Origin of the sequence: Nitrosospira sp. Nsp18 (genome assembly GCF_900103145.1) — a bacterium.
GTDB lineage: Bacteria > Pseudomonadota > Gammaproteobacteria > Burkholderiales > Nitrosomonadaceae > Nitrosospira.
In genome coordinates, this window is sequence record NZ_FMWY01000005.1 from 57376 (window position 1) to 115046 (window position 57671).

The 57671-nt window shown below is 52.0% G+C and carries 52 protein-coding genes and 2 tRNA genes (2 of these 54 only partly in view); 38 read left to right on the top strand and 16 right to left on the bottom strand.

Annotation, left to right across the window (positions count from 1 at the left end; genetic code table 11):
* The 4 genes from BLS94_RS03535 to miaA form a co-directional block, all read right to left on the bottom strand.
* Positions 1-642 carry the start of an AMP-dependent synthetase/ligase gene (locus BLS94_RS03535; protein ID WP_090957861.1) on the bottom strand. 1200 nt of this gene lie to the left of the window's left edge, so only the first 642 of its 1842 coding nucleotides appear in the window; its start codon is at positions 640-642; its stop codon lies beyond the left edge, outside the window.
* A gap of 41 nt (positions 643-683) precedes the next feature.
* The gene (locus BLS94_RS03540; protein ID WP_090957793.1) at positions 684-3044 is read right to left on the bottom strand and encodes an acyl-CoA dehydrogenase; all 2361 of its coding nucleotides are present in this window, start codon (positions 3042-3044) and stop codon (positions 684-686) included.
* A 63-nt stretch (positions 3045-3107) separates the two neighbouring features.
* Positions 3108-3476 carry a BON domain-containing protein gene (locus BLS94_RS03545; protein WP_090957794.1) on the bottom strand — a complete coding sequence of 123 codons (369 nt, stop codon included), beginning with the start codon at positions 3474-3476 and terminating at the stop codon, positions 3108-3110.
* Between the two features lie 61 nt (positions 3477-3537).
* Positions 3538-4461 (bottom strand): tRNA (adenosine(37)-N6)-dimethylallyltransferase MiaA, encoded by a 924-nt coding sequence (miaA, locus tag BLS94_RS03550; protein WP_218124732.1) that lies wholly within the window; start codon positions 4459-4461, stop codon positions 3538-3540.
* A 306-nt stretch (positions 4462-4767) separates the two neighbouring features.
* Between miaA and BLS94_RS03555 the strand changes: the two genes are divergently transcribed.
* The 11 genes from BLS94_RS03555 to rapZ all read left to right on the top strand — a co-directional run bounded on the left by BLS94_RS03555 (position 4768) and on the right by rapZ (position 15136).
* Positions 4768-5889 carry a 3-deoxy-7-phosphoheptulonate synthase gene (locus BLS94_RS03555; protein ID WP_072768743.1) on the top strand — a complete coding sequence of 374 codons (1122 nt, stop codon included), beginning with the start codon at positions 4768-4770 and terminating at the stop codon, positions 5887-5889.
* Between the two features lie 85 nt (positions 5890-5974).
* Positions 5975-7036, top strand: a complete 1062-nt coding sequence (locus tag BLS94_RS03560) for a cobalamin-binding protein (RefSeq protein ID WP_256325274.1) — start codon at positions 5975-5977, stop codon at positions 7034-7036.
* Between the two features lie 344 nt (positions 7037-7380).
* The gene (gene ispH, locus BLS94_RS03570) at positions 7381-8325 is read left to right on the top strand and encodes a 4-hydroxy-3-methylbut-2-enyl diphosphate reductase (RefSeq protein ID WP_072768740.1); all 945 of its coding nucleotides are present in this window, start codon (positions 7381-7383) and stop codon (positions 8323-8325) included.
* Positions 8326-8894: 569 nt separating this feature from the next.
* Positions 8895-9419, top strand: a complete 525-nt coding sequence (locus BLS94_RS03575; protein ID WP_072768739.1) for a KdsC family phosphatase — start codon at positions 8895-8897, stop codon at positions 9417-9419.
* Complete coding sequence (lptC, locus tag BLS94_RS03580) at positions 9416-9988, top strand: LPS export ABC transporter periplasmic protein LptC (protein ID WP_072768738.1); 573 nt, start codon at positions 9416-9418, stop codon at positions 9986-9988. The genes BLS94_RS03575 and lptC overlap by 4 nt, the downstream gene beginning before the upstream one ends.
* Positions 9972-10586 carry a lipopolysaccharide transport periplasmic protein LptA gene (gene lptA / locus BLS94_RS03585; RefSeq protein WP_256325275.1) on the top strand — a complete coding sequence of 205 codons (615 nt, stop codon included), beginning with the start codon at positions 9972-9974 and terminating at the stop codon, positions 10584-10586. Before lptC ends, lptA begins: the two co-directional genes overlap by 17 nt.
* Before the next feature lie 28 nt (positions 10587-10614).
* Positions 10615-11337 (top strand): LPS export ABC transporter ATP-binding protein, encoded by a 723-nt coding sequence (lptB, locus tag BLS94_RS03590; RefSeq protein ID WP_090957863.1) that lies wholly within the window; start codon positions 10615-10617, stop codon positions 11335-11337.
* A 49-nt stretch (positions 11338-11386) separates the two neighbouring features.
* Complete coding sequence (locus BLS94_RS03595; RefSeq protein WP_090957797.1) at positions 11387-12856, top strand: RNA polymerase factor sigma-54; 1470 nt, start codon at positions 11387-11389, stop codon at positions 12854-12856.
* Between the two features lie 19 nt (positions 12857-12875).
* The gene (gene hpf, locus BLS94_RS03600; RefSeq protein ID WP_090957798.1) at positions 12876-13208 is read left to right on the top strand and encodes a ribosome hibernation-promoting factor, HPF/YfiA family; all 333 of its coding nucleotides are present in this window, start codon (positions 12876-12878) and stop codon (positions 13206-13208) included.
* 85 nt (positions 13209-13293) lie between these two features.
* Positions 13294-14253 carry an HPr(Ser) kinase/phosphatase gene (gene hprK, locus BLS94_RS03605; RefSeq protein WP_072768735.1) on the top strand — a complete coding sequence of 320 codons (960 nt, stop codon included), beginning with the start codon at positions 13294-13296 and terminating at the stop codon, positions 14251-14253.
* A gap of 43 nt (positions 14254-14296) precedes the next feature.
* Positions 14297-15136 carry an RNase adapter RapZ gene (gene rapZ / locus BLS94_RS03610; protein ID WP_072768734.1) on the top strand — a complete coding sequence of 280 codons (840 nt, stop codon included), beginning with the start codon at positions 14297-14299 and terminating at the stop codon, positions 15134-15136.
* A 134-nt stretch (positions 15137-15270) separates the two neighbouring features.
* On the opposite strand, the gene BLS94_RS03615 is transcribed toward rapZ, so the two are convergent.
* From BLS94_RS03615 to BLS94_RS03630, 4 genes are all read right to left on the bottom strand, one after another.
* A complete protein-coding gene (locus BLS94_RS03615) occupies positions 15271-15894 on the bottom strand; it encodes a 5-formyltetrahydrofolate cyclo-ligase (protein ID WP_090957864.1) in 624 nt (207 codons plus the stop codon).
* 46 nt (positions 15895-15940) lie between these two features.
* Positions 15941-17035, bottom strand: a complete 1095-nt coding sequence (gene mutY / locus BLS94_RS03620) for an A/G-specific adenine glycosylase (protein ID WP_090957799.1) — start codon at positions 17033-17035, stop codon at positions 15941-15943.
* Positions 17032-18606, bottom strand: a complete 1575-nt coding sequence (locus BLS94_RS03625; RefSeq protein WP_090957800.1) for an AsmA family protein — start codon at positions 18604-18606, stop codon at positions 17032-17034. Before BLS94_RS03625 ends, mutY begins: the two co-directional genes overlap by 4 nt.
* A gap of 13 nt (positions 18607-18619) precedes the next feature.
* Positions 18620-18693, bottom strand: a tRNA-Gly gene (locus BLS94_RS03630).
* 380 nt (positions 18694-19073) lie between these two features.
* Here BLS94_RS03630 and thiS point away from each other — a divergent pair.
* The 3 genes from thiS to trmB are packed head-to-tail and all read left to right on the top strand — an operon-like array spanning position 19074 to position 20844.
* A complete protein-coding gene (thiS, locus tag BLS94_RS03635) occupies positions 19074-19316 on the top strand; it encodes a sulfur carrier protein ThiS (RefSeq protein ID WP_090957801.1) in 243 nt (80 codons plus the stop codon).
* Between the two features lie 2 nt (positions 19317-19318).
* The gene (locus tag BLS94_RS03640; protein WP_090957802.1) at positions 19319-20131 is read left to right on the top strand and encodes a thiazole synthase; all 813 of its coding nucleotides are present in this window, start codon (positions 19319-19321) and stop codon (positions 20129-20131) included.
* A 29-nt stretch (positions 20132-20160) separates the two neighbouring features.
* On the top strand, positions 20161-20844 hold the full coding sequence (trmB, locus tag BLS94_RS03645) for a tRNA (guanosine(46)-N7)-methyltransferase TrmB (protein WP_090957803.1): 684 nt from the start codon (positions 20161-20163) through the stop codon (positions 20842-20844).
* A 175-nt stretch (positions 20845-21019) separates the two neighbouring features.
* Here trmB and hemW read toward each other — a convergent pair whose 3' ends face one another.
* From hemW to rph, 3 genes are all read right to left on the bottom strand, one after another.
* Entirely contained in the window at positions 21020-22246 is a 1227-nt protein-coding gene (gene hemW, locus BLS94_RS03650; protein ID WP_090957804.1) for a radical SAM family heme chaperone HemW, read from the bottom strand.
* Between the two features lie 193 nt (positions 22247-22439).
* Positions 22440-23033 (bottom strand): RdgB/HAM1 family non-canonical purine NTP pyrophosphatase, encoded by a 594-nt coding sequence (rdgB, locus tag BLS94_RS03655; RefSeq protein ID WP_072768727.1) that lies wholly within the window; start codon positions 23031-23033, stop codon positions 22440-22442.
* 9 nt (positions 23034-23042) lie between these two features.
* A complete protein-coding gene (gene rph / locus BLS94_RS03660) occupies positions 23043-23762 on the bottom strand; it encodes a ribonuclease PH (protein WP_072768726.1) in 720 nt (239 codons plus the stop codon).
* Positions 23763-23970: 208 nt separating this feature from the next.
* On the opposite strand from rph, the gene BLS94_RS03665 reads away from it, so the two are divergent.
* From BLS94_RS03665 to BLS94_RS03685, 5 genes are all read left to right on the top strand, one after another.
* Positions 23971-24825 (top strand): YicC/YloC family endoribonuclease, encoded by an 855-nt coding sequence (locus BLS94_RS03665; RefSeq protein WP_090957805.1) that lies wholly within the window; start codon positions 23971-23973, stop codon positions 24823-24825.
* 681 nt (positions 24826-25506) lie between these two features.
* Positions 25507-25938 (top strand): thioredoxin TrxC, encoded by a 432-nt coding sequence (gene trxC, locus BLS94_RS03670; RefSeq protein WP_090957806.1) that lies wholly within the window; start codon positions 25507-25509, stop codon positions 25936-25938.
* 183 nt (positions 25939-26121) lie between these two features.
* Positions 26122-26754, top strand: a complete 633-nt coding sequence (gene gmk / locus BLS94_RS03675; RefSeq protein ID WP_072768723.1) for a guanylate kinase — start codon at positions 26122-26124, stop codon at positions 26752-26754.
* A gap of 125 nt (positions 26755-26879) precedes the next feature.
* The gene (gene rpoZ / locus BLS94_RS03680; protein WP_072768722.1) at positions 26880-27086 is read left to right on the top strand and encodes a DNA-directed RNA polymerase subunit omega; all 207 of its coding nucleotides are present in this window, start codon (positions 26880-26882) and stop codon (positions 27084-27086) included.
* Positions 27087-27234: 148 nt separating this feature from the next.
* Positions 27235-29388, top strand: coding sequence for a RelA/SpoT family protein (locus BLS94_RS03685; protein ID WP_090957807.1), 2154 nt, complete (start codon positions 27235-27237; stop codon positions 29386-29388).
* 93 nt (positions 29389-29481) lie between these two features.
* On the opposite strand, the gene metH is transcribed toward BLS94_RS03685, so the two are convergent.
* The 3 genes from metH to BLS94_RS03700 form a co-directional block, all read right to left on the bottom strand.
* Complete coding sequence (gene metH / locus BLS94_RS03690; RefSeq protein WP_090957808.1) at positions 29482-33213, bottom strand: methionine synthase; 3732 nt, start codon at positions 33211-33213, stop codon at positions 29482-29484.
* A 248-nt stretch (positions 33214-33461) separates the two neighbouring features.
* Entirely contained in the window at positions 33462-34970 is a 1509-nt protein-coding gene (locus tag BLS94_RS03695) for a YifB family Mg chelatase-like AAA ATPase (RefSeq protein WP_090957809.1), read from the bottom strand.
* 107 nt (positions 34971-35077) lie between these two features.
* Positions 35078-35380: an accessory factor UbiK family protein gene (locus BLS94_RS03700; RefSeq protein ID WP_090957865.1), complete on the bottom strand. Its 303-nt coding sequence runs from the start codon at positions 35378-35380 to the stop codon at positions 35078-35080.
* A 103-nt stretch (positions 35381-35483) separates the two neighbouring features.
* On the opposite strand from BLS94_RS03700, the gene BLS94_RS03705 reads away from it, so the two are divergent.
* The 17 genes from BLS94_RS03705 to BLS94_RS03790 all read left to right on the top strand — a co-directional run bounded on the left by BLS94_RS03705 (position 35484) and on the right by BLS94_RS03790 (position 53996).
* Positions 35484-36491: an aminoglycoside phosphotransferase family protein gene (locus tag BLS94_RS03705; RefSeq protein WP_090957866.1), complete on the top strand. Its 1008-nt coding sequence runs from the start codon at positions 35484-35486 to the stop codon at positions 36489-36491.
* Positions 36492-36510: 19 nt separating this feature from the next.
* A complete protein-coding gene (gene murU, locus BLS94_RS03710) occupies positions 36511-37236 on the top strand; it encodes an N-acetylmuramate alpha-1-phosphate uridylyltransferase MurU (RefSeq protein ID WP_090957810.1) in 726 nt (241 codons plus the stop codon).
* A 93-nt stretch (positions 37237-37329) separates the two neighbouring features.
* Entirely contained in the window at positions 37330-38676 is a 1347-nt protein-coding gene (pepP, locus tag BLS94_RS03715; protein WP_090957811.1) for a Xaa-Pro aminopeptidase, read from the top strand.
* Positions 38655-39056, top strand: a complete 402-nt coding sequence (locus BLS94_RS03720; RefSeq protein WP_090957812.1) for a hypothetical protein — start codon at positions 38655-38657, stop codon at positions 39054-39056. The genes pepP and BLS94_RS03720 overlap by 22 nt, the downstream gene beginning before the upstream one ends.
* Before the next feature lie 120 nt (positions 39057-39176).
* Positions 39177-40457: an FAD-dependent monooxygenase gene (locus BLS94_RS03725; RefSeq protein ID WP_090957813.1), complete on the top strand. Its 1281-nt coding sequence runs from the start codon at positions 39177-39179 to the stop codon at positions 40455-40457.
* A gap of 358 nt (positions 40458-40815) precedes the next feature.
* Positions 40816-41829 (top strand): tRNA dihydrouridine synthase DusB, encoded by a 1014-nt coding sequence (gene dusB, locus BLS94_RS03730; protein ID WP_090957814.1) that lies wholly within the window; start codon positions 40816-40818, stop codon positions 41827-41829.
* Positions 41826-42068 (top strand): helix-turn-helix domain-containing protein, encoded by a 243-nt coding sequence (locus BLS94_RS03735; protein WP_025041412.1) that lies wholly within the window; start codon positions 41826-41828, stop codon positions 42066-42068. The genes dusB and BLS94_RS03735 overlap by 4 nt, the downstream gene beginning before the upstream one ends.
* A 146-nt stretch (positions 42069-42214) precedes the next feature.
* Positions 42215-43777, top strand: coding sequence for a bifunctional phosphoribosylaminoimidazolecarboxamide formyltransferase/IMP cyclohydrolase (gene purH, locus BLS94_RS03740; protein ID WP_090957815.1), 1563 nt, complete (start codon positions 42215-42217; stop codon positions 43775-43777).
* Positions 43778-43988: 211 nt separating this feature from the next.
* Positions 43989-45311, top strand: coding sequence for a phosphoribosylamine--glycine ligase (gene purD / locus BLS94_RS03745; protein ID WP_090957816.1), 1323 nt, complete (start codon positions 43989-43991; stop codon positions 45309-45311).
* A 67-nt stretch (positions 45312-45378) separates the two neighbouring features.
* Positions 45379-46278 carry an oxygen-dependent coproporphyrinogen oxidase gene (gene hemF / locus BLS94_RS03750; protein ID WP_090957817.1) on the top strand — a complete coding sequence of 300 codons (900 nt, stop codon included), beginning with the start codon at positions 45379-45381 and terminating at the stop codon, positions 46276-46278.
* 142 nt (positions 46279-46420) lie between these two features.
* Positions 46421-46496: transfer RNA gene (locus BLS94_RS03755), tRNA-Ala, on the top strand.
* A 230-nt stretch (positions 46497-46726) separates the two neighbouring features.
* Positions 46727-47917, top strand: a complete 1191-nt coding sequence (locus BLS94_RS03760; protein WP_090957818.1) for a DNA cytosine methyltransferase — start codon at positions 46727-46729, stop codon at positions 47915-47917.
* An 11-nt stretch (positions 47918-47928) separates the two neighbouring features.
* On the top strand, positions 47929-49068 hold the full coding sequence (locus BLS94_RS03765) for a DNA cytosine methyltransferase (RefSeq protein WP_176767780.1): 1140 nt from the start codon (positions 47929-47931) through the stop codon (positions 49066-49068).
* A complete protein-coding gene (locus tag BLS94_RS03770) occupies positions 49065-49928 on the top strand; it encodes a Bpu10I family restriction endonuclease (RefSeq protein ID WP_090957820.1) in 864 nt (287 codons plus the stop codon). Before BLS94_RS03765 ends, BLS94_RS03770 begins: the two co-directional genes overlap by 4 nt.
* On the top strand, positions 49925-50848 hold the full coding sequence (locus tag BLS94_RS03775; RefSeq protein WP_176767781.1) for a Bpu10I family restriction endonuclease: 924 nt from the start codon (positions 49925-49927) through the stop codon (positions 50846-50848). The genes BLS94_RS03770 and BLS94_RS03775 overlap by 4 nt, the downstream gene beginning before the upstream one ends.
* A gap of 859 nt (positions 50849-51707) precedes the next feature.
* Positions 51708-51911, top strand: coding sequence for a helix-turn-helix transcriptional regulator (locus BLS94_RS03785; protein ID WP_090957823.1), 204 nt, complete (start codon positions 51708-51710; stop codon positions 51909-51911).
* A gap of 9 nt (positions 51912-51920) precedes the next feature.
* Complete coding sequence (locus BLS94_RS03790) at positions 51921-53996, top strand: AIPR family protein (RefSeq protein ID WP_090957824.1); 2076 nt, start codon at positions 51921-51923, stop codon at positions 53994-53996.
* A gap of 137 nt (positions 53997-54133) precedes the next feature.
* Here the strand turns inward: BLS94_RS03790 and BLS94_RS03795 are convergent, their stop codons facing one another.
* Positions 54134-55321 (bottom strand): tyrosine-type recombinase/integrase, encoded by a 1188-nt coding sequence (locus BLS94_RS03795; protein ID WP_090957825.1) that lies wholly within the window; start codon positions 55319-55321, stop codon positions 54134-54136.
* Between the two features lie 341 nt (positions 55322-55662).
* Here BLS94_RS03795 and BLS94_RS15005 point away from each other — a divergent pair, with 341 nt between their 5' ends.
* Entirely contained in the window at positions 55663-55953 is a 291-nt protein-coding gene (locus BLS94_RS15005) for an Arm DNA-binding domain-containing protein (RefSeq protein WP_090957826.1), read from the top strand.
* A 41-nt stretch (positions 55954-55994) separates the two neighbouring features.
* Here the strand turns inward: BLS94_RS15005 and BLS94_RS03805 are convergent, their stop codons facing one another.
* Positions 55995-56753 (bottom strand): hypothetical protein, encoded by a 759-nt coding sequence (locus tag BLS94_RS03805; protein WP_072768877.1) that lies wholly within the window; start codon positions 56751-56753, stop codon positions 55995-55997.
* Positions 56754-57006: 253 nt separating this feature from the next.
* Here BLS94_RS03805 and BLS94_RS03810 point away from each other — a divergent pair, with 253 nt between their 5' ends.
* Positions 57007-57671, top strand: partial view of an alkaline phosphatase D family protein gene (locus BLS94_RS03810; protein WP_090957827.1) — the start only. The gene runs 1033 nt beyond the window's last position; only the first 665 of its 1698 coding nucleotides appear in the window; the start codon lies at positions 57007-57009; its stop codon lies beyond the right edge, outside the window.

Consider the following 57671-nt stretch of genomic DNA (forward strand, 5'->3'; position numbering starts at 1 on the left):
CAGCATCACCCCCTTGGACCGGCCGGAGGTGCCGGAGGTGTATATGATGGTGGCGAGTTGATGCTGATCGCGGCTTGCATCCTCCACCTCTTCGGCTTTTCTCTGCGGATCGTCCAACGGCCAGTCTGGCAGCCAGTCATGCAGGGCAAGCACGAGGCCATCGTCTTTTTCTCCGGGACTTCCCTGAACCGTAATGACGCGCAGGAGATGGGCAATCTGACCCCGTACTTCATGAAACGCTTGCCATTGGGCCAGTTCTTCGAGCAATAATACTTTAACCCCCGCGTCGTGCAAGATGTAGGCAGCGTTCGCGGGCCGGTCGGCTGTATAAAGTGGCACGACGACAAGCCCCAGCCTTAGCGCGGCTTGCTCGAATATCACCCATTCCGGGCAGTTTCGTAGCATCACGGCGACACGGTCGCCAGGCAAGAGTTTTTCTCGCGTGAGGGCAGATTGCCAGTGCGTGATGCGCTCATCCATCTGTTTCCAGGTGAGATCGCGCCATTTACCACTGGAGCGGTCATAATCCCGATAGGCTACCGCCTCGGGTGAGCGACGCGCCCGCTCGCGGAACAACCCGTCAAGCGTTCTGGCGGCTTCCACTGGGATAACATCCGTAAGATTACGCGGTTTGGTTTGCATCATTGGCTTTCACCGATGTATTTTCGTTAGGCCGGATAGGGTTAACGGCTTATTATCGCCTCATGCACCGGTTGGGCTGGCGCAGTTTCTGATGTTCCGCCTGATGCGCGGCCAAAATCCGCAGGGAAATCGTCCACCATGACCACGCGGCGGCGCATGGATTTCATTTTTCCCATCAACTCCAGTTCGGTTGCGGTGATAACTCTCTGCTTGAGCGCATCCGCAATTCTCTCATCGCCCTGAGCGGGAATCCGGCCTGTTTTGACGGCGGCGCGCAATTTGGTTTCCACTGCTTCGCACACGACCGCGCACTGAAGCGCCTGTTCCAGCATGCCCAGCGGTTCGTCGGCCGAGGTAGGCATATATATACCCGCGGTCAGGCGGTCTCGCGCTTCTCCTGGTGACAGCATCAGCGTGGCGATTTGATGTCCTAACTCATCCGGGGGCGGAGAGAATGGCTTGCCCAGCGGGAACACCACAAACCGCAGGAGGCGCGCAGTGAGAATACGGCCAGGAAAATTATCCAGCACGCCGTCAAATGCTTCCTGCATGCGATAAAGCGCATCCTGAACAGACCAATGCACCAGCGGTAAATCAGCTGAGGGCCTGCCGTCATCCTTGAAGCGTTTGAGCACCGCCGAGCATAGATAAAGCATGCTGAGAATATCGCCAAGCCGGGCGGACAGTCTTTCCTTGCGCTTCAGCGCGCCGCCCAAGACCAGAAGGGAGATATCGGCAAGAAAAGCGAAAGCGGCGGAGAAACGCGTCAGTTGACTGTAATAACGCTGCATTTCGGTGCCCACGCTGCCCGGCGCACTGGCGAGTGATGCACCGGTGAGTCCATGCAACAACGAACGCAAACCGTTCCCCACTGTAAAGATAACGTGTCCCCACAACGCCTTGTCGAATTTCACTGAAGAACGCACGGTATCGCCATCATTGGCTGCGCGAATTTCTTCCAGCAGGTAAGGGTGGCAGCGTATTGCCCCCTGACCGAAAATAATCATATTACGAGTAAGGATATTGGCTCCCTCCACCGTAATGCTGACGGGGATATGCTGATAGTTGCGCCCCAGGTAATTGCTGGGTCCCAGGCATATGCCTTTGCCGCCATGCACATCCATCGCGTCGTTAATCGCCTGGCGCCCGCGCTCGGTAAGATGATATTTGACGATCGCCGAGATGACCGAGGGCTTTTCGCCCAAATCGACTGCCCCCGCCGTCATCATCCGGGCCGCATCCATCATGTATGTATTGCCGCCGATGCGTGACAGGGCTTCTTCAACGCCTTCAAAGCGTCCAATCGGGGTCTTGAATTGCACCCGAACCCTGCCGTAAGCCCCGCTGGTGCGCGCCGCCAGCTTGGCCGCGCCGGTGCTGGTCGCGGGCAGCGAGATCGAACGCCCTACCGCAAGACAGTTCATCAGCATACGCCAGCCGCTACCCACTCCTTCGCGTCCGCCGATTACCCATTCCATGGGGATGAAGACGTCTTTTCCCGAGTTGGGGCCGTTCTGAAAAGCCGCATCGAGCGGAAAATGGCGCCGGCCGATGTTGACGCCCGGTGTATTGGTGGGGATCAGCGCCAGCGTAATCCCGAGGTCTTTCTGGTCGCCTAATAACCCATCCGGGTCCTGCAGTTTGAATGCAAGCCCGAGGAGTGTCGCCACCGGGCCCAGCGTGATGTAGCGTTTTTCCCAGGTGATCCTCATGCCGAGCACACCTTCGTCGCCGTTGTATTCGCCATGGCAGACAATGCCTAAATCCGGGATCGCGCCCGCATCCGACCCCGCATCAGGCCCGGTAAGTGCAAAGCATGGCACTTCCAGCCCTTTTGCCAGGCGCGGCAGATAATGGTTCTTTTGCGCCTCTGTGCCATACTGCAACAGCAACTCGGATGGCCCCAGCGAATTCGGCACCATGACCGACACCGCCGCCGTGCCGCTCCGCGAGCTGATCTTCATGACCACTTCGGAATGCGCCAACGCTGAAAAGCCAAGGCCGCCATATTCCTTGGGAATGATCATGCCGAAAAAGCGGTTGTCCTTGATAAATTGCCAGACGTGCGGTGGCAGATCATACAGCTCGCGCGTAATATGCCACTCGTCCAGCATGGCGCACAACTGCTCGACCGGACCGGCAAGAAAGGCTTTTTCCTCTGCGTTGAGCTTCGGTTTGGGATAAGCCAACAACTTGTTCCAGTTTGGCTTGCCGCTGAACAGCTCGCCATCCCACCACACGGTTCCGGCATCCAGCGCTTCCTGTTCGGTTTGGGAAACCTTCGGCAGGATTTTTCGAAAAACCTTAAGCAGCCGGTTCGAAATAAGTGCGCGGCGAACGGGCGGGACGAAAAAAATAACGCCAATAAGCAGAACCAGCGTCGTAAGCAGGGAAGCGGTCAAGATAATTTTCCTGCGTAGGTCTGCAACGACTGTACCCGAGTATTTTTATGGATGCGGATGAGATCAATCAGCTGCGGCCGCAGTCTCGCTTCCACTGTTTCGCAAGCTCATCTTATTATCCACCTTCTTGATGCCGTCCACCATCCAGGTGAGCATATTGACACGATCCATCTGCGTTTGATTATCTGCGATACCGCTCAGCATGACTTCGCCGTTATGTGCCTCTACCCTGACATCCAGATGCCTGACATCGGGATCGGCCAATAGCGCCGCCTTTATTGTACTGTTGAGAGTGCTGTCGTCCACCCCCTCCGCGGTTGGAGGAGCCACCCAGGACTCATGCACCCTCTCCTCCGATTTTCCGCATCCCGCGGTGGACAAGGTGCCGATGAGGATTAATGTCCAGATAACCAGTTTATGCCTATCGTTCATTTTGTTTTCCTTATCAGAATGGATCCAAAAAAAATTAAAATTAGATGTAACAACCCCGTGATTATGAAACCGCCGCAGCTTTTAAGCCAGTGTCTGCGAGGTACCCGCGCACCTGCTCCGGCAAATTTTCCGCCAGGCAATCGAATTCCCGCATCTCTTTCATGGAACGCAGCCAGGTGAGTTGTCGTTTTGCCAATTGCCGCGTAGCAGCCAGCGCCATTTCGCGCATTGTTGCGGCGTTGATTTCCTTTTCCAGATACATCCATACTTGCCGATACCCAACGCAACGCATCGAAGGGCTTGCATCGTTCAGGCAGAATTTATCACGGATTGCCCGAACTTCATCGATTAATCCCAGCGTGAGCATTGCCTCGAAACGTTGCGCAATGCGCTGATGCAGTGCTCCCCGGTCGCCGGGAATCAAAGCAATCTTGATCGCGCGATAGGGAAGGCCGGCATTTCTGGGCTTCTTCAAAATCTCCGACATGGGTTTGCCGGCCAAATAACACACTTCCAGCGCGCGCTGTATGCGCTGGCTATCTGTAGGCTTGATACGCGCCGCGCTTGCCGGATCAAGCTGTAACAGCTCATTGTGCATTTCGTGCCAACCGTTCTGTTCCGCTTTGGCTTCGATCTGCCGGCGCAGGCTGCTGTTTGCGGGAGGGAGAGCGGAAAGACCTTCCAGCAGCATTCTGAAATAAAGCATCGTGCCGCCCGCCAGCAACGGAATATTGCCCCGCTCCGTAATTTCGTGCATTGCGACAAGCGCGTCATTGACGAATTGAGCCACGGAATAACACTCATGCGGCTCGATCAGGTCGATGAGGTGGTGTGGTATGAACGCCATGGATTCAGCGTCCGGTTTAGCGGTGCCGATATTCATGTGCCGGAAGACCTGGGCTGAGTCCACGCTGACGATCTCCACGGGGAAATGCCGGGCGATTTCCAGCGCTATGCCGCTTTTGCCGCTTGCGGTAGGCCCCATCAGAAAAATCACAGGGGGAAAGGTGACGGCTTCCGGCCTTTCAAGTTTTACGCTTTGTTCTGTCAACGGGTAAACGGGGCGAGGACGGCTCATATTCTTGATCGCACGGCGATCACGGCCATTTTGTGTTTTTTTTGTAAATTCTGGGTTTAAGGATTTAAGAAGGAGGTTGGTGATGCCATGAAAAAATCATTAAACGCCATATTCGATTGAATGGCAAGGGTGGATTTTTTCGGTTAGAATTCCACTTTTCCCACACGTCACGCCTTTCGCGCCCGCCGGTTTGTCGACACCCGATACTATTCCATGATTCTTGTCCTGAGACCGGATACTCGGCCTGATACTCCCGAATTCAAACAGTTGCTGGCGCATCTTGCCAATCTGCCCGGTATTTCCACGCGTGTACATACTGAAGTGGGTATCGAGCAGGCGCTTACCGAAGTTTATCTGATCGGAAACACCAAGGCCCTGCTAATCGAGGAAATGCAAAATCTGCCTTGTGTCGAGCAGGTAGTCCGGATCTCGGAGGAGTATCGCGTTCTCGGGCGGCACAAGGACGACCACAGGCCTACCCACTTTGACTATAACGGCGTGCGCTTCGGGCAGGATACGCTGAACGTTTTCGCCGGACTATGCGCCGTGGATACGCTGGAGCATGTCGAGCTGATGATGCAAGCGCTAAGGGATAATGGCCAGGTATGCACACGTATGGGCGCCTATAAGCCGCGTACCAGCCCATACTCGTTCCAGGGCCATGGCAAGGCCTGCTTGCCTTATGTTTTCGAGCTGGCGGGGAAATATGGCATCAAAGTGATAGCCATGGAGATTACTCATGAATCCCACGTGGAAGAGATTTGCGAGGCCCTGTACCGGACGGGCAACTCCACCGGCGTCATGTTGCAGATAGGGACGCGCAACACACAGAATTTCGAATTGCTGAAAATCGTCGGACGTCAGCAGGATTTTCCGGTATTGCTCAAGCGCGGCTTCGGCATTACGCTCGATGAATCATTGAACGCTGCGGAATACCTGGCGTCCGAGGGTAATCGCAAAGTCGTCTTTGGCTTACGGGGCATGAAAACCAACATGGCGGATCCTCATCGTAACTTCGTGGATTTTGCGCATGTACCGGTAGTGAAGCGTCTCACACGCATGCCGGTCTGCATTGACCCCTCGCATTCCGTCGGCCTGCGCGCTGCTTCGCCCGATGGCATACTCGATATCATGCACGTGACCGCCCAGGGAGTGATCGCGGGCGCTAATATGGTGTTGGTGGATTTTCATCCCGTGCCGGGGAAAGCGCTGGTGGATGGGCCCCAGGCAATGCTGATCAGGGAGTTGCCCTTTTTTCTGGAAGATGTCCGAATCGCGCGTGAGGCGTACGAACAGCGTGTGGCCCTGGCTGGACGTTATCAGGAGGATGAATAACTTCCCCTCGTCTTCTTTCCAGGGAATTGTCTAAAAATTCCGGTCTGTGAGCTCCGCTTCGGAAGCCTGCTCACTTCTAGTTCCCATGTCCCGCAAATTCCGTAAACAAATACGGCATAATGTTTTAATACTGCTGCTTGTGTTTCCGGTGTGGGTGTCGCCTTCTATCGGTATCGGTATCGCTGGCGTTGTTCAAGCTGCAGAGAAAACCTCGTCGCTTTCTGCGTCCTCCCCTTTCCCAATCAGCCTGGTCGATGATCGAGGACACGATATCCGCCTGGATCGATTCGCCAGCCGTATCGTCTCGCTTTCCCCGAATATCACTGAACTGGTGTTCTCAGCCGGCGTTGGCGATAAACTCGTAGGCGCCAGCCGCTACAGCGATTTTCCCGACGCGGCCAAGTCTGTTCCTGACGTAGGCGATTCTTCCAGTCTTGATCTGGAGAGAATCATTACGCTCAAGCCAGATCTCGTGATTGCATGGCGTAGCGGTAATGGGCGGTCGGATATCGAGAAACTGGAGAAATTAGGCTTGACCGTTTTTGCCGCCGAGGCAACCAGACTGGAAGACATTCCGCGGCTGTTGCGGACAATCGGCAAGTTGACGGGAACGGCAGCGCAAGCGGAACCTGCGGCAAGCGCTTATGAAGAGGAATTGCAGCAAATCAAGCGTAATTATGGCGACCGGCGTAAAATTAGCGTATTTCAGTTAATCTGGCATCAGCCGCTGATGACGGTAAACGGTAAACACGTCATCAGCGATATCATCAACATTTGTGGCGGCGTCAATATTTTCGAGTCCGCGTCTTCGTTAACGCCTGTGATATCTGCGGAAAACCTGCTGGAAGCCGATCCCCATGCCATCATCAGCAGTGTACCGCTGGGGCCGGCTGAAACGGGGGTAGAGGCGCTGTTTCGTCGATTCCCGCATATTCAGGCTGTCCGAAGCGATCATTTGTTTTTCGTGCACCCGGATCTCTTGCATCGCCAGACAGTTCGTATATTGCAGGCTGCGAAAACCGTGTGTGCGCAGCTGGAGAGCGTCCGGTCAAGCCGGGAAAAAAAGATGATGCGGCAAAATGATGAACGGTCAATGATACGCGCAGGTTTTCAAACGCTTAATACAAATGGAGCCGGATTTCATTGACAGAAAGTTATCTTGAGGAATTATATGAATGCTCTGGCAGCCTGTCGGGCTTGAAGAATCGAAGCGAAAAAGTGATTGGGCGATGGCAGATTTTGAGGGTTTTGAAGGCCAATGGTTATTCTATTGGCCGAAAAAGCGGCGAAATATGAACCGGCCAGACGCTTTTGCAGCCGATTTCCTTCAAGTCCGACAGGCTGTTAAAATAAGGGTCCGGCTTTTTGCATGGGTTACCGATTTCCCTATCCGCGCATGCGTCCGCGTATGTGCCATAAATGAACGCTGAACAACAAACGATATCGCCGACAACGGCCAGTTGATGGAATCGTTTTTATGGAGAATGAATAATGATCAAGGTATTACTTGCTAACCCCCGCGGGTTCTGCGCTGGCGTCGATCGCGCAATCGAAATTGTCGAACGTGCGTTGACAATGCATGGTGCGCCGATTTATGTGCGCCACGAGGTGGTGCACAACCGTTTCGTGGTGGAGAACCTGGAAAAAAAGGGAGCTGTATTTGTCGAGAATCTCGACGAAGTACCCGTTGGCAGTATTCTGATTTTCAGTGCGCATGGGGTCTCTCACGAAGTGCGACGAGAAGCCGAGGCGCAACAGTTCAAAGTGTTCGATGCCACCTGTCCGCTGGTGACCAAAGTTCATATTGAAGTGGCAAAGATGCGGGAGCAAGGGAGAGAAATTATCATGATCGGCCACGCGGGTCATCCGGAGGTTGAGGGCACGATGGGCCAGGCCGAAGGAGACGGTCCTTGCATGTACCTGGTGGAGACAGAAGAGGATGTCGAGAATTTACTGGTCAAAGACCCGACTCATCTGGCCTACGTTACCCAGACGACCTTGTCGGTGGATGACGCAACGCGAGTGATCAAGGCCTTGAAAAAACGCTTTCCAAAAATTACCGGGCCAAAAAAAGACGACATCTGCTATGCGACGCAAAATCGCCAGGATGCAGTGAAAATGATGGTCAAGCAGTGTGATCTCGTCATCGTTGTCGGCTCACCCAACAGCTCTAACTCTAACCGCTTGTGTGAAGTCGCGAGAAATGCCGGCGTTGACGCTTATATGATAGATCGTGCCGAGCAATTGCAGGAGAAGTGGCTGGAAGGAAAAGACCAGATCGGTATCACCGCTGGCGCCTCGGCGCCGGAAGTGTTGGTGCAGGAGGTAATTTCACGGCTAAGACAGATAGGAGCAGGACAAGCAGGAAGAGACGTGGTCGTAGAGGAATTGAGCGGCGTGGTTGAGTCGGTAGTGTTTCCGTTGCCTAAAAATTAATCGCAGCCAGGAACTGGAACTTTTTTTCACCGGCAAACATCTTGATCGGGCGAGCGTAGCGGTGCGATGCCGGCGTTATCCGGCGAACCGTCCCGCTTCATTGTTGTCATATTATTGCATCTGCGTTTTCGCTTTCTTGTCGCTTTCGCAGGACTGAAAGATAAAGGGCTCGGGCGGTTTATTTGGATCGGCTCTTATCGGGAATAATTTTATTCTCAGTGCGAGATGTTTATCCCCCGTCAGAATATGGCAAGCTGTCGCTGAGGTGACTGCTCGTTTGCCACGTTCCTGTGCCTCTAGCATCCATTTGATTCCAGAATATTTATTGGCAGAATTATCTGGGGCGAGAAGTCTTCATCCAGATCTTCTTCTTCGTGCGCGCCATCTATCCCAACAGGATGGCTTGGACAAATGTTATATGCCGCGACGGCCAGGAGAAGGGAGGCAGGGAGAACGCATTGCAAGATTCCGGCTTATATGAATCTTGATGGCGGTACGCAACTTGTTACACATCAAAAAAAACTAATTATTTATCCAGGTCGGCCGGGCAATCGGCCGTTGTAATATTGATGCAACACATACAGGAAAGGGCCAGGAAGATACGTATGGCTATCTTCGATGTGGACGGAGTCCTTACCGATGGTACTCTCTTCCTCACAGATGGCGGCGAGGAGATCAAGGCATTCAATAGCCATGATGGCCATGGTCTGAAAATGCTCAAGGCGAGCGGCGTCAAAATCGCGCTGATCACTGGCAGAAAATCGCGCTGCGTCGAACTGAAGGCAAAAGATTGGGGCGTGACCGTCGTTTATCAGGGGGCAAAAACTAAATTGCCTGTATTCGAGACCCTGCTGGAGGAACAGGAGCTGGATGCTTCGGCTTGTGCGTATATGGGGGATGACCTGATAGATTTACCGGTGATGTTACGTTGCGGTCTTGCTTTCTCTGTCCCTGCAGCGCCTTCTCTGGTGAAGAAGCATGCGCATTACGTTACGCGTCTTGAGGGCGGGCGCGGTGCAGTCCGCGAGGTATGCGAAAGGGTCATGCAGGCGCAGGACACGTTGAACGCTCAATTGGCGATGTACCTTAAATGATCGCCCGCCTGTATTCCGGGCTTCCTCTCATTCTACTCGCTCTGCTCGCGGCGCTGTTATTCTGGCTGAGCCAGTCGGTACGAACGCCTTCTCCAGCACAAGATAACGAAATTGGCCGTACCCCCGATTACATGGTGGAAAACTTCTCGGCCATTCGCACGGATCAGGATGGTTTTGCGCGCCAGATGCTTGTAGCGAAGGAAATGATCCATTACCCGGACGACGATACTACTGATCTGGAACAACCCCTTTTTATCAACACCGAACCCGGTAAGCCGGCACTGCAGATAAAAGCGGATAAAGCGAAGATGTCCAGCAACAACGAAGACATTTATCTCACGGGTAACGTTATGGTATTGAGGAACGCTGCCAAAGGCCGGAGCGAGACAACCATGACGACCAGTTTGTTGCACTTGATTCCCGATGATGACATCGCCAAAACCGATAAGCCCGTGGTTATTACCGAAAAAAAATCTGTTATCAACGCAGTCGGCATGGAAATGAACAGCCGCACCAATATCATCCAGTTGTTCTCACGCGTAAGAGTTATTCATGACAATGCACGCTAGGGAAGCCCTCGGCAAGCGCCATGCGAATTCGACGGCAGCCGCTGCGAACATCGGACGGGGCGGGATATTTTTTACTATATTTTTTGCTTCCCTGCTGTTTACAGGACCGGTACTGGCGGAGCGGGCGGATAGCGATAAGCCGGTTCATCTGGAGTCTGACCGGGCCACTGTCCAGGATGCCAACAAGCTTGCTACTTTCATTGGTAATGTAGTCCTCACGCAGGGCACGCTGATTATTCGCGCTGACAAGATGACGGTAAAAGAAGACGCCAACGGTTTTCAGCACGCCACGGCTTTCGGTAATCTTGCCAGTTTCCGTCAAAAGCGCGATGGCAAGGACGAGTACGTCGAGGGTTGGAGCGAGCGCATGGAATATGACGCCAAGGCGGATAAGGTGCAGCTCTTCAAGAAGGCGAGACTGAGACGTGGTCAGGACGAAGTACATGGCGATTATATTTCTTACGATGCACTGAATGAGTTTTTTCAGGTGACCGGGAACAACGATACGAGCGCTCAGAGCCATTCCGAGGGGAGAGTGAGGTTGGTTATCCAGCCGAAGAAGAAGGAGCCGAAACCAGCCGCTGAAAAAGATGAATGAAATCGACCAACGCCCCGATTCCAAAAAAATGAGCGAATTAAAAGCCGTTAATTTAAAAAAGCGATATAAATCCCGGACGGTGGTGCAAGATGTTTCACTTTCTGTCAGCAGCGGTGAAGTGGTCGGCCTGCTGGGCCCCAATGGCGCAGGCAAGACCACCTGTTTTTACATGATGGTAGGGTTGGTGCCGCTGGATGGGGGCAACATATCCTTGGACGATGGCGATTTAAGCCAGATGCCTATGCACCTGCGTGCGCGCCTTGGCTTAAGCTATTTGCCACAGGAGGCTTCAATTTTCAGGCGGCTGTCCGTAGCCGATAATATTCGGGCAGTACTGGAACTGAAAAATTATACGCGCGATGAAATGCAGCAGCATCTCGACGATTTGCTGCATGATCTGCACATCAGTCACATACGGACCAATCCGGCAATCAGCTTATCCGGGGGCGAGCGCCGCCGTGTCGAAATCGCGCGCGCGCTTGCAACGCAGCCGCGCTTTATCCTGTTGGATGAGCCGTTTGCGGGTGTGGATCCTATTGCTGTGCTGGATATCCAGAAAATTATCGGGTTCCTCAAGGAGCGTGGCATCGGTGTGCTCATTACAGACCATAATGTCAGGGAAACGTTAGGAATTTGTGATCACGCCTATATCATCAGTGAAGGAAAGGTCCTGGCTAGCGGAAATCCTGAGGAAATCATCTATAATGAAAATGTGAGAAAAGTATATCTGGGGGAACATTTCAAGCTGTGAAAAAGATTCGGTCCGCACGAATCTTGCCTTACCGTGGGTATTCCAAATTATGAAGCCTACTCTCCAGTTTAAGCTGTCACAGCACTTGACGCTTACTCCGCAATTGCAACAATCCATACGGCTGCTACAGCTTTCCACGGTCGAGTTGAACCAGGAAATAGAACGTATGGTTCAAGAAAATCCCCTCCTGGAGCTTGACGATCATATTGGCAGCGATATCATCGATTATCGGAATATGCCCATCGATATTCGGGCGGAGCCCTTATCGGATCTGATTGAGATTCCGGATGAAGCCGGTGCGACATTGCTTCCTATCGAGGACAGCTCCGATACGAGAAAGATGACTGATGAATCAGACTGGTTCTCGGACGATAGAGCCGTTCGCAACACGCGGGATGACGACGACGAGCGGGATTTTCAGCAACAGGCGGCAGAACCGCCCAGCTTGCGTGAGCATCTTAACCTGCAGCTAAGCCTTAGCCAGATCCCGGAGCGCGGCAGGAGAATCGTTGGTTTACTGATCGATAGCCTGGATGACGACGGCTATCTTGCACAGGATCTTGAAGAGCTCGTTGAACTGTTGCCGCCCGAGCTCGCGATAGACATCGACGATCTTCACAATGCTCTGGAACAGTTGCAACGCATGGATCCTCCCGGCATTGGGGCGCGTAGCCTCAGGGAATGCCTGCTCATGCAATTGCATGCGTTGCCGGAATGTACTCCTTACCTGGATCAGGCGTTGCAACTGGTGAACGACGATCTTGAAAGTCTGGCATCCCGGGATTTCGCCGCCATTAAAAAGCTGCTGCACTGTGATGATGAATGTCTGCGATCGATTCAGCAACTGATTACCCGGTTGAACCCGAGGCCCGGCATGGCATTCAGTTCCGCAGTCGCCCGTTACATCATACCCGACGTCATTGTGACAAAGATCAGCGGTTCTTGGGCGGCCAGCCTTAATCCTGAGGCAATGCCCCGCCTGAAAATCAACCGGCTCTATGCTGATATCCTGAAACGTTCTCATGATGATTCCGCACGAGGCCTATCGGGCCATCTGAATGAGGCGAAATGGCTCATCAAGAACGTACATCAGCGTTTCAGCACGATACTCAAGGTATCCTCGGCAGTTGTCGAACGCCAGCAACAGTTTTTTGAGCATGGCGCGGTCGCCATGCGCCCCATGGTATTGCGGGAAATTGCGGATACGCTTGACTTGCATGAATCTACGATTTCGCGGGTAACGACACAAAAATTCATGCGGACGCCACGGGGCATATTCGAATTAAAGTATTTCTTTGGCAGTCATGTAGCGACCGACACCGGCGGCGCCTGTTCCGCCACCGCAATTCGTGCTCTGATCAAGCAAATGATAAACGCCGAAAATGCGCAGAAGCCGCTGAGCGATAGCCAGATTTCAGAAATTCTGGGGCAGCAGGGAATTATGGTTGCCCGCCGTACCGTGGCAAAATATCGGGAATCCATACAAATTCCCCCCGTTAATCTTCGCAAATCATTTTAATCCAAGCCAAGGAGAAAGGATGAATCTCAACCTTACCGGTCATCACATAGAAATTACCCCTGCGATGCGCGATTACGTTACTTCAAGGCTGATCCGGGTTATGCGTCATGTCGACTACGTTATCGATATCAACGTGATTCTATCGGTGGAAAAGCTCAGGCAAAAGGCTGAAGCAAATGTCCATGTGCCAGGCAAGGACATTTTTGTCGAGGCCGACGGTTCCGATATGTACGTTTCCATCGATAACCTGGTGGATAAGCTTGATCGCCAGATACTCAAGCACAAGGAAAAAAATGAAAGCCATCGTAATATCGGTGTGTTAAAGAATCGGGATGTCGAACAGCCTGAATAATCGACTCCATCAGGACTTTAGCACTGCAAGATAAGCGGAAGCGTTGTTCCCCGGTCCTATCACCTGGAAGATGGTTCAAGCCAGAATGCCTCGATTTAACGTTACACAGCTATTTGAAGATAAGCAGTCAAAGCTGAGCCTGACCTGGGAGGCCGGTAAAGACGGTGGCGACCGGTATCTGGACGCGGAAGCCGTTGCCCGCTCGACACAGGGAATGATCGGTCACCTCAATTTCATCCATCCTAACTGGATACAGGTGCTGAGCCAGACCGAAACCGAGTATCTCAACACCCTTGGTGCCGAGTCCCTGGCACAGAGTATGCAGCAGATCGCACAAAGCGACCTCTTGTGCATTATCGTTGCGGGCGGCTGCTCAGTGCCAGACTCGATAAGAGCCTTGGCAGATGCCACCCGCACTCCCCTTTTCTGTTCACCCTACTCCAGCCTGGAAGTGATCTGGACGTTACGCCCCTACCTGGGGCGCGTCCTTGCGCCCTCCTGTAGCCGCCATGGCGTACTGCTGGACGTTCTGGGAATGGGCGTAATGATCACCGGTGAAAGCAGCGTGGGCAAAAGTGAATTGGCGCTGGAACTCGTGAGCCGGGGCCATGGGCTCGTTGCCGATGATGTCGTGGAACTTTATAGAATTGCGCCAGAAACGCTGGAAGGATGCTGTCCTCCGATATTGCGTGATTTTCTTGAAGTGCGCGGACTGGGGATGCTGAACATTCGAACTATTTTTGGCGAGACCGCGGTACGCCGGAAAAAAAACATGAAGCTCATCGTGCATTTGCAAAAACCGAGCAGCACTGATTTCAACGCGATGGAACGACTGCCGATCAACGATGTTACTGAAAGCGTCCTGGACGTCAATATCCGCAAGGTTATCATCCCGGTTGCCGCTGGACGAAATCTGGCCGTGCTGGTAGAAGCGGCAGTACGCAATTATGTTCTGCAACTTCGTGGTATTGATAGCGCCCAGGAATTCTTTGCGCGACATCAACAGGAAATGGAAAATGGTCAAAAGCATGAAAATGAACTTTGAATTGCAGGGCGGGAACCATTAATTCTCCCTTTGTATTCGAGAAATGCAGCTGATCGTCATTAGCGGCCTTTCCGGTTCCGGCAAGAGTATCGCCCTTACCGTTCTCGAGGATAGCGGCTACTATTGCGTGGACAATCTTCCAGCAAACCTGCTGCCGGAAGTGACGGTGTATTTGAAGGAATCCGGACACCAGCGCGTAGCGGTCAGTATCGATGCCAGGAGCCGCGAAACCTTGCATCTGTTGCCGCAACGCTTGGCCGATCTAAGGCGGCAGGGAATGGAAGTGCACCTGCTGTTCCTTGAAACTAAAACCGATACGCTGGTAAAGCGTTTTTCGGAAACCCGACGCCGCCACCCACTCAGCGATAACCACTCGACTTTGCGGGAAAGTATAGAGCTGGAACGCGAAATGCTGCGTGACATACACGATCTCGCGAACCGCATCGATACTAGCGATTTGAGCGCCAGTTCATTGCGCGCATGGATAAGGGATTTTGTAGGTCTGGATCATGCATCCCTGACTCTTCTGTTCCAATCCTTCGGCTTCAAGCATGGCATTCCTCTGGATTCCGACATGGTATTCGATATACGTTGTCTTCCCAATCCGCATTACGAGGCGCTTTTGCGGCCTCTTACCGGAAAAGATGGCGCGGTAATTGAATACCTTGATGCACAAGCCAGCGTCAATAAAATGTTTGAGGACATCAAGCGATTTGTGGATGACTGGCTACCCTGCTTCGTCCGCGACAATCGCAATTACCTGACTGTGAGTATCGGTTGCACCGGCGGACGTCATCGCTCGGTTTATTTCGCCGAACGGTTGGCGCGATATTTTTGCGGAAACAACCAGGTTTTGGTACGGCACAGGGAGTTTGATGTGTAGGGCTTCTGAAGAGGAAGGAGAAAGCGCAAGCTCATTCCGGTACGAGCGACGCATCGTCTTCTTCAACCCATATGGAAAATATGCATAAGCTTGCGCGCAGCGTTGCGGGCTGAATGTCATCGCTGGTTATGAGCCTACCGAAGTGTCTCTGCCGCGCATTCCTCGGGAGAAATTAACATCAGGCCGGTTGTCGCTACCCGATAAATTCCGGCCTCGGTTACAATAAAATCCATTGGAATATCGTGCGGTTGCGGATGCGCGCTGTGCATCCGCAAAATTTCGAAGGCTACGCCGATGGCCAAGGGCCGCGGAGTGATCGCGATCAAGGTACGATCGAAATAACCGCCGCCATATCCCAGCCTGAAGCCCAGTTCGTCGAAGCCTATCATTGGGATCACCAGCGCGCCCACCGTTACCAGGCAGGTGTTATCCGGTACCGGAATGTCATAGGCTCCCCTTTTCATCGGCGCATCTGGCCACCACTTGCGAAAACGCAGCGGTTCCTTTTTATTCACTACTTCGGGCAGTGCAAGCGTCGCACCGCGTTCCCGAATAAAATCCATTAGGGGGCGCGGATCATATTCGCCACGATGAGGCCAGCAAAACCCTACAACGTTTTGCTGCAAGGATGGAAAGCCCTGCTCCAGCAAAGCTGTGATCGCCGTACTCCAGCGGTAGCGCTCCTCTTCCGTAACGCATTCCCTGCGGATCATCAACTCGGCGCGCTGCTGCTTTCTCCACTCTTGCCAGTTATCCATCATTCTGAATGAGCTATCTGCGAAGGCGGCACCTGGTTTCCTTCCATTACAACTGCTTTTCGACGGGTATGTGATGATCACGGGCAGCGTATTGCATGAGCAGTTTTCTGACGGGGGAAGGAATGGCTGCCTTCAGTGCGTCATCAAACGTTATCCAGCTTTCGCTCCCGTCCGCCGTTAAGGCTGAGGGACATGAAACCACCTGCAGTGGCTGTGGATGAATTCGCAGCCTGAAGTGAGTAAAGGTATGATCGAACGGCTGCATCTGCGCCAGTGGTTCTACTTTCATGCCAAAACGCCGCATGCAATGTTCGCTTGCATTTTCGCTTGCCGTCATTTCCGGCAGGCACCATAAATTGCTCCAAATTCCCACGGCCGGGCGTTTTTCCAGAAAAATCCGCCCCTGCTTTATCAGCATCAGGACCGCCGTCTCCCGCTCCGGTAGCGACTTTCTCGGCCTCGGAACCGGGAGCTTATCCGTCCGGTTATCCCGGAACGCGATGCAACCCCGTAGCAACGGGCATGACGAACATTTGGGCTTGCCGCGAGTGCAAATCGTGGCGCCGAGATCCATCAGCGCCTGGGTATAAGCTTCTATCCCGTTTTTGGCGTTGCTCTCGTCTTCGCCGGGCAGCAATTCCTCAGCTTTTCGCCACAGTAGGATCTCGTTCTTTTTCTCTCCGGTATAGCCATCGATTCCGAAGTAGCGAGTAAAAATACGCTTGACGTTACCGTCGAGTATCGCGCATTGTTGCCCATAAGCAAAAACGGTAATTGCGGCAGCAGTAGAGCGTCCAATGCCGGGCAGTTGCCGGATCACTTCCACGTCTCGAGGAAAGACGCCTTTATGGTCTGCGATAATCAGACACGCAGTCCGATGCAGATTTCTTCCGCGCGAGTAATAACCGAGCCCGCTCCATTGCGCCAGCACATCATCGAGGGATGCCGAAGCAAGGCTTCTAATATCGGGGAAGCATTGCAGGAAGCGCAGGTAGTAAGGAATAACCGTACTCACCTGCGTTTGTTGCAGCATGATTTCAGACAGCCAAATCGCATACGGGTCGCGGGTGTTCTGCCAAGGCAGGTGGTGGCGGCCATGATCTTTTTGCCAGTGGATCAGCTTTGTGGCAAAAGAGTTCAATGAGGGTCCCGATACTGACCGGTCCTGATATCCAGCTTCACACCGGACGACGTGACGTTAGCGGCTTTCAGTACGCCGATCCGGATCGAACCCTGGATATTCAAATCCTGCAGATCATCTAATAAGGATAAGTCGATCGGTTCATCCACACGTTTTCCGCTCGCAACTTTTTTTGTAAACTTCCTTGCCCCCTGCTGCTTTTGCTGGGGCGTCAGAAAGCGATCCAGATCAAGCTGGCCGATATCCACCGAAAAATTGAGAACGGGCTGAGGTAAGCCCGGAGTTAAACCGCTTGCTTCCAAATTCCCTTTGATATCGCTGCCCCCCAGTCTGCCATTAAACTGCACCTGTGCATTTTGGGCCAAGCCATCCACTGAAGCGCTACCCTTCAGGTTACCACGGAGCCCATCCGACGCGCCGAAGCTGTCGGCATCAATAGTGGCCACCAAATCCGGCAAGTCCAGCTGCTGAGCAGTCACGCTGCCGGCGAGCGGAGAGGCAAGCATGGCCTTGACGACTCTCTCCTTTTTGTGTGATTCCAGCTCAACCGTTAGCGCGCTGCTCCTGAAATCGCTTATCGTACCGTTCACGCCTGAAAGAGAAAAATTACCATTGGTGTTACCCCCAGATCCGATAATTTTCAGCACCGCAACGATTCCCTCACTGGCTACTTTTTTTCCATTCAAGCTTAATCGCGGTGCGTCCAACTGCATATCGAGGTTATTTCCCCCACTTATTCCAGTCATGCCGAGAGTCAGCCCTGTGACCGTGAACTCGTCGCCAACCGCGCCAGCAGCAGCAAAGCGCGCGGAGAAATCACCGGTGGAATTAATCACGAGGTGACTGATCCCGTTAATTGTTCCCTTGCTCTCAAGGTTCAGGCCACTCACGGCGTAATATTGATTGGCTGCATCCAGCGTTAAATCAAATGACAGCCTGATGGCCTGGTCGATCTCAGGCTGTTCAGGTTGATTCATCCTGAACGTCAATTTCAGTTTGCTGCGAATAACATCATCCACCGAACTGGACCTGACATCGATCTTGTCAGCCTTGAGATTGAGGTCCCCGAATATATACTGCTTATGGCTGACTTCGTCGCGAAAAATGAGCGTACTTTTTTCCGCGCGAACGCGACCAACATCGAATTTGAATTGTTTCGCCTCGTCGCTTTTAACGAGCAAATCATCAATATTCGTATGCCCATCCGTAAAACGGATCAGATTGGCTTTCAGTCCCGTTACCACGATCTCATCCAGTTCCAGTTGCTTCCTGAGCAAGGGCAAAAACGCGAGAGATACCAGAATGTTCTCCGCAGAGGCAAACTCTTCGTCATTTTGATATTCGCTCAGCGAAAGGCCATTGATCTCCGCGCCGAGCCTGGGAAAAAACGTGAGCTTGATATCGCCATCGAGCTTGAGGTCGCGCTGATTTTTCTCCTTCACTAACTGGATGATCTGAGGCTTGTAGGCGTTAGGGTCGAAGGTCGCGGCAATATATATGGCAAGACCGGGCAGCGCAATCGTCAGGGTAACGGAAAATATGATTAAAACATATCTGGGATAACGGTTCATAGGCCGGGAAAGGTGGAGCGGGTGAAGGGAATCGAACCCTCGTCGTAAGCTTGGGAAGCTTCTGCTCTGCCATTGAGCTACACCCGCTTCATGGGAGAATTATACGATGGAAACGTCGTCATAGCCGCTATAGTAGTAAGATGGAATGACAAAAACGCTATACATAGCCATGGCGTCCCTATAATCGGTTTCTTGATCAAGCATCAACTGTAGTCGTTGAGATACCGGCAAATATTCAATGCCGATTCTCGGGAAAAGCGCATTCTCGGGTGTAAGCTGTCGAGGTAAAGGCAGGGTAAGTCAAAAACGAACGTATAGAAGTCCTCATTGTCGACTATGAGGCTGCTCCACCGTATAATCTGCATTAAACCTGCTAGATCTGCATTAGACCTGCATTAAAAAGAACGTTATTGCTCAAGCCAAGTCACAGTTAATCCCAGCGTATCCGCTTCAAGCGACTTTTAAAAATGATACAACTTATCGTTAATGGTCAACCCCAGCGCTTTCCCGTCTCGCCTGCGGAAACAGGAACTCGGGACACAGATGCTGTGGCGCTGAACGTAACACAATTGCTGGAGCACATGGGATTGCAGGGCAAGCGTATCGCCATAGAGCGAAATGGCGAAATCATCCCTCGCAGCAAGTTCGACCAGCCCATCCTGGCGGAAGGCGATCAGCTTGAAATCGTCGTGGCCGTAGGTGGGGGCTAAGGGTGGACAATATCATCATTGCTGGCAAGGCTTACTCTTCCAGACTTCTGGTAGGCACTGGAAAATACAAGGATTTTGACGAGACTCGCGCAGCGGTTGATGCCAGCGGTGCGGAAATTATAACGGTAGCGATTCGCAGGACCAATCTAGGCCAGAACCCCGATGAGCCAAACCTGCTGGACGTGCTGCCACCATCCCAATATACCTTGTTGCCCAACACAGCCGGATGCTACACGGTGGAAGACGCCGTGCGCACCTTGCGCCTTGCGCGCGAATTGCTGGATGGCCACACGCTGGTAAAGCTGGAGGTGCTGGGTGATCCGAAAACCCTCTACCCCAACATGATGGAAACCCTAAAAGCTGCCGAAATTTTGATAAAGGAAGGTTTCCAGGTAATGGTTTATACCTCGGATGATCCTATCGCAGCCAGGCAACTGGAAGAAATCGGCTGTGTGGCGGTGATGCCGTTGGCCTCGCTGATCGGTTCCGGCATGGGTATTCTTAACCCTTGGAATTTGCAAATCATAATAGAAAATGCCAATGTTCCGGTAATAGTGGATGCGGGTGTCGGCACGGCTTCGGACGCGGCTATTGCTATGGAGCTAGGCTGCGACGGTGTTCTGATGAACACTGCAATTGCTGCCGCGCGCAATCCGGTACTGATGGCTTCCGCCATGAAAAAAGCGGTAGAAGCGGGTCGCGAAGCCTATCTGGCTGGACGCATGACCAAGAAGCTTTACAATGCCAGTCCCAGTTCGCCAGTCGAGGGGACCATTGCCGGCAGCCATCAGCAAAAAGACAGAGACAAATCCTGATCACTGCCGGTTTTTCAGATTCTATATAAATGGCAGAGCATCGTCCCATCCGAAGCTTTGTTCTCCGTCAGGGTCGTGTCTCGAATGCGCAGCGTCGCGCTCACGAAACGTTGATGCCCCTATACGGCGTTCCGTTCACCGGAAGGCCTCCGGCAAGCCTGCTCGATCTCGAAACCATCTTCGGCAGGAGCGCGCCCAGGTTCCTGGAAATCGGCTTCGGCATGGGTGAGACTACGGCCGTTATCGCCAAGGCGCATCCACAGAACGATTATCTCGCCGTTGAGGTTCACACACCCGGCGTCGGTAGCTTGCTCAAGCAAATCGAAGAGCTTGGGCTGACGAATATACGCATTGTCCAGCATGACGTGGTGGAAGTGCTGCAACACGCGTTGCCACCGGAATGCCTGGACGGTGTGCACATCTTTTTCCCCGACCCTTGGCCCAAAGCCCGCCACCACAAACGCCGGTTGATACAACCGGAATTTGTTGCGCTGCTGTGCCGGCATCTGAAGCCCGGCGGTTATATCCACGCCGCGACCGATTGGAAGGAATATGCGGACCAAATATTACAGGTATTGCGCAGTGAACCGCAGTTGGCCAATACCGTTGTTGATTATTCATCACGTCCGGAATACCGGCCTTTGACCAAATTCGAACAGCGTGGTTTGCGGTTAGGGCACGGAGTGTGGGATTTGATATTCCGAAAAAAATAACGAGCTATACCTAGCCCGGATGTTTCATAAATTGACGCGCGCCCTCGCTGGTCTTTTGTTTCGTATGAAAATTTTATTCAGTCGGGCGTATGAATAACTACGCCACTTTTTCACGAAATCTCCCTACAAAACAAAATTCTACGCAATCATCACGCGAATTTATGAAACATCCGGGCTAGTCGTTGCTTTTCTCGGGAAGGAAGATTTGCAACAGATCATTCAAGAAGCGCCTGCCGGTGAGCGTAGGCGCAATGCGCCGATAATCGCGCGTAATCAGGCCTCGTTGCTCGGCCTCGTCAAGCTGGCGTTGTATGCGGGTGATGGGCAGGCCGGTACGCTCCGTGAACATTTCCGTGGCAAAGCCTTTCGTAAGACGTAGCGCGTTCATCATGAATTCAAACCCACGGTCTTTCCGCCCTACTTCATGCTGTTCCATGACAGGCGGGCCGGCATCCGGCGTGGCTTGGGCGGTTTTGACGAGGTACTCCCTGGGTTGCTTGTAGCGCATCTGGCGCACAATCTTGTCGGCAAAGCTTATCTTGCTATGCGCGCCTGCCCCAATCCCAAGATAATCGCCGAACAACCAATAGTTCATGTTGTGATGGGACTCTCGGCCAGGTTGGGCGAACGCTGACGTTTCATAGTTGACATAGCCTTCCTGCGCAAGTGTTTGCTCGACCATTATCTGCATTTCCGCAGCCAGATCATCGTCGGGCAATGGCGGCGGATAGCGATGAAACAGCGTGTTGGGTTCCAGCGTCAGATGATAGGCCGAGATGTGGGCAACGCCACACTTGGCCGCGGTCTCGATATCGTTGCGGGCTTCCTCCAGCGTCTGGTTCGGCAGGCCGTACATCAGATCGAGATTCACATTGTCGAAATTATTCCGGGCGATCTCAACGGCTCGCTGCGCATCGTTGTCGTCGTGTATTCGGCCCAGAGATTTAAGATGTCTGGGGTTGAAGCTCTGGATACCGACGGATAAGCGATTAATCCCGGCCGCGCGAAAATCGGCGAATTTTTGCGCCTCGAAAGTGCCGGGATTGGCTTCCAGCGTCACCTCGGCGAAAAGTTCGAGTGGCAGCAAGGCCCGCACGGCACCGAGGATTTCGTCTATGGACCGGGCACCAAACAGGCTGGGCGTGCCACCGCCGAAAAATACGCTGACCACCTTGCGTCCCCAAACTTGGGGTAATGCCGCTTCCAGATCACGAATAAGCGCCGCCACATACTCAGCCTCGGGCACGCCATCCTGATCGCGAACCTCATGAGAGTTGAAATCGCAATAGGGGCATTTTTTCATGCACCATGGGATGTGAATGTACAGGCTTAGCGGGGGCAGCGATTTCAGTTTCGGCGACTGAGAACCCAATATGAGTGCAGGAGAAATAATTGTTGTCATGACTAATGGGAGAGATGACAAGCAAAAGAAAATATCGTTTCAGCGATGATTGAAATAATCGGTCTTGCAAGAAGATAATGTGAATTTCGTCATCTTGGGATTTGACCCAGAATTCCAATCAGACCAACAACGGTTTGCTTTGTTCGGATTAATCGCTCCTCTCTCTTTTCGCCGGTACCAGACGCTGCTGGGCTCAGAGCGTTTCTTCGCTGATTCTTTTAACGAGCCGAGCCAGTGCCTTACCGCGATGGCTAATTCGATTTTTTTGCTCTGCGGGAAGTTCCGCAGCAGTTTTGCCAAGGCCCGGCAGAAAAAAGTAAGGATCGTACCCAAATCCGCCGGTCCCGCGCGGGCTGAGCATGAATTCACCATGCCAGGTTCCATCGGCAATAAGGGGTTGCGGATCGTCGGGGTGGCGCAAGAGCACAATCACGCAGTAATAGTGAGCTTTGCGATCGGCCTGGTCTGTCAACACATCGACCAGCTTCTGATTATTTCGCTCGTCTGACCTGGGCTCTCCCGCGTATCGTGCCGATAAAATGCCCGGTTTGCCATTTAAGGCGTTCATGCAAATACCTGAATCATCCGCCAGAGCTGGCAGTCCGGTGCATCTGCTGGCATGACGTGCCTTGACGAGGGCATTTTCGATGAAAGTGGAATACGGCTCTTCCGATTCAGCGACATTGAATACAGACTGGGGCAATACCTCAATCCCCAGCGGCTTCAGCAGTTGGCCGATTTCCCGCAACTTACCGGAATTACTGCTGGCGATTACCAGTTTTTGCATATCAGCTCTTTATCGAGCGGCCAATACCGCTTTTTGAATTGCGATCAATTCCTGTATCCCCTGCTGCGCCAGGTCTACCATGGCGTCCAGGTCGTGGCGGCTGAACGGAACTCCTTCCGCAGTCCCCTGCATTTCCACCAGACCAGAGTCGCCAGTCATGACGACGTTCATGTCAGTGTCGCAGCGGGAGTCTTCAAGATAATCAAGATCAAGCACTGGCACGCCCTCGTACATGCCAACCGAGACCGCTGCAACATGACCGAGTATCGGCGTCGTTTCTATCAACTGCTGGTGTAGGAGTTTTTCTACCGCATCATGCAGCGCGACAAAAGCTCCGGTAATACTGGCCGTGCGTGTGCCGCCGTCGGCCTGGATGACATCGCAATCGATCTGGATAGTGCGCTCGCCCAATTTTGTCAAATCCATTACTGAACGCAATGCGCGCCCGATGAGGCGCTGGATTTCCATGGTGCGCCCGGATTGCTTTCCCTTGGCTGCTTCGCGCTGCATGCGCTCGTTAGTGGAACGTGGCAGCATGCCATATTCCGCAGTGAGCCAGCCCTGCCCTTTGCCACGTAGAAACGGGGGCACTTTCTCATCCAGGCTGGCTGTACATAATATCCTGGTATCGCCACACTCGATCAGCACCGCACCTTCAGCATGTTTGGTGTAATGGCGGGTAATTTGAACCGGACGAAGTTGAGCCGGCGTGCGATTACTGGGGCGCATGGTTGTAATAAATCTCTAAATGATCTTATAACGGCGGCGTGCCGTCGAACGGAACCACAATCATTTGATCAGCTAATCGGTAACAATTGTGGGATAAGGGTGCAAACTCGTCCTGCATATCTGCGACGATCATGTGCGATAATTCCCATCGCCCTCTATTTTAACCTATCAGGACCTGTCAGTGGATGAGTTAGCGACGATCTACAGCATGACCGGTTATGCCGTGGTTGCCCGCGAATTGCCCCAAGGTTCACTGAATCTGGAGCTGCGCTCGGTTAATAACCGCTATCTGGATATCCAGTTCCGCCTGCCCGACGAATTACGCTTGCTGGAAGTGACGATGCGTGAATTTCTGACCGCTCGGCTGAGTCGTGGAAAAATCGAATGCCGCGTAAGCTTTTCCGGAATCACAAGTACCGAAGATCTGCAGCACATCAACGCTGACCTGTTGCAAAAACTACTTGAGCTGAACCGTACCGTCAGGGCTGCGCTACCCGACGCCCATGGGCTCGAGGTAGCGGATATTCTTCGCTGGCCCGGAATGTTGAGGGCCAATTCAATGCCGGCAGAGAGCTTGCGCGAACCTTGCCTGGAATTACTGGGCGCCGCCCTGCATGAGTTGGCCGCCGCACGTGCCCGCGAAGGCGAAAAACTTAAAGTCATCCTGCTTGAACGCCTCTCCAGGATGCGCTCCCTGGCAGCAGAAGTAGCGCCGCGTATACCTGCCTTGCTTGTGGCGTTTCAGGAAAAGGTCAAAGCCCGTTTGCGCGATGCCATGATAAATTGCGATGATGAACGTATCCGGCAAGAGCTGACACTATTTGCCAGCAAAATCGATGTAGACGAGGAACTGTCCCGCCTGCAGGCCCATTTTGAAGAAGTGGAACGGGTTTTGCGCAAAGGCGGCGCAATCGGCAAGCGACTGGATTTCTTGATGCAGGAACTCAACCGCGAAGCCAATACGGTGGGTTCAAAATCGGTAGATGCGGAAGTGTCCAAAATTGCCATCGAACTCAAGGTTCTAATCGAGCAAATGCGTGAGCAGGTCCAGAATATTGAGTGATAATATTAGATGGGCCCGGCTGAAACTCGCACGGATAACTGCCTTATAAAAGTGCCTGCTGAGTATTTTTGATGAGCATCTTGATCAACGGCTCATGCTGGAAAGGGGTATCAAAAGTCTGTCCCTCTACCCCCGTGGACCGTGACTACTCACTATGTGTAGAAAGTCGATATTAGCTTAGGTAGAGGGAGGTCAAGCGACACTTCACATTATCTTTGTTTTATAAGCATGGATGAGACGGGCGTTAAAGTCTCTGGCTTTCTTCCTGAATTAGCCCCAAGCAGTACTCCAAGGCCTTTATGGGTCCGAGGCGATGACTTATACCCAACCTATTCCCAGAACGCCCAAACCGGTAACAAGTATTACAATATAAACAATCCAGGAAGTTATACTATTCATGGCGTTCCCCTTCAATATAGAGATAGAGCATCCCATATCATTTACCTTTTCACGACTGATATCCGTGCGCTAAGTCACAGAGATATATTGGAGGTTTGTCCCAAAGCAAAGAGGGGTTATCTCGGAGATAGTATTTTTGCAGCCGCTCCAAGAGTTGGGCATGGAGTTTAAGTTGTCAGCTCACGTGAATCAAAAAAGGCCGGACGTAGAAAAATGACATTTGAAGTCGGACGAACTGCCCTCACCTGATCAAATAACCAATCACTGCGATATACGAACTCCATGAGCGACTCCTCTCATCTCGTGTGCCCTCACTGTCAAGCCATCAATCGTGTGCCGACTGCGCGGCTCGACCAGAAACCCAATTGTGGGCAGTGTCACCAGCCTTTGTTCACGAGCCATCCGGTAGAGCTCACCACGGCCACATTCGCACGGCACCTTGACCACAACGATATACCGTTGGTGGTGGATTTCTGGGCGCCATGGTGCGGGCCATGCAAGATGATGGCCCCAGCCTTCGTGCAAGCCGCGGCGATGCTGGAGCCGCTTGTCCGTGTAGCCAAGGTGAACACTGATACCGAGCAAGTGTTGGGTACGCAATACAGCATCCGCAGCATCCCTACTTTGATTCTGTTTAAAGACGGACATGAAGTAGCGCGGCAGGCCGGCGCTTTGACAACTCAGGATATTGTGCGCTGGGTTCGTACGCATTAATGGCATTGAGTGGACTACCGTGCCAGTTGGCTTGGTTGGAATGAGCCGAAGCTGTTAAACTTTGGCGGCACACTTAATAATCAAGCGACAGCGCTCCGCTAATAAAGCCGGAAAGAGGGAAACACCGCAACCAGCAAACTGGCGGGTGATACCGTGCGTTAATACTGTAGGGCTAACTTCAACATGACCATAACGCCGGGTGATTTATATATTATCAGCGCTCCATCAGGTGCTGGAAAAACCAGCCTGGTTAAAGCCCTGCTTCAAACCGGTATCGACCTGAGCCTGTCAATTTCATACACCTCGCGGCCCGCGCGTCCTGAAGAAATCGACGGCCGAGACTATCATTTTATACGCCGGGAGGTTTTTGAGCAGAGGCTGAAACAGGACGAATTTCTGGAAAGTGCGCAAGTTTACGGAAATTTCTATGGCACTTCAAAACGATGGATCAACGAAACCATAGCTTCAGGACGCGACGTTCTGCTGGAAATCGATAGCCAGGGTGCCCATCAGGTACGGGAGGCTTTTCCTCAGGCAGTGAGAATTTTTATTCTGCCCCCTTCGCTCGAAGTGTTGGAAATGCGTTTGAGGCAGCGGGCTCAGGATAGCCTCGAAGCGATAGGGCGGCGTCTGGCTGCGGCCCGCGACGAAATCAGCCATGCCGGCGAGTATGACTATGTTATTATCAATGACAGGCTGGACAGGGCATTGCAGGATTTGAAGTGCATTGTACAGGCCGAGCGCTTGAGAATGACAAAACAGCTTGCCCGCCACCATGGTCTGATGGCGCAACTCGGCAGAACGCCTTTTCCATAAGCGACGATAATTCCAACGTCCGGTCGAATGGCTGGTGCGCTACACTTCTCTTTCGCAGGTTGCCTTTAGTTGGTGGGGCATTCTATACTTCAATTTCTATACTATACATTAGCAGAGGCAAGATCATGGCGCGTATTACCGTTGACGATTGTTTGAAAAGAATTCCCAACCGCTTCGATATGACGTTGGTCGCGACCGTTCGCGCAAGACAGCTTTCAGTGGGGGGTACCCCCATGGTGGAGTCTGCGCGGGATAAACCCACCGTCATTGCATTGCGCGAACTTGCACAAGGAAGGGTGGGAATTGAACTTCTCACAACGGGTCCCATTTGATTTTTGAACGGCTTGGGCTTTCTTATAAAAAGCCTGCTTGAATACACTGATAAGCGTTTGTAGAAAAAGAATTGTAGATTGTCATGTGAAGGTGATGCCGTCCTGAAAAAAACTGTACGGGTATAACAGGGAAATTAAGGAAACGACGATGCGAGCACGAGGTCTGCCGGATTCTTCTGCTACCTTGCCTGAGGCGAATTTCCTTTTTCGTGAACTGTCGAGCTATCTTAAGCGAGAGGATGTTTCCGAACTTGAGAACGCGTACCTTTTCAGCCAAAGTGCCCACTCCGGGCAATTCCGAAAATCCGGTGAACCCTATATCTCTCATCCGCTGGCGGTAGCCAGCATACTCGGCAAATTACGCCTGGACACCCAGACGCTGGCTGCCGCGCTACTGCACGATGTGATGGAGGATACGCATGTCTCCAAAGCCGAGATCAGTAATAGATTCGGCAAATCGGTTGCGGAACTGGTGGATGGCGTCTCGAAGCTCGACAAGATCGAATTCCAGACCCATGCGGATGCACAGGCGGAGAATTTCCGCAAAATGCTGTTGGCCATGGCGCGGGACGTGCGCGTCATACTTATCAAATTGGCGGATCGGTTGCACAACATGCGCACGCTGGAAGCGATGCGGCCCGAGAAACGGCGCCGTATCGCACGCGAAACCATGGAAATCTATGCCCCTATCGCCAATCGGCTGGGACTCAACAATATCTATCATGAGCTGCAGGATTTAAGTTTCCGTTACCTGTTCCCGACGCGCTACCGCGTTCTGGCCAATGCCACCAAGGCAGCCCGCGGTAATCGCCGGGAAATGGTGACGAAAATCCTGGATACGATCAAGCAGCGTCTTAAAGTGGCAGGGCTGGATGCCGAGGTGACGGGGCGAGAAAAGCAGCTCTATAGTATCTACACGAAAATGGTGGAAAAGCACCTCACATTCTCCGAGATCCTCGATATCTACGGTTTTCGTGTCATCGTCAAAGACGTGCCCTCGTGTTATATCGCGCTGGGCGCATTGCATAGCCTCTACAATCCCATCCCTGGAAAATTCAAGGACTATATCGCCATTCCCAAGGGAAATGGCTATCAGTCGTTGCACAACACCTTGTGGGGACCCTACGGCACGCCCATCGAAGTGCAAATTCGCACCCCCGAAATGCACCGAATCGCCGAGGCAGGCGTCGCGTCTCACTGGCTCTACAAGAGCACGGATGCAGATCTTAACGACCTGCACATGAAAACCCACCAGTGGTTGCAGAGCCTGTTGGAGACGCTTAGCGATTCTACCGATTCACTGGAATTCCTGGAGCATCTCAAAGTTGACCTGTTTCCCGGAGAGGTCTACGTATTTACGCCCCAAGGCAAGATATTGGCGCTACCTAAAGAATCCACCGCGGTGGACTTCGCCTATGCGGTGCATACCGACATCGGCAATTGCTGCGTGGCGGCAAAAATAAACGGCGAAAACGCGCCGTTGCGCACCATGCTCCGAAGCGGCGACCGCGTGGAAATCGTGACTGCATCACATGCAAAACCCAATCCTGCCTGGCTTAATTACGTAGGCACGGGCAAGGCACGCTCGCATATTCGCCGCTTTCTCAAGACCATGCAATATGAAGAGTCGGCCAAACTGGGGGAGCGCTTGCTGAATCAAGCTTTAATTTCGCTCAAGGTCGATCCCGAAACGATAAGTGCGGCGCAGTGGGAAAAACTGACGCGTGAGAGCGGGGCTAAGTCCAAGACGGATTTACTGGCGGATATGGGGCTGGGCAAGCATTTGCCGGCGGTAATTGCCAGGCGGCTGGCGGTTCCGGGAGAATCCGCCTCCGGCCCGAGCGGGACTGGAGGTGTCATCACCATACTTGGGACTGAAGGCATGGCAGTGCAGTTTGCGAAATGCTGCCGCCCCATCCCGGGGGATTCCATTGTTGGCTTTATCAAAAAAGATCAAGGGCTGGTGATTCATACCCATGACTGTCCGGCCGCTTTAAAAAACCGCGGTAACTCGGAAAACTGGCTGGACGTGGCTTGGGGCAAGGATATCAGCAAGCAGTTCGAGGTCAGCATCAAGGTGATGGTGGCCGATCAACGTGGCGTGCTGGCGAGAGTAGCCGCCGCAATCGCCGAGGCCGGATCCAATATTGACAATGTCGCTATGGACGAAGATGAAGGAAAGGGTACGTACACAACCATGAATTTCATGTTGCAGGTCCGCAACCGCCATCATCTGGCGCAAGTGATGCGCAGCTTGAGGCGTATTCCCGAAGTGGCGAAAATCACCCGTATGAAGAGCTGATCGATTCGTCTCGCATCACGTTTCTACAGAATACTGCGTGCCCGCAGTGAGTTGCCCGGCATTGGTTGCCAGCAATTCACTTTTCACCCATAGCTATCGATCATATGCCAGGACTGGCGCCAGCCATTTCTCGGTTTCCTCCAGCGTCCAGCCTTTACGCTTCGCATAATCTTCCACCTGATCCTTGCCGATTTTGCCTACCGCAAAATAATCGGCGTCAGGGTGAGAAAAATAAAAGCCGGATACCGCCGCGGTAGGAACCATGGCGTAAGATTCAGTGATGATAATGCCCGCGTTTTCAGGTGCTTTCAGCATTTCGAACAAAGGGCCTTTCTCTGTATGATCGGGGCAGGCGGGGTAGCCCGGCGCGGGGCGGATGCCGCGATACTCTTCGGCGACGAGTTGGTCGGTACCCAGGTCTTCGTCCTTTGCGAAACCCCAGAATTCGCGTCGTACCCGCCAATGCATGTGTTCGGCGAAAGCTTCAGCCAGACGGTCTGCCAACGCCTTCAGGATGATTGCACTGTAGTCGTCATGCGTGTCCTCGAACGCCTTTATCCGTGCGTCTATGCCCATACCCGCGGTAACTGCGAATGCTCCGATGGCATCCTTTATTCCGGTTTCCTTGGGAGCGATGAAATCCGCCAGGCATTGGTTGGGACGTCCAGCCGGTTTCAGGGTCTGCTGACGCAAATTGTGAAAAGTCATCGCTAGCCGGGTGCGAGCCTTATCCGTGTAGATTTCGATATCGTCATCATTTACTGTATTGGCGGGAAAAAGGCCAAATACAGCATTGGCTGTCAGCCACTTCTGCTCGACGATTTTTTTCAGCATGTCCTGGGCATCGCGATACAGGTTAGTGGCCGCTTCTCCCACCACCTCGTCCTGGAGAATCGCCGGAAACCGGCCGGACAATTCCCACGCCTGGAAAAACGGCGTCCAGTCTATGAAAGGTACCAGCTTTTCCAGCGGGTAGTTTCTCAAGGACCTTACGCCGATGAAATCCGGTTCAGGCGGCGTATAGTTCTCCCAATCGGTTTTAAAAGAATTCTTCCTGGCATCTGCGATGGATAGCATTGGCGCAGGCCCCCTTTTATTTTTATGCTGGGCACGTACCTTTTCGTATTCGGCCTGGAGTTTTTCCACGTAACCTGCCTTTAGATCCTCCGACAGCAAGCTACTGCAAACGCTCACGGCGCGGCTCGCATCCGGGACCCATACGGTAATGCCGCTGTAATGGGGAGCCACTTTCACGGCAGTGTGCACCCGCGAGGTTGTTGCGCCGCCGATCAATAAAGGAATGGTAAAACCTTCCCGTTCCATTTCCTTCGCCACATGCGCCATTTCCTCCAGCGAGGGCGTAATCAGGCCCGACAACCCGATCATGTCGGCCTGCTCACGCCGTGCCATTTCCAGAATCTGTGCAGAAGGCACCATTACGCCCATATTCACTACTGCGTAATTGTTACACTGAAGGACTACCGTGACGATATTCTTGCCGATATCGTGAACATCCCCCTTGACCGTGGCGATTACGATCTTGCCCTTGGGCCTGGAATCGCCGAGCAGTTTCTTTTCCGCCTCAATAAACGGCAGCAGGTGCGCCACCGCCTGCTTCATGACGCGCGCTGATTTGACCACCTGAGGTAAAAACATCTTGCCCGAGCCGAACAGGTCGCCCACCACGTTCATCCCGTTCATAAGCGGCCCCTCGATCACCTGGATGGGTCGCCCACCTGCCTCAGCGACTTCGAGCCGCGCCGCCTCGGTATCTTCCACGATATAAGTGGTGATGCCCCTTACCAGCGCGTGAGTCAGGCGTTGCTGCAGCGACTCGTTGCGCCAGGCAAGGTCTTCAACATTCTCCTTGGTCTGTCCCTTGAAGCTCTCGGCAAATTCAACCAGCCGCTCGGTGGCGCTCGCGTCTCCATCTCCTTTTGGGGGACGGTTCAGCAGCACATCCTCTACCCGTTCCAGCAGATCCTTGGGGATATCCGAATAAACGCCAAGTTGCCCGGCATTGACGATGCCCATGGTCATGCCGGCGCGAACCGCGTGGTAGAGGAAAGCGGTATGGATCGCTTCCCGCACCGGCTCGTTGCCGCGGAAAGAGAACGACACATTGGAAACGCCGCCGCTCACCTTGACATACGGCAGGGTTTGCTTGATCAGGCGCGTAGCATTGATGTAATCCAGGCCGTAATTGTTATGTTCCTCGATGCCCGTGGCGACCGCGAAAACGTTGGGATCAAAAATGATGTCCTCAGGCGGAAAGCCTACCTGATCCACAAGAATGCGGTAGCAGCGCGTGCAAATGTCCACTTTACGCTCAAGCGTATCAGCCTGACCTGCTTCATCGAACGCCATGACAATTACCGCCGCCCCGTAGCGGAGCGCAAGCTTCGCATGTTCGATGAATTCCGCTTCGCCTTCCTTCAAGCTGATGGAATTGATGATTGCCTTGCCCTGAATGCATTTCAGTCCCGCTTCGATCACCGACCACTTGCTCGAATCCAGCATGATGGGCACACGGCTGATATCCGGCTCGGCGGCGACAAGGTTCAGGAATGTAACCATCGCCTTCTGCGAGTCGAGCATCGCTTCATCCATGTTGATATCGATGATCTGCGCGCCACTCTCGACCTGGTTGCGGGCAACGCTCAGCGCTTCCGAATAGTTGTTGTTCAGTATCAAGCGAGCGAAGGCTTTCGAACCGGTTACATTGGTTCGCTCGCCGACATTCACGAACAATGAATCATCGCCAATGGCAAGCGGCTCCAGGCCCGACAGACGCAATTTTTTTGGAATATCGGGTATGACTCTCGGCGCGATACCGCTCACCGCATCCGCAATGGCTTTGATATGTGCGGGTGTCGTCCCGCAGCAGCCGCCGACGATATTGACGAAACCTGATTGCGCAAAATCCTTTATCAGACTCGCTGTGTATTCAGGCGACTCGTCGTAGCCTGTCTCAGCCAGCGGATTGGGCAGGCCGGCATTGGGGTGCGCGCTTACACGCACACCGGCCACCCTGGATAAATCTTCAATATAGGGACGCATCAACTCCGCCCCTAGCGCGCAGTTGAGCCCGACCGACAATGGCCGGGCGTTACTTACGGAATTCCAGAAAGCTTCCGGTGTCTGTCCGGAAAGCGTACGTCCGGAAGCATCGGTAATCGTTGCCGAAATCATCACGGGAAATCTTGTGCCGTGGGTCTCGAAAAATTGATCCACGGCGAACAGTGCTGCCTTGGCATTAAGCGTGTCGAAAATGGTTTCAACCAGCAGGATATCCGCGCCGCCATCGATCAGGCCCCGAATGGATTCGGAATAATCCGCAACCAATTGATCGAAAGTAATGCCGCGGAAACCTGGGTCGTTGACATCTGGGGAGATGGATGCCGTCTTGGTGGTCGGCCCCAGCACGCCCGCGACAAAGCGCGGCTTCTCCGGAGTTTTTGCCTCCATCGCTTGCGCCGCTTCCCGCGCGAGTTTGGCCCCGGCAAAATTGAGTTCGTATACCAGATCCTGCATGTGGTAATCCGACAACGAGGCGGCGGTGGAATTGAAGGTATTGGTCTCGATGATATCCGCACCCGCTTCTAGATAGGCATCGTGGATGGCACGGATAACCTGCGGCTGGGTAAGCGTCAGAAGATCGTTATTGCCTTTGATATCATGGGGAAAATCGGCAAAGCGAGTACCACGATAATCTGCTTCGTCGAGCCTGTAGCTCTGGATCATGGTTCCCATGGCGCCGTCAAGCAGCACAATACGGCGTGAGAGGATTTCTTCCAGCAATTTGGTGCGAGGGGTTTCGTTCATGGCAACGCTACGTTTGAGGTGGAGGTTGATTCTATCACGCCCCTGCAGGCATTTGCCCTAACCTATCCCTCCCCCACATCTAACGTCGTCAATCGCGCTTACATCGAGAGCGGAGCTCATCTCAGCCAATTGACTTTGCTTGTTTCTACATGTTGCGTAGAACGCGCCTCTGCCATCGCGGCGTAACAATGTAACCTGGTCGCAATCTCATTGCGAAGACTCGGTTTGTCCACTTCCGTCTACCGCGATCAATTCCTGTCCAGCTTCCGGTACTGTACCGCTTCCGCAATATGGGCACTGGCTATGGTTTCGCTTGCCGCCAGATCGGCGATAGTGCGCGCCACTTTCAGGACGCGATGATAAGCGCGTGCGGAAAAATTCAGGCGGCTGATAGCTTGTTTGAGCAAAGTCTCCCCCAGCGCATCGGGCACACAGTACCTATCGATATCCTTCACTGCCAGATGGGCGTTGGCCTTGCCTTGCCGTGCCACCTGGCGCTGATAAGCCAATTCAACCCGCTCTCTTATCGCCTTGCTCGCTTCACCTTGCGCCTGACGCATCAAATCTTCCTGCGGCACGGCGGGCACCTCTACCTGTATATCGATGCGATCCAGCAACGGGCCAGAAATTTTGCCGCGATAGCGCGCTACCTGGTCGGGAGTGCAATGGCATTTTCCGCTGTAATGTCCGAGGTAACCGCAGAGGCACGGGTTCATCGCGGCAATCAACTGGAATCGGGCGGGAAAATCCGCCTGGCGCGCCGCGCGTGAGATGGTAATGCGCCCCGATTCCAGCGGCTCGCGTAATACTTCCAGAACCTTGCGATCAAATTCCGGTAGCTCGTCGAGAAACAACACCCCGTTCATCGCCAGTGAAATCTCGCCGGGACGCGGATTGCTCCCGCCGCCGACCAGTGCAACACCCGATGCGGTATGGTGCGGCGACCGATATGGGCGGCGTTTCCAGTTGGCAACGTTGAACCCGCTGCTGCTCAGGGACTGCATCGCAGCGGATTCAAGCGCCTCTTCCTCTGTCATGGAGGGCAAAATGCCGGGAAGGCGCGCGGCCAGCATGGATTTACCCGTGCCAGGCGGACCCACCATCAGTACGCTGTGGCCGCCCGCCGCCGCGATTTCCAGTGCGCGCTTTGCATGCGCCTGCCCTTTCACCTCTTCCATGCCTGGATGCTGAAACGTACTCGTTTCCGTGCCCGCTACACTGGATGCCTTGTAAAGCTGCAACGGCTCGCGCCCGGCAAGGTGTGCGCAAATCTGAAGCAGCGATGTCGCGGGATAAACCGCGGCTTCCTTGACCAGTGCAGCTTCAGGCGCGTTTTGTGCAGGCAGCACGAAACTTCTTCCGGAGCGCGATGCGCCGTATGTCATCGCCAATGCACCACGGATTGCGCGCAGTTCTCCGGTCAGGGCGAGTTCACCCGCCCATTCATATCTGTCGAGCTTGTCCGCAGGGGTTTGCCCTGTTGCCGCCAGTATGCCCAGTGCGATAGGCAGGTCGAAGCGCCCACTCTCCTTGGGCAAATCGGCGGGGGCGAGATTGACGGTAATGCGCCGTGCGGGAAATTCGAACTGCGCATTTTGCAGCGCCGCCCGCACCCGGTCTTTACTTTCTTTCACTTCCGCTTCCGGCAGCCCGACAATGGTAAAGCTTGGCAGACCGTTTGCGATGTGAACTTCCACCGTGACCAGTGGCGCTTCCATGCCAGAGATCGCTCGGCTATAGAGAATAGCTAGCGGCATGCAGAAAGATCCTCAACCAGAAGCAACGGGATCAATGTGAATAGTGCGGCGGGATCAAGTCTTTGCAGAATGTCTGAAAACGCGACATTTTAATATTGAATATCTGGTTATTCAGTCTCCGACAGATCATCCAGCGTCTCCACCGGAACATCGAGCGTGCCTGCCGATTTATCCGACTTCGCGGCAGTTTCAAGTGCGGCTACTCTGGTTTCCAGCGCCGTTAATTTCTCGCGTGTGCGTTTGAGTATTTCCTGCTGCACCTCGAATTCTTCGCGAGTCACCAGATCAAGGCGGGTGAATAATCCTGAAAGCATAACCCGCATGTTTTTTTCCACATCTTTTATGGGGTTCTGTGACAAAAGTTCGTTAACCTTGGTGACGATTTCATCCACTACTTTTTGGTTGGCCATGATTATCTCCATAAATTTCTGCTCCATCACCCGGCCGGGTGAGGAGTGACGCATGCGTGCTAAAATCTCATACTTCAGCAAAATAGGCAATCAGCGAACTATTATGGAGCGTTTTCGCCTTCTGGAAAACTGGATCAGGACACAATTTCCTGATAAACCCTTCACCTTGGCGCCCGCCTCCGCAGACGCGAGTTTCCGCCGTTATTTTCGTGTCACGTTTAGCGACGGGACATTGATCGCAATGGATGCGCCGCCGCCGCAGGAAGATTGTGCGCCTTTTGTGCACGTGGCCGGGTTATTCGCCGCGTCAGGGGCGCATGTGCCCGAAATCCTGGCGCAGGATCTGGCACAAGGTTTCCTGCTGCTTTGCGATCTCGGAAGCACAACCTATCTCCAGGCGCTGAACGGCGATGCAGATAATACCAATCGCTTATATCGCGATGCGGTAGCTGCGCTCGTTAAAATCCAGCTTGCGAGCCAAGCGAATGTACTGCCGGACTACGACGAAACGCTGCTGTTGAGAGAGCTGAACCTGTTCCCGGACTGGTATCTGGGCAGGCATCTGCATGTAGTGCCGGAGGCGACTCAGAAAGCGGAACTTGAGCGCATTTTCCAACGGATCGTCCAAAACAACCTGGCTCAACCCAGGGTGTTTGTGCACCGCGACTATCACTCGCGCAACCTGATGGTGACCACCCCCAATCCGGGCATTATCGATTTTCAGGATGCGGTCTACGGGCCCATTACCTACGATCTGGTGTCACTCTTCAAGGACGCGTACATAAGTTGGGATGAGGAGCGCATACTGGACTGGCTGATCCGTTATTGGGAACAGGCGCGCAAACTCGGGCTGCCGGTAGCCGGCGATTTTGCCGATTTTTATCGCGATTTTGAATGGATGGGCGTACAGCGCCATATCAAGGTATTGGGGATCTTCTCGCGCCTGAATTACCGCGACGGCAAAAGCGATTACCTCGCCCATCTACCCTTGGTGGAGGAATATTTGCGAAAGGCATGCGAGCGCTACCGCGAACTGCATCCTCTGCTCACGCTGCTGGACGAATGGACAGTCACCAAATCGCCGGAAGCAAAAGTTGGCTATACCTTCTGAAAATGTCTCCTTCAAGGCCATGATCCTGGCAGCGGGGCGCGGCGAACGCATGCGTCCCCTGACTGATACCTTACCCAAGCCGCTGCTGCGCGTGGGGAATAAGGCGCTGATCGAATATCACCTTGAAAGCCTTGCGCGCGCCGGCTTTGCCGACATCGTCATCAACCATGCTCATCTGGGACACATGATCGAAGCTGCGCTCGGCAAAGGCGACCGTTATGGTGTGAATATCCATTATTCGAGTGAACCCGCCGCATTGGAAACCGCGGGCGGCATCGCCCAGGCGCTACCCCTTCTAAGACACGAGCGGGAAAATCGAGGAGGCCGACCGTTTCTGGCGGTGAATGCCGATATTTATTGTGAAATCGATTTTTCCCTCCTCCTTCCGGTTTTACGGCACATGCAAACCAGCCCGGATGGGGATCTCGCCCATCTGGTACTGGTCGATAATCCTCGGCACCATGCTGAGGGCGACTTCACCCTTGATTCCGGCAGAGTGGCGCTTTCGGGGAAAAATAATCTTACCTTCAGCGGCATCGGCATCTATCAACCGAAGCTCTTTGCCGATATGGTGCCGGGTTCCGTGGCGAAACTTGCACCCCTGCTGCGCCAGGCAATTTCATCGGGTAAAGTGAGCGGCCAACATTACCAAGGCGTATGGATAGACGTAGGCACGCCCGAGCGATTGCGGCTGATTGATTCCCAGCTAAGCACTAAACACCGCCAATCACTAGCCCATCCGTAGGACGGGTGGAGCAAAGCGCAACCCATCAAAAATCGACCAGAAACCACCGGGATACTTTGCTTTATCCGGCAAATGCTGTAAGAATATTTATCCATGATCCCCATTCAAGCCTTCAGCGGACGGCGCCATCGTCTTGCATCCCAAATGCAAAAGGGCGTTGCCATTATTCCTACCGCCCCCGAGCGGGTGCGAAATAGAGATGCGCATTATCCCTATCGCTTCGACAGCTATTTTTATTACCTGACAGGCTTTGCCGAGCCCGAGGCAGTACTCGTGATTGTGGCGGGGGTTGATAAAGATGTATCAAAGAGCATCCTGTTTAGCCGCGAGAAAAATATCGAATATGAAATCTGGAATGGTTTCCGTTACGGGCCCGAAGCCGCCCGGGAAGCATTCGAGTTCGACGAAACATATCCCATTGCCAAGCTGGACGAAATGCTGCCCCGGTTGTTGGCAGACCAGCCCGCCGTTTTTTGCGCGCTGGGTGACGATACGGCGTGGGACGCGAGGGTGATTGGCTGGGTCAACCAGGTGCGGCAACAGTCGCGTAGCGGCACTACCGCGCCGGCTGAAATTCGTGACATCCGCCTTCTGCTGGATGAGATGCGCCTGTTCAAAGGCCCAGAAGAGCTTCAAGTGATGCGCCGCGCGGCAGAGATTTCGGGCGGCGCGCATCGTCGCGCCATGCAGAACACGCGTCCCGGCATGAGCGAATATGAAGTGGAGGCCGAATTGATGCATGAGTTTCGTCGGCATGGCGCGCAGGCGCCCGCTTATACCTCCATTGTCGCGGGTGGAGCGAACGCCTGCGTACTGCACTATGTCGATAACAATGCCAGGCTGAAGGCCGGCGAGTTGCTGTTGATCGACGCCGGTTGCGAATTGGATGGCTACGCCGCCGACATTACGCGCACTTTTCCAGTGAACGGAAAATTCAATCCGGCGCAACGCGATTTATACGAATTGGTGCTGTCCGCACAGGCGGCAGCGATAAACGCGGTGCGGCCGGGCAATACTTGGGATGCTCCGCATAATGCGGCATTGCAGGTGCTGGCTCAAGGTTTTATCGATCTTGGCCTGTGCCACGGCAGTGTAGATGAAGTTATCCAGTCGGAAGACTACAAGCGTTTTTACATGCACCGCACCGGCCACTGGTTGGGGCTGGATGTGCACGACGTGGGCGAATACAAGCGTAACGGCGAATGGCGCCCGCTGCAGCCGGGGATGACCCTGACAGTGGAACCGGGATGTTACGTCCGCCCGGCCGACAATGTTCCCAAGCATTTCTGGAATATCGGCATTCGCATCGAAGACGATGTGGCAGTGACGGAGACCGGGTGTGAAGTATTGACGGGAGCCGCTCCCAAAACGGTAGCGGAGATTGAAGAACTGATGCGCGATCGGAAAAAATCGAAATCATGGACGAAAACGATCGGATAATCATAAAGCGCATATCCCGGCACGGAGATACTGGCGGTCCGGAAGACGAGACCGTGCATATTTTTCGTGCCGGCGGTGGCAGCCCCGGCAAGCGTTGGCTCACTTACCTGCTCCTGGCCCCATTTTTGATCATCATGGTGGTTTTGGGCATCTTCTTTTTTACCGCATTTCTTGCATTATTCGCCGTTGCCGCCGTTGGATTCGGACTCAGGTTGTGGTGGCTGCGCCGCAAATTGCGAAAAACGATGGAGGCAGAGGAAGCACAGATGAATGCAGAGGAAGCACCCTATGTTGTCATCGAGGACGCCGAAATTATCGAGGAAAGCACCGACAGGGCAAATAAAAACAAGCGCGCTGATCACCATGAGCCGCCGCCATGAGCGCGGCGTTCATGGGTGACTATGGGGCTAGGCGATCATAGGCGACAGGTTTCAACAAAGATAAAATGCGGCAAAAATGTGGCGTCTAGCAAAGACCCCTTAAAACCCGGCTAAAACAGAATGAACATCCATCATTACGATTACGACCTGATCATTATCGGCGGCGGCCCGGTAGGGATGGCGTTGGCACTCGCCCTACGCGGCAGTGGCACATCCGTGCTGCTGCTGGAAGCGCGGGGAATGCCTGCAAAAACGGAAGACTCCCGTCCGCTGGCGTTATCTCACGGCAGCCGGCTCATCCTGCAGCGCTTAGGCGTGTGGGACGCGCTGCCGGAAGTCACGCCCATCCTTACTATTCATATCTCCAGCCGAGGCGGGTTCGGCCGAACCGTATTGACCGCTGACGACGCCGGTGTGCCGGCTTTGGGCTACGTAGTCAGTCACCATGATGTGTTTCGGAGCATGCATGAAGCATTGCAAAACTGCAATGTCGACTATCTGGAAGGGGCACAGGTAACCCGGTTGGAAACGCCTGCCGGGCTCGGCGAGGTTGAATTTCAGCATGGCGGCATCACAAAAAAAGTGACGGCGCGGCTGTTGGCAGTGGCAGACGGCGGCCGCCTCACCGGGCAAATCGAAGGCGTGACCCAACATGTGCATGACTACCAGCAATGGGCTGTCGTTGCACGCGTCAAAACGGAGCGCTTCGGGAGCCTGCCGCCCGCTGCAGTAGCGAAACCATTTACTGCCGCACTTAGCCGGTCCGCGAAACGAACTTCGCAAACAACGAAGGTTAACGGCAACGGCCCTGCGCGCACTCAACCCAGCATCGCTTATGAGCGCTTTACACCGGATGGTCCGGTGGCGCTGCTGCCTTCTGGGGACCGCTTTGCGTTGGTATGGACTGTTTCTCCGGCAGCGGCTCAGGAAATTCTCGCACTGGATGACACGGCTTTTCTTGCACGGTTGCATGGCCATTTCGGCGACCGTCTCGGCAAATTCATCGAGACCGGCAAACGGGCTGGTTTTCCCCTCGCATTGAAATACGCCGCTCCAGTCACAGCTTGCCGTGTTGTATTGATCGGCAATGCGGCACAAACGTTGCACCCGGTTGCGGGGCAAGGTTTCAATCTGGGGCTGCGCGATGCATGGGAGCTGGCTGAAGAAATTATTGCGTCGCCCGCCGACATAGGCGCGCCGGTAATGCTTGCCAGATATGGTGACAAGCGCCAAACGGATAGTAGCGTCGGGCGGATATTCACCGATTCATTGATAAAGCTCTTTTCCAATGACGATCTCGTGCTGGGAGTCCTGCGAAACAGCGGATTAAGTGCGCTGGATTGTTTGCCGCAAGCCAAGCGATTCGTCGCGCGGCGTATGATGTTCGGTGCGAGAGGATAACCGGACCATAACCCGGATGTTTGATAAATTGACGCGCACCCTCGCTGGTCTTTTTGTTTCGTATGAAAATTTCGTTCAGTCGGACGTATGAATAACTACGCCACTCTTTCACAAAATCTCCCTACAAAACAAAATCCTGCGCAATCATCACGCGAATTTATAAAACATCCGGGATAAAACCCGAAGATGCTGCCTGTAGCGAGTCGGTGCAGTTAACTGCATTATCGCCGGCCCGTAAAATCCTGCATCTATCCATTGATGGCGCAGTGGTTTTAGAAGTCATGATCATTTCCTGTTAAGATTGCACCTGTTTTGTCCTCTGTGCGCTTTGCTACTGGCATCGCCGTCAAATTAAGTCATGCGAATCGGTTCTCACATTCTCAAAAACAAGCTGATCGTTGCACCCATGGCAGGGGTGACTGATCGTCCTTTCCGACAGTTGTGCAAGAGCATGGGCGCGGGTATGGCGGTATCGGAAATGGTATCGAGCAATTCGCTGCTGTGGGGTTCCGAAAAGACCCGGCGCCGGGCAAATCATGACGGGGAAGTAGACCCCATTTCCGTGCAAATTGCCGGTGCGGACCCCGCGATGATGGCTGAAGCTGCCCGATACAATGTGGCGCAAGGGGCGCAAATCATAGACATCAACATGGGCTGCCCGGCCAAGAAAATCTGCAATGTCATGGCAGGTTCCGCGTTGCTGCAGGATCAGCCCCTGGTCGGGCGCATACTCGATGCTGTTGTCGGCGCGGTAAATGTTCCCGTTACCCTGAAAATCCGCACCGGCTGGGACACCCAGCACAAAAACGCGCTCGCGGTGGCGAAAATTGCCGAGAGCGCCGGCATTCAGGCGCTCGCCATTCATGGGCGCACCCGAGCTTGCGCCTACACCGGCCATGCGGAATATGACACTATCGCCACGGTAAAGGCCTGGGTGAAAATCCCGGTCATTGCCAATGGGGACATCACCACCCCTGAAAAAGCCAAGCACGTACTCGAATATACCGGCGCCGACGCCATCATGATCGGCCGTGCCGCCCAGGGGCGGCCCTGGATCTTCCGTGAGATCAATCACTACCTGGCCACCGGGAAGCATCTGCAGTTGCCCGAGGTCGCCGAGATTCACCGTGTGCTCATCAAGCATCTGAATGAGCTATATAATTTCTATGGAGAATATTCCGGCGTGCGTATTGCCCGTAAACATATCTCCTGGTACACCAAGGGGCTGGTGGGTTCTGCCGGGTTCCGTCATGCCATGAACCAGTTGCAAAGCACGGATCAGCAGTTGTCGGCGGTGAATGAATTTTTTACTAAACTTGCCGGCTATGGGCGGCGGTTGACTTACGTTGAGGCTGAGGAGCTCGTCGCATGAGCATTATTAACGAAAACGACATTGCCCGGTGCGTACGGAAGGCCGTAGAAGATTATTTCAATGATCTGGACGGTGAAAAGCCGCACGCCATACACGACATGGTAATACGCAGCGTAGAGAAGCCGCTGATCGAACTGGTAATGAAGCACGCCGGCGGCAACCAGACCCGGGCTTCCGAGTTGCTCGGCATCAACCGCAATACGCTCCGCAACAAGATGAAGCAGTATCAGATCAAATAGGCCGGGATAGCCACATCCGTGTCATCACAGCAGGTAACCGAAGCAATCAGACGCAATGCAAAATTGCATATGAAGGTGGATATTTACTCAGGTGATGGTGAACCGCAGCAATAGCGCTATATATTCAATTCCAATAATGACCGCGAATGTCCATTAAACAAGCACTGATTAGCGTTTCCGACAAAACCGGCATTGTCGAGTTTGCGAGAGAACTGCGCGAGCTGGGGGTAGCCATCCTGTCCACCGGCGGCACCGCCAAATTGCTGAAGGAAGCCGGCCTGGGCGTTGCCGAAGTTGGGGATTACACTGGTTTTCCTGAAATGCTCGACGGGCGGGTGAAAACGCTGCATCCCAAAATACACGCCGGTATTCTGGCGCGGCGAGATCTGCCCGAGCACATGTCAGCCATGGAAAAGGCGGCAATTCCCGCTATCGAACTGGTGGTGGTGAATCTTTACCCTTTCCGCGAGACCATTGCGCGGCCTGGATGCAGCCTGGAAGAGGCCATCGAAAATATCGACATCGGCGGACCTACCATGGTGCGCGCCGCTGCAAAGAACTATAAAAGCGTAACCATTGTCACCGACCCGGAGGATTACGCGCCCCTGTTGGCGGAAATGAAGTCATCCGATTGCGCGGTTGCGCCTGATTCCCGTTTCAAGCTGGCTTGCAAGGCTTTCTCTCACACCGCTGCTTACGACAGCGCCATCAGTAATTACCTGACCTCGACCGAAAGTGAAGGTGGAGAACGCTTGGCCTTTCCCGGACGCCTCAATCTCAACTTCAGCATCGGCCAGCATTTGCGCTATGGCGAAAACCCCCATCAGCAGGCTGCGTTTTATCGCGAACCTGTCCCTGTCCCCGGCAGTCTTGCCAGTTACATCCAGGTGCAGGGCAAGGAGCTGTCATATAACAACATCGCCGATGCGGATGCCGCATGGGAATGCGTCAAGACGTTTGACCTGCCCGCCTGCGTCATCCTCAAGCATGCCAATCCCTGCGGCGTGGCCGTTGCCACCACACCCCTCGCGGCTTACAAGCTTGCGCTTGCTACCGATCCGACTTCCGCTTTCGGCGGTATCATCGCCTTTAACCGCGTGCTGGACGGCGCCGCGGCGGAGGCGGTGATCAAGCAATTTGTCGAGGTAATCATTGCCCCCCAGTTAACCGGCGAGGCGCAACAGATTCTCGCCCGAAAGGCCAACGTGCGCGTCCTGACCGTTCCGCTCGAGACCGGCAGCAACACTTTCGACTTCAGGCGCGTGGGTGGCGGGTTGCTGGTACAGACACCTGATAACCTCAACGTCACTGCTGCACAACTTAAAGTGGTGACCAAAGTACACCCTACACCGCAACAGTTGCAGGACCTGCTGTTCGCCTGGCGCGTGGCTAAGTTCGTCAAATCCAACGCCATCGTCTTTTGCGCCAACGGTCAGACGCTGGGTGTGGGCGCGGGACAAATGAGCCGGGTGGATAGCGCCCGCATTGCATCGATCAAGGCGCAGAATGCGGGGCTCGCGCTTGCCGGTTCGGTAGTGGCCTCCGACGCGTTTTTTCCGTTTCGTGATGGGCTGGATGTAGTCGTTCAGGCCGGCGCCACGGCGGTTATCCAGCCCGGCGGCAGCGTGCGCGACGAAGAAGTCATTGCTGCCGCGGATGAGCAAGGTGTGGCGATGGTGTTAACCGGCGTGCGGCATTTCAGACATTGAGCATGTGTCGAAGCGGCGGGTCTTTCGATAAATATCCTATGCACCATTCTCAGTTTGACGCCTGTGTAGCTTGGGTAGGATGGGTGAAGCGTAGCGCAACCCATCAAAACTACGCGACGCGACACATGTCAGCACATGGGCAGCCACTGGCGCAAAGTCGGGTAGCACAGACATTTTGCAAAGTGGATGTTCGCAAATTCAGGCTAGAAATATGAAACTACTTGTAATCGGCGGAGGTGGCAGAGAACACGCTTTAGCGTGGAGGCTCCTCCAGTCATGGCGGATCAGTCGCGCCATAAAGGTCTTTGTCGCGCCGGGTAATGCAGGCACGGCAATGGAAGACGGACTGGAGAATCTTCCCATCACGGCTATCCCCGAATTAGTGGAATTTGCCAAGAAGGAATCCATCGCATTCACGATTGTCGGGCCGGAAGCACCTCTGGCGGAGGGCATCGTCGATGCCTTTCGCGCCGCCGGGCAGAAAATTTTCGGCCCGACCAAACAGGCTGCGCGACTGGAAACCTCAAAGGATTTTTCCAAGGCTTTCATGCAGCGCCACGGCATTCCCACCGCCGCCTATGCTACCTTCAGTTCAGCTGCAGAAGCCCACCAATATCTGGACCAGAAAGGCGCACCCATCGTCATCAAGGCGGACGGCCTGGCTGCAGGCAAGGGCGCCGTGGTAGCGATGACGCTGGCAGAGGCCCATGACGCCGTCGATGCAATGATGGTCGAAAACCGGCTGGGCAATGCCGGGGCGCGTATTGTGATAGAGGATTATCTGGAAGGCGAAGAGGTCAGCTTTATTGTCATGGCCGATGGGCGCCACGTGTTGCCGCTTGCCACCAGCCAGGATCACAAGCGGCTGAAAGAAGGCGATCAGGGGCCAAATACAGGCGGCATGGGGGCTTATTCTCCCGCACCCATGATTACCCCGGCCCTTCACGCCAGGATAATGCGCGAAGTGATCCATGCGGCCATGCACGGCATGGAACAGGAAGGCGAACGGTACACCGGCTTTCTTTATGCCGGACTGATGATCACGCCAGACGGCGGCATCAAAGTGCTGGAGTTCAATTGCCGTATGGGCGATCCGGAAGCCGAAGTCATCATGTTGCGCCTGAAAAGCAGTCTGATAACGCTGATAGAGCATGCCCTGAATGGAACGCTCGATAAAGTGGAAGCCGAATGGGATCGCCGCACTGCATTGGGGGTGGTGCTGGCAGCACATGGTTATCCGGACTCGCCGCGTAAAGGTGACGTGATCCATGACCTGCCGGCGTTGGGGTCGGAGTCAGCGTCTACGGAAGAGCCGGAAAAAGACTTTCACGTATTCCATTCAGGCACAGCATTGGGTGCAGAAAACGGCAAGGAAATCGTGACTGCGGGCGGACGCGTATTGTGCGTTGCCGCGCTTGGGGATAGCGTAAAAATGGCCCAGCGCCGGGCTTACGAAATTGCCGAGCAGATTCATTTCGATGGTTGCCAGATGCGGCGCGACATTGGCTACCGGGCTATCAATCACCGTAAATAGCCCATAGACAAGGGGCACTGGGCACGGTTGCCCCGGAAAAAATAACAGAGCGGTATCGGGAGTGTGTATGGACACCACGCAACAGGCTAAAGAGTTCTTCATCGGCCTTCAGGAACGCATTGTCGAGCGCCTGGAGAAAGTGGATGGAAAACGCTTTCACCGCGACAAATGGGAGCGCCCGGAAGGCGGCGGCGGGTTAAGTTGCGTGATGGAAGAGGGCAACGTGTTCGAGCGCGGCGGGGTGAACTATTCGCACGTATTCGGCGGCGGCCTGCCCGCCTCCGCCACTGCCGCCCGGCCCGAATTATCGGGGCGCAGCTTTGAGGCGATGGGGGTATCGATCGTGTTACACCCCCGCAATCCATATGCACCCACCGTGCACCTGAACGTGCGTTATCTGGAAGCGCGCAAGGAAGGCGCCAAACCGGTATGGTGGTTTGGCGGCGGCATGGATTTGACCCCCTACTACGGTTTTGAAGAAGACGCCGTACACTTCCACCAGACCTGCAAGAACGCGCTACAGCCGTTCGGTGCCGACTATCACCCGCGCTTCAAGAAATGGTGCGACGATTATTTTTACCTGAAGCACCGCAAGGAGCCCCGCGGTATTGGCGGCATCTTCTTCGATGATTTAGGCAAGCCGGATTTCGATGCCTGTTTCAACCTGACCAAGAGCGTGGGCGAGCATTTCGTGCCGGCCTATGTCCCACTCCTGGAGCGCCGCCTGAATACGCCCTATGGGGAGAGCGAACGCGACTTCCAGGCATACCGTCGCGGCCGTTATGTGGAATTCAACCTGGTGTGGGACCGTGGGACTTTGTTCGGTTTGCAATCGGGGGGACGTACAGAATCCATCCTCATGTCACTGCCGCCCATCGTAAAATGGCGCTATGACTGGAAACCCGCGACGGGCAGTCCTGAAGATAAGCTTTATACGGATTTTCTGATTGGGAAGGATTGGGTGTGAGTGAACATGGGTTTCGTCAGGTGCTTTTGTAAACCATCCGCCCTACCGGAGTACTCGCTGATATTGGGTGCTCATTTGCCGCTTCCTGCGTAACGTAAATATTCTGCTGTCGTTTTTTGTTATAAAATAGCGCTTGATACATGGGGACGTAGCTCAGCTGGGAGAGCGTCGCGTTCGCAATGCGAAGGTCGGGAGTTCGATCCTCCTCGTCTCCACCATTGATTTAAATCACATTTCTAGTTCTTAAAATCAGAAAATTTACTGTGAAAAAATAAATGTAGTAATTATGTAGGAGTGCTGTAGACTCGGGTCTCTATTCTCCATGCCATGACGTCTATTGACTCTGCCTTGAAGCTAGCCAAAGCCACAGGCAATGGTTGGGAGGCTCGACTTCAAGGGCCTCCGGTGACTGAAATATTAACCAGATTATTTCCTCGCAATACCTCCTATGTCTATAGCGGTAGTCGATTTATTCGCAGGCGCGGGTGGCCTTTCTTATGGTTTACACCAAGCAGGATTTAATGTTGCTTTAGCACTTGAGCAAGACCTTTGGGCCGCTGACACCTACAGAGCAAACCATTCTTCGACCAAGTTGATTGTTGAAGATATACGTGGGGTATCGGATGAGCGATTGCAGGCTTACAAAGGTGCGGATATTTTAGTCGGTGGTCCACCTTGCCAAGGATTTTCTATCTCCGCAAGCAATAGGCGAAAACCCGACGATCCTAGGAATCTACTGTATCTGCAATTTTTACGAGCGGTACCGTTAATACAACCAAAAGTTATTTTAATTGAAAATGTGAAAGAGATAAGACAATTTCGGTTGGAAGATGGCCGACTTCTTTGCGATGATATTCAATCACGTTTAGCTAACCTAGGATATCAATCCGTAATTCTTACTCTTAATGCCGCGTCCTTTGGGATTCCACAATCTCGTGCAAGAACTTTTCTTATAGCAGCTTTAAAGAAACTGAAGTTTAGCGCTGCTGTCCATGAACTCTTATCAACTCAACAAGCCCCCAATTTATTTTCTGAGAAAGAAAATGTTGTTAATTTGTGGGATGCAATTTCCGATCTCCCACCTGTAATTCCGTGGGAATTAGAAGAGGATGCAGTTTCAGAATATATTCTACCACCCGTCAACTCCTACCAAGCTTTGCTACGTAACGGTTCACGTCACATAACCAATCATGTACCCATGAAACATACTGGTCGGATGATCGAGCGTTTTAAGCATCTTATCGGGCCGCTTAACGAAACAACTCGAATACTACCTCAGTCTCTATCTCCGAGAACAAGGGGTAACTCACTTATGATTAGTAAAAAAATATATGATCAGAATCATAGAAGACTGGATCCATATAAGCTATCGCCAACAATAACCGCGTCGTTTTACTCAAGTTTTATACATCCATATCAACCGAGAAATCTGACTGTTAGGGAAGCGGCAAGACTTCAAAGTTTTCCTGACAACTATATTTTTAAAGGAAAGCGAACTACCCTGAGTAAAAAGCTCTTGGCCCGGAAGGGTGAAGTTGCAGATCTTCACCTTGATCAATTTAATCAAGTAGGAAACTCTGTTCCACCCCTTTTAGCTTATCGTTTAGGTAATTATTTAAAAAAAATAATTTACTCATGAGCTTTAGATACTTGGACCTGTTTTCAGGTGCGGGAGGGTTTTCTTTAGGTTTAGAGTTGGCCGGACTTTTGCCTGTCGGGGCAGTGGAAGCAGATAGATTTGCGTGTGAGACATTCAAACATAATTTTCCGCATACCCCCCTTTTTGAAGGCGATATCCGAAACCTTACTAAACCCAGAATACAAAATCAGTATGGAGGTGTTGAGTTAATCGTAGCAGGGCCTCCCTGCCAAGGATTCTCGGTTGCTGGGCCATCTCAGTATGGAATTATTGATGAGAGAAACTACCTCATTTTGGAAGTTCTCAGATTTGTCAAAATTCTGAGTCCCCGATTTTTTATAGTTGAAAATGTAAAAGGTTTACTTTCGGGGAGACTTTCGCCCGAAAAAAAAGCATTTAAGGAGTTTATCGGTAAAGTTCAGGAAGCCGGTTATGAAACAAAACACTTTGTTTTGCAAGCGGCGGATTATGGCGTACCCCAATGGAGAGAACGAGTTTTTATTTTTGGTGCTCGGCATAAGAACGATCTTCCTGAGGAGATCCCGAGACGATTCGGAAATATCACTCAACCATGGTGCACGGTATGGGACGCGTTGAGCGACTTGCCTCCAGCTGATTACGGCACGGGTCAAGAAAATTTTATGGAATATATTTCAGAAGCGAAAAATCCATATCAACAATGGCTTAGAAGCTCTTCTAATGGTCTAACAAATCATGTGGCTATGAAGCATACTCAACGGTTAATTGCTCGTTTCCTAAAAATACCGATAGGGGGATCGCTCGTTGATGTGCCTGCTGAATTTGGGCAGCGGGTAAGAAATGGATCAGATCTGGATATCCGAAGTCGCTTTAAAATGAACAACCAAAGACTGGACCCCAAAAAAATTTCTACAGCAATTACTGCATCCTTTCAGTCGAATTTTGTACACCCATTTTTACATCGAAACTTAACAGCGCGTGAAGGAGCAAGACTCCAATCATTTCCGGATCGTTTTACATTCCTAGGTCCTAGAACACTGATGAGTAAAAGCTTGCTTAAGCGAGAAGGGCGACATGATGAAATTGGGTTGTCACAATATAATCAAATTGGAAACGCAGTTCCACCACTGATGGCGCACGCAGTAGGAATGGAAATTATTAAAAAATTATGACCCTGCACGTTGCTATACAAAAATTAGTTTTATTAGTGCTTGAACCGTCAGGGCATCCCCATGGCAGTAATATTCTGACTAAAACTAAAGGAAAGTTAACTGAACGACAAACAATCCCATTGAAGACTGCAATTGAGGCATATATCGATATTCATCTTGTTTTGAAAGACTATGAGGTAGGGAAGATCTCCTTAGGAACACTGCTGGCAAATATAGAAATGTACTATGATCTGGTCAGAGATCCAGCTGTAAATGTTTTTAGTCATCAATCTGATTTCTTATCAAGCCTCCTGCCAGAATTGATCTGTGTATTGTTTAGACGTGTCATCGCCGAATTAGAGAACCCATTTGGAGCTTTGATAGTAAACGCACAAAAGGACATGATAATTGAGTGCAATTTTGATGTTGCAGGTGGGGGAAGGATGGTTGTAAAGAGGAAGAGAATGGATGTGGCTATTGTAACGCCCAGCGTGGTCACGTTTAATGGATGCGATCTCGACTTCGCTATTCCCTGCGTATGTGCCGAAATAAAAACAAACATAGATAAAAACATGCTTTCAGGGATAGAATCCTCTGTTGAAACGCTCAAGAGAACATTTCCCAGAGTTAAATATTTCGCCTTGGGAGAGTACTCTGATTTTGAGATACGAGCACAAAATTATGCTTCCACCTTTATTGACGAGATTTTGATTATTCGTAATCAGAAACGAAGCGAGGTAAGAAAAGCGGCTCATTCTAGAAAGCTCTTATCTGAACCCTTACTTTATTCTTTTCTCGGAGAGATTAAAGCTCACTTGGAAGAGACCGCGATTCAGCAGCCCAAACTCACCAAGCGCATGCTAACGGGCCGATTAACGTGACATCATTAGATAAAGCTGATCTACCAGGGTATTTTGGTTATTTCGGTACGTTAGCTCATGGTCCGGTATTGAAAAATAAATATTGCGAAACCAAAGACCCTCAACTCTACCTGGTTCTCAATGCTTACGAAGAATTCGTCGCGGCGGCATTGAATATTCCCGTGATTACCAACGATACGGAGTCAGTTAAAAAGGCGATCGAGCAATTAACCGATATCTTAAATCGCTATAGAAGCTTTGCAATACCGGTTTTGGAAAAAAGAGATAATTCAGGTCAAGAGAATTTACGTTCCAGCATTTTAGAAGAATTTTTCCAAATCTTGCTTTTTCCTTTAACCGGCCAGATAAGGGAAAAACATGCGGATGCACTAAAACTCGGAAAAGCAAATTCATATGTTGGGCTGACCTTTGCCCCACGTTCATTCTCTTCACTATTTGAGAATCCCACTCCTTATATACACACGAAAGACCAAGACTTTGTTCTTGGGTGTGCCGTAGAAGTTATTTCACGAGCCAGATGCACAGACCCGACAGCCGTGGTTACAACACTCTCCGAAGTGGTGATTCCCGTGATTGCGATTGAAAGCAAAACTTATATCGAGCGAAATATGCTGGATTCCTGTGCGGGTACTGCGAGGCGAATTAAGGCTGCGATGCCGTATTGCTTATACATAGTGGCGGCTGAATATATGAAAATGGACGAAGCTTATCCTGAACTCACTGATATTAATGAAGTATTTATCCTCACAAAAAAATCGAATTCGCACCGTCTAAAGTCAAGAAATTCTGGCGCTGAACCTCATGTGATTTGTTCAGACCTTATCCAAGATATCTATAATATGGCGGCAAGTCATCTAAATAAGATTTGGTGGTCGCCTGAAGATGCGCTTTCTCGAGGAAGGGTTATTGGTAGGCCGTAGGACTTGATGAAGTTGATGAGTTATTGTTATCGAAGGAGCTCCAAGAGTCCAGGGGCAAACTCACGTACGGCAATTGTTGCCGCGCTTTCGTTCGCTAGTTCCTTAAGTTCTGTCGGGTTTTTTCATCTTATTTAGCTCGCAGAATGGTCCACTGATGAGTTCGAGTAGAAACACAACCCTTTCCTACTCTGTACCAACTATCTCGTTCCCCTTGCCTTCCCATCAACGTAACAAGGCGGTTCCGTTTGCCTTTTTGGACAGTCTCAAGCGGATGGCGCCATATTTGAATTTTCTACAACAGACTTTGCGTAGTGCCCGGCGCCACCAGTACTCATAACCAGACGCTAGAGTTCCTGTAACGGTAACAAGAACAGGACGGGCATTGGAGCTGTTACGGGTACCGTTACTGTGACAGGTTTGCTAGCGCTACTGTTACAGATAGAGATATTTTTCCTGAGTGCTATGGCCAAGCAACCGGGAAAGCGAATTAAAAAGGTCAGGGCTAGTTGGTTCATAGTCTTCCTCCTCTTCGCGATAGTAAACAATACAGTCAACGATGGACGTACAGGCACTGGTCAGCTGCGGGTCGGGAAAGACCAACGGGATTGGCAGGGCTGTGTCGTTTTCACAATGAGAAGTTCTGACGCCACCCGTCAGATGCTATCGCGTCAAAGATGAGTCTGAGTGTCACAAAATTTAGACACCTGTTGGTTCTTTATCACATGCACACATGTATTTTCAGATATTTTCGCTCATTTCTTGCCTAATTTTCCCGTAACGATAACGGTTACAGGACATATCGCTTTTTTAGCAACTCTTGCATTCTGTCTCCTCCTAACAACCTGTGGAGACAGAAACCATGCAAGAGAACTTACTCTCAACTAAAGAAGCTGCTGTATATCTCGGTGTCAGTGAAGCGTTCCTTGAACGTGACCGGTGGGCCGGAGCGCGTGTGCAATACATCAAGATAGGTTCACGTGCGGTGCGTTACCGCTTGCAAGATTTGGAGAATTACATCCAGGCATGTATCTGTAAACCCAGCACCTATGCGGGTCGGAAATGAACACAATCAATGGCCGACCACTGCCTGAAGGCGCGTCCACAGTTTACGGAATCGTTCATTATCGCCTGCCGGCATCTGATAGATAGCGTTAGAACCTGTAATTCTGGAAACGGTACAGCTCTGCCGTCGCGAGAGACGGTAAATGATGTAACATACATTTTTCTAGAGGTGAACGTGAGCGAGATTTCGTCATTTGAGGCCTTCGAGAACGAATGGCTAGTGGAAGTCAGGGAAGGTGACCCTAACACGATTGAGCTGGGCAATCGGTTCTCAAGAAAACTAGTGAGCCAGTGGCTCGACTTTTCCGAGGAGGTTGATTCTCCCGACGACATTGCTTACTGTGACGGAAGCGGAGACGGTGGTATTGACATCGCTTACTTGCAGCGAGGGGACGACAACGAAGAAAACTCGAACGCGGGTGACACGTGGTATTTAGTGCAAAGTAAATATGGGTCTGCCTTTGTCGGTAAAAGAACCGTGTTCGAAGAAGCGCACAAACTTATTGAAACTTTAGACGGAAAGAGGAGCAACCTTTCATCGCTCTCAAAAGGTGTTGTGCAAAGACTTCAAACTTTCCGGACTCAAGCATCTGAAAAGGACAAGATTGTTCTCGTATATGCCACGCAAAGACCGCTAATAGACGATGAAAAACGTGCAATGGAAGACGTACGAGTGATGGGCAAAAACCGCCTTGGCACGATGTTCGAGACCCTAGCTATTAGCCTCGAAACGATTTACAACCGAACCCTTGAAGAAATTAGTCATATTAAGAAAACATGTATCCCCATCACTGCTCACTTGGTACTATCTGGTGAAGAAATGCTTGTTGGATCGGTTGGACTTATTCAACTTTTCGATTTCTTGAAGAAATACAAATCAGCCACTGGCGATTTGGACCTGATCTACGAAAAGAATGTAAGAAAATTTCTTGGTAGTCGGCGAAAAGTAAACCGAGGAATCGAAAATACCCTTTTAACCAAACCCGAACGATTCGGCTTGTATAACAACGGAATCACGATAGTTGTCGAAGCATTCCAGAAGGTACCCAACAGCATCGAGTACGAACTAACTGAACCATTCGTAGTAAATGGTTGCCAGACTACGAGGACGATTTGGGAAGTTCTTTACAGAAAGCTTGAGGCGGGAGGTACTGGACTTAATCAGGAACTTGAAGCTTGGAAACGCACCCTCGAAAAGGGAATAGTCGTTATCAAAATAGTAACAGTGGGCGTAAATGGTGAGGCGCTCCTAACCGAGACTACCAGATATACAAACAGTCAGAACGCGGTAAACGAGAAAGACTTTTTGGCTCTTGAAAGCGATTTTCAAAATTGGCACAAGAACATGGCCACAAAACATAATGTTTTTTTGGAAATTCAGCGCGGAGGCTGGGATTCACAAAAGGCCTATCAGAAGCAGCACCCTAACACCAAAGCTTTCACCGAGTGTATAAACGCGTTTGACTTGCTAAAAGTATACGGTGCCGCTTGGTTGGGAGAACCCGGTATCTCTTACGGGAAGAACCCACCCTTTGCTCCTGGCGGTAGTCTGTTTCACAAGATAGTGAATCAGGACGACTTTGGACTGGACGACTTGTACGCTGCTTTTCAGCTCCATAAGTCCGGTAGGCGTTACAAGTTTGGCCGTGGCGCAGAGAAGAAACAACGGAGTCAGACCCGGCACCTCTTCTATATGCTGACGATTGAGCTCCTTAAAGATTGTTTCATCGCCGCTGGCTTAACCGCAACTAACAAGAACATTACTAAAACCTTCTTAAAACTCGCTCAACCCGAGAATGAAGCTCTATTGGATGGGCTTCTCGGTTACGCTATTTCAATAGCGGACGACTATTTGACCCTTGGTCATGAATACAGTGTTTTCAAAGAACCCAGCTATCTGGAAAAAGGAAGTGACCTAAATAGTTTTTTGAAATGGGATCAGCTCGGCAAAGGAAATCAGTCGACTCCCTTGCTCAATAACTTGCTCGCACAGTACAAGATTGCAATGAAGGGTGGAATTGGAGGTCAGCCGAAGTACAGAGACATGATTAGAGACATCATTCTCACGCCCGACATGGTTTCGTAATACACGCCGCTTTTACAGCAAATCTGCCTGTGGCACTTTACATTAATCGCAGCTGATACAGTCCTTCAGACTAAGTCTGAACTATTACATCTTAAGGAAAGCGAAATTAGCAGCTAGTTTTCGACAACATCAATTTCCTAACCTTCTTGGTTGCCACCAATAAGTTTGAGCATGAAACACTCGTACTTTTCCAACCACGGCCTTAATCGTTCCACCCCGATCTGTGTGTAATGTGATGCAGTTACATCACCCTTCATACTATGCCCGAGCAATGCTTTAAGCGGATAGGCTGGACAATCCAAACTTTCTAACACGGTGGCAAAAGTCCGTCTTAAGCCATGCACAGTAACGTCACTTCCGGCCGCCCTATTGGCCCTTAACATCGCCTTGCGTGGCTCACAAATTCGTCCTGCTTTGCCATCTTTACCCATCGAACTAAATACATAATCGCCCATGCGCCAGTTCTTCATTAATTCCAATAGTTCTTCAAGTCTTGGAGTTATCGGAATGGTTCTGTCAGTGTGATTTTTAGTATCTTTGAACGTCAGCGTTTTGGCTCTTGGATGAACGTCCTTCCATTTTAAAGAAGCAGCTTCGCTGCGCCTTGCCCCGGTTAGCAACATGAACTCCAGATAACCCCCCATTACTTTATTGGGCAGTAAGCGCAGTGTTTCAATGAAGGGCTTGATCTCATGCATACGCAAGTGATCTGTGCGAGGCGCTTCTCTTATCCATATACGTTTAGCTGTAAGCGTTGCGACTGGATTAGCTGGCAGAATTTCCGTGCCGTAATGGGCTTGAGCGTAATTTAGTACTGAGCGCAAAAACCGCATTACCGAAGATGCTTGTGATGAACCGCTACTGCTTTCGGCTATTTCCGTATAGCGATTCGAGATCATGTCAGCAGTAATGCGAGTGATAGGTTTGTTTTTCCAGCTTGAAAGGTAGTGATTCAGGTAGCGATAATAATCAGATTGGGTCCGTTCCTTGAGTTGGCGCTCTGACATGAACTGATTGAAAAGAGCCTCAAGTGTGACGCCTTCCTCAGCCTTTTTCTTTGCCTCAAGCCGAGGATCGATCCCTTTATCCATCATGACGATCAACTCGCGCGCGCGTTCACGCGCTTGGGGAACCGTCCATTCGGGAAATCGACCAATACTTAGCCGCACAGTGCGACCGTTAAATTTGCGATCGACGATGAAAGTTTTGCTGGCCGCCGTCACTCTGACGCCGAAGCTCTTCATCGAATCATCCCATTCGAATTTTTGACCAGATGCGGTCGGATAGGCTACTTGCTCGATATAACTCTTTGTCAGATTGGGCATTCCTGAAATTTCCTACACAAACCAAAATAAGGTCGGGTGAAATTATAGCGTGTAGGAAGAATGTAGGAAAGAAATTTCAAACAGGAGGAGAATTAGGTGGCTTTATTAATACATAGATTGTTGATTACTCGTATATTTAAAACTACCTAAATCTTGTTAAAACAATCTTCATCGCATTTCAATGCGAAGGTCTGAAGTTCGATTGTCCTCGTCTCCACCAATAAGATGTTCCACCAGTTCCATGAAGTCCTAGAAGCCCGCGCCTAAAGGGGAATAATTTAATAATAAATAATCCCAATTCAGAATCGACGCCCCCAGTCAGGTTTTTGTCATGAAATGATGTGGCGGTGCGCAAGGCCAAGCCCTACAAGATAGCGGACGGTGGGGGCATGTACCTTGAAGTGATGCCGAACGGTTTGGCTGATGTGGAGATGTTCTACATGACGCTTCCATTGCTTTCAACGAGATGTGTTGCGTCATTTCAGACATCCGGAAGAAAGATGGTGTTGAGAGCCACGTTTGGAAAACTCCAAGCCCATAGATTCGGCGATGCCTATAGACTTGCGCGCCAGATAAAAGCAGAAATCGAGGAGAGGGCGGGAGAGCTGGAGTTGCTGCGTGAGTCCGATTGATTGTGGGAGGCCAGGTGCCCACGCAGCCAAGCGTATGTTCGTTATAGAGTGTGAGAATCATCGCGACGCGTTTCGGTTTTTCGGCTGATTGTCTGTCCGAAGAAATAGCCGAGCAGTACAAGAAACGAGTTTTCGATGATATTTGTAGTCGGCACCCCGGCGAACATTGCTATTAAAAGCGCCAATCCGATTAAAACAAGAAGTAATGCTCCAACAACAGAAGCAATTGACTCTCGTTGAAGCAATTCTTTCCAGATTGCCGCCCTTTCTTTAAAAACTTGAATTTGCCATTCTGCTTTAATCTGCTCCCCTGTTTTTACCGCAGCCTGCTTTTGAGCACTATCTATATCGTGCGCCGTTTGGCTTAATATTTGGATCTTCTTCTCGCTTTCATCTATTTCTCCAAGGAGCTTTGTCTTCTCAGACGAATCCACTACGTATTTTTCTACTATCTTGAGCGTCCCTATCTTTTCTGCTTGTAATTTCTTGATTCGTTGAATTATAAGTGCTTTTCTTGCGAGAAGTGCAGTCCCTGCATCTGCCACGATACCTTTCGCTTCATCCTCTACAAATCTTCCATCTGAAGTTCGATTAAGTCGAACAGTTCCAAAGGATTTTTTATCTCTTAGCGCATTATCGATTTCAGCGAGGCTTTTTTCCAATTCTTCAAGCGACTGTTTCTCTATAACGCTCTTGGACAGGTTCCTTTTCTCAAGTTCGCTTTCAAAGTGCTTACTCACTGCATCTGCGAAGCTTGTAATCGTATTGAAGCTATCTATTAGCCATCCTCCTGTTCCCATTACCGTCTCCAAATTATCTCGTTATTATGATTAAGTACATGAGCAGACCGTTTTCCTATCCGATGTGTCGACCTGGAACATCCACGTTATAAACATAGCTGATAGTTGTAGCTTTTTCCTAAAGAAAGTCGCTTGCGAATTGCCCTGATTATCCGATTAATTTAGTCTACTATTACATGTGCAGTTTGAGAAATTGATTGTGATTTGGAACGGTTATAGTAGGCCCGACTGAATAATTTTATGATGACTCATAATGAAAACTTTTGATTTCTACGATCGAGGCTCCGATCGCCCCTGGATTAACCCGATGCTCACCAATACGGTGATAGTCGGGCATACAACGGCCACCAGTACCAAATTATGGATGCGCGCCTACCAGCCGAACAACTATCGTATGCTGCTATGCCCCGAACCCATATTGAATTATGGAGAGGTTGCCACCGATTGGAACCCACAAACGAAGATTGAAAACGGAAAAGAGATTTTTTTCCTTGAGAATGCGAATAATGGCGATACGCGCGAGATTGCGAATGCCTTGCTCACAGATCAGGCGGACTTGGCGTTTGATCACGACATCACGAAAGTCTGGGAAGTCGATGGTCTGCAACCTGGTCAGCGCTATTATTACGCGGCCTTTGCCCTGAACCTGAAGACAAGAAAAACCCCGTGGGAAATCGCCCCGGATAATAAAGTCAACCGTTTCAAAACACAGAACGGCTCGCAGGATTCCATGACTTTTGGCCTCTTCAGCTGCCATATGCCATACAGGAAAAATTCGTTCGACCTCGTGAATATTCACATGTGGGATCGGTTGGGCGACGAACTTGATCAACGCAGCGGCGAATTTATCCTGGGCGTCGGAGATCAAGTCTACGTTGATGGGAATTCCAATGTCAGCATATGGGAGTGGCTGAAAAA

Excerpts from the sequence above, each read along its gene's own strand:
- BLS94_RS03545 (WP_090957794.1), bottom strand. The coding sequence starts at position 3,476 with ATGAACGATAGGCATAAACTGGTTATCTGGACATTAATCCTCATCGGC.
- miaA (WP_218124732.1), bottom strand. The coding sequence starts at position 4,461 with ATGGGGCCTACCGCAAGCGGCAAAAGCGGCATAGCGCTGGAAATCGCC.
- BLS94_RS03555 (WP_072768743.1), top strand. The coding sequence starts at position 4,768 with ATGATTCTTGTCCTGAGACCGGATACTCGGCCTGATACTCCCGAATTC.
- BLS94_RS03560 (WP_256325274.1), top strand. The coding sequence starts at position 5,975 with ATGTCCCGCAAATTCCGTAAACAAATACGGCATAATGTTTTAATACTG.
- ispH (WP_072768740.1), top strand. The coding sequence starts at position 7,381 with ATGATCAAGGTATTACTTGCTAACCCCCGCGGGTTCTGCGCTGGCGTC.
- BLS94_RS03575 (WP_072768739.1), top strand. The coding sequence starts at position 8,895 with ATGCAACACATACAGGAAAGGGCCAGGAAGATACGTATGGCTATCTTC.
- lptC (WP_072768738.1), top strand. The coding sequence starts at position 9,416 with ATGATCGCCCGCCTGTATTCCGGGCTTCCTCTCATTCTACTCGCTCTG.
- lptA (WP_256325275.1), top strand. The coding sequence starts at position 9,972 with ATGACAATGCACGCTAGGGAAGCCCTCGGCAAGCGCCATGCGAATTCG.
- lptB (WP_090957863.1), top strand. The coding sequence starts at position 10,615 with ATGAGCGAATTAAAAGCCGTTAATTTAAAAAAGCGATATAAATCCCGG.
- BLS94_RS03595 (WP_090957797.1), top strand. The coding sequence starts at position 11,387 with ATGAAGCCTACTCTCCAGTTTAAGCTGTCACAGCACTTGACGCTTACT.
- hpf (WP_090957798.1), top strand. The coding sequence starts at position 12,876 with ATGAATCTCAACCTTACCGGTCATCACATAGAAATTACCCCTGCGATG.
- hprK (WP_072768735.1), top strand. The coding sequence starts at position 13,294 with ATGCCTCGATTTAACGTTACACAGCTATTTGAAGATAAGCAGTCAAAG.
- rapZ (WP_072768734.1), top strand. The coding sequence starts at position 14,297 with ATGCAGCTGATCGTCATTAGCGGCCTTTCCGGTTCCGGCAAGAGTATC.
- BLS94_RS03615 (WP_090957864.1), bottom strand. The coding sequence starts at position 15,894 with ATGGATAACTGGCAAGAGTGGAGAAAGCAGCAGCGCGCCGAGTTGATG.
- BLS94_RS03625 (WP_090957800.1), bottom strand. The coding sequence starts at position 18,606 with ATGAACCGTTATCCCAGATATGTTTTAATCATATTTTCCGTTACCCTG.
- thiS (WP_090957801.1), top strand. The coding sequence starts at position 19,074 with ATGATACAACTTATCGTTAATGGTCAACCCCAGCGCTTTCCCGTCTCG.
- trmB (WP_090957803.1), top strand. The coding sequence starts at position 20,161 with ATGGCAGAGCATCGTCCCATCCGAAGCTTTGTTCTCCGTCAGGGTCGT.
- hemW (WP_090957804.1), bottom strand. The coding sequence starts at position 22,246 with ATGACAACAATTATTTCTCCTGCACTCATATTGGGTTCTCAGTCGCCG.
- rdgB (WP_072768727.1), bottom strand. The coding sequence starts at position 23,033 with ATGCAAAAACTGGTAATCGCCAGCAGTAATTCCGGTAAGTTGCGGGAA.
- rph (WP_072768726.1), bottom strand. The coding sequence starts at position 23,762 with ATGCGCCCCAGTAATCGCACGCCGGCTCAACTTCGTCCGGTTCAAATT.
- BLS94_RS03665 (WP_090957805.1), top strand. The coding sequence starts at position 23,971 with ATGACCGGTTATGCCGTGGTTGCCCGCGAATTGCCCCAAGGTTCACTG.
- trxC (WP_090957806.1), top strand. The coding sequence starts at position 25,507 with ATGAGCGACTCCTCTCATCTCGTGTGCCCTCACTGTCAAGCCATCAAT.
- gmk (WP_072768723.1), top strand. The coding sequence starts at position 26,122 with ATGACCATAACGCCGGGTGATTTATATATTATCAGCGCTCCATCAGGT.
- rpoZ (WP_072768722.1), top strand. The coding sequence starts at position 26,880 with ATGGCGCGTATTACCGTTGACGATTGTTTGAAAAGAATTCCCAACCGC.
- BLS94_RS03685 (WP_090957807.1), top strand. The coding sequence starts at position 27,235 with ATGCGAGCACGAGGTCTGCCGGATTCTTCTGCTACCTTGCCTGAGGCG.
- metH (WP_090957808.1), bottom strand. The coding sequence starts at position 33,213 with ATGAACGAAACCCCTCGCACCAAATTGCTGGAAGAAATCCTCTCACGC.
- BLS94_RS03695 (WP_090957809.1), bottom strand. The coding sequence starts at position 34,970 with ATGCCGCTAGCTATTCTCTATAGCCGAGCGATCTCTGGCATGGAAGCG.
- BLS94_RS03700 (WP_090957865.1), bottom strand. The coding sequence starts at position 35,380 with ATGGCCAACCAAAAAGTAGTGGATGAAATCGTCACCAAGGTTAACGAA.
- BLS94_RS03705 (WP_090957866.1), top strand. The coding sequence starts at position 35,484 with ATGGAGCGTTTTCGCCTTCTGGAAAACTGGATCAGGACACAATTTCCT.
- murU (WP_090957810.1), top strand. The coding sequence starts at position 36,511 with ATGATCCTGGCAGCGGGGCGCGGCGAACGCATGCGTCCCCTGACTGAT.
- pepP (WP_090957811.1), top strand. The coding sequence starts at position 37,330 with ATGATCCCCATTCAAGCCTTCAGCGGACGGCGCCATCGTCTTGCATCC.
- BLS94_RS03720 (WP_090957812.1), top strand. The coding sequence starts at position 38,655 with ATGGACGAAAACGATCGGATAATCATAAAGCGCATATCCCGGCACGGA.
- BLS94_RS03725 (WP_090957813.1), top strand. The coding sequence starts at position 39,177 with ATGAACATCCATCATTACGATTACGACCTGATCATTATCGGCGGCGGC.
- dusB (WP_090957814.1), top strand. The coding sequence starts at position 40,816 with ATGCGAATCGGTTCTCACATTCTCAAAAACAAGCTGATCGTTGCACCC.
- BLS94_RS03735 (WP_025041412.1), top strand. The coding sequence starts at position 41,826 with ATGAGCATTATTAACGAAAACGACATTGCCCGGTGCGTACGGAAGGCC.
- purH (WP_090957815.1), top strand. The coding sequence starts at position 42,215 with ATGTCCATTAAACAAGCACTGATTAGCGTTTCCGACAAAACCGGCATT.
- purD (WP_090957816.1), top strand. The coding sequence starts at position 43,989 with ATGAAACTACTTGTAATCGGCGGAGGTGGCAGAGAACACGCTTTAGCG.
- hemF (WP_090957817.1), top strand. The coding sequence starts at position 45,379 with ATGGACACCACGCAACAGGCTAAAGAGTTCTTCATCGGCCTTCAGGAA.
- BLS94_RS03760 (WP_090957818.1), top strand. The coding sequence starts at position 46,727 with ATGTCTATAGCGGTAGTCGATTTATTCGCAGGCGCGGGTGGCCTTTCT.
- BLS94_RS03770 (WP_090957820.1), top strand. The coding sequence starts at position 49,065 with ATGACCCTGCACGTTGCTATACAAAAATTAGTTTTATTAGTGCTTGAA.
- BLS94_RS03785 (WP_090957823.1), top strand. The coding sequence starts at position 51,708 with ATGCAAGAGAACTTACTCTCAACTAAAGAAGCTGCTGTATATCTCGGT.
- BLS94_RS03790 (WP_090957824.1), top strand. The coding sequence starts at position 51,921 with ATGGCCGACCACTGCCTGAAGGCGCGTCCACAGTTTACGGAATCGTTC.
- BLS94_RS03795 (WP_090957825.1), bottom strand. The coding sequence starts at position 55,321 with ATGCCCAATCTGACAAAGAGTTATATCGAGCAAGTAGCCTATCCGACC.
- BLS94_RS03805 (WP_072768877.1), bottom strand. The coding sequence starts at position 56,753 with ATGGGAACAGGAGGATGGCTAATAGATAGCTTCAATACGATTACAAGC.